At 70.9% G+C, this 54,685-nt stretch carries 55 protein-coding genes, 1 pseudogene and 1 riboswitch (1 of these 57 cut by a window edge); of the genes and pseudogenes, 31 read left to right on the top strand and 25 right to left on the bottom strand.

The annotated features are described in order from the left end of the window. On the bottom strand, nucleotides 1–577 hold the 5' portion of the coding sequence (locus ACFVXE_RS26510; RefSeq protein ID WP_389674739.1) for a copper homeostasis protein CutC. The gene continues 113 nt to the left of window position 1, outside the view; only the first 577 of its 690 coding nucleotides appear in the window; it begins with the start codon at nucleotides 575–577; its stop codon lies beyond the left edge, outside the window. 255 nt (nucleotides 578–832) lie between these two features. Between ACFVXE_RS26510 and ACFVXE_RS26505 the strand changes: the two genes are divergently transcribed. Beyond that, nucleotides 833–3,124 carry a heavy metal translocating P-type ATPase gene (locus ACFVXE_RS26505; protein ID WP_389674737.1) on the top strand — a complete coding sequence of 764 codons (2,292 nt, stop codon included), beginning with the start codon at nucleotides 833–835 and terminating at the stop codon, nucleotides 3,122–3,124. A 25-nt stretch (nucleotides 3,125–3,149) separates the two neighbouring features. Here ACFVXE_RS26505 and ACFVXE_RS26500 read toward each other — a convergent pair whose 3' ends face one another. Genes ACFVXE_RS26500 through ACFVXE_RS26490 form a run of 3 tightly spaced genes read right to left on the bottom strand, consistent with a single transcriptional unit; the run spans nucleotide 3,150 to nucleotide 5,427 of the window. Beyond that, nucleotides 3,150–4,010 (bottom strand): biotin-dependent carboxyltransferase family protein, encoded by an 861-nt coding sequence (locus ACFVXE_RS26500; protein ID WP_389674735.1) that lies wholly within the window; start codon nucleotides 4,008–4,010, stop codon nucleotides 3,150–3,152. An 8-nt stretch (nucleotides 4,011–4,018) separates the two neighbouring features. Then, the gene (locus tag ACFVXE_RS26495) at nucleotides 4,019–4,681 is read right to left on the bottom strand and encodes an allophanate hydrolase subunit 1 (RefSeq protein WP_389674733.1); all 663 of its coding nucleotides are present in this window, start codon (nucleotides 4,679–4,681) and stop codon (nucleotides 4,019–4,021) included. Next, a complete protein-coding gene (locus ACFVXE_RS26490; protein WP_389674755.1) occupies nucleotides 4,678–5,427 on the bottom strand; it encodes a LamB/YcsF family protein in 750 nt (249 codons plus the stop codon). Before ACFVXE_RS26490 ends, ACFVXE_RS26495 begins: the two co-directional genes overlap by 4 nt. Nucleotides 5,428–5,635: 208 nt before the next feature. Here ACFVXE_RS26490 and ACFVXE_RS26485 point away from each other — a divergent pair, with 208 nt between their 5' ends. From ACFVXE_RS26485 to ACFVXE_RS26460, 6 genes are all read left to right on the top strand, one after another. Next, on the top strand, nucleotides 5,636–6,349 hold the full coding sequence (locus tag ACFVXE_RS26485; protein WP_389674731.1) for a GntR family transcriptional regulator: 714 nt from the start codon (nucleotides 5,636–5,638) through the stop codon (nucleotides 6,347–6,349). Between the two features lie 148 nt (nucleotides 6,350–6,497). After that, nucleotides 6,498–7,229 carry a DUF969 domain-containing protein gene (locus ACFVXE_RS26480; RefSeq protein ID WP_389674730.1) on the top strand — a complete coding sequence of 244 codons (732 nt, stop codon included), beginning with the start codon at nucleotides 6,498–6,500 and terminating at the stop codon, nucleotides 7,227–7,229. Then, entirely contained in the window at nucleotides 7,226–8,194 is a 969-nt protein-coding gene (locus ACFVXE_RS26475) for a DUF979 domain-containing protein (RefSeq protein ID WP_389674728.1), read from the top strand. The genes ACFVXE_RS26480 and ACFVXE_RS26475 overlap by 4 nt, the downstream gene beginning before the upstream one ends. Before the next feature lie 90 nt (nucleotides 8,195–8,284). Continuing rightward, nucleotides 8,285–9,328, top strand: coding sequence for a DUF2891 domain-containing protein (locus tag ACFVXE_RS26470; protein WP_389674726.1), 1,044 nt, complete (start codon nucleotides 8,285–8,287; stop codon nucleotides 9,326–9,328). A 149-nt stretch (nucleotides 9,329–9,477) separates the two neighbouring features. Further along, on the top strand, nucleotides 9,478–10,143 hold the full coding sequence (locus ACFVXE_RS26465; RefSeq protein ID WP_389674724.1) for a hypothetical protein: 666 nt from the start codon (nucleotides 9,478–9,480) through the stop codon (nucleotides 10,141–10,143). 94 nt (nucleotides 10,144–10,237) lie between these two features. After that, nucleotides 10,238–11,464: a Cmx/CmrA family chloramphenicol efflux MFS transporter gene (locus tag ACFVXE_RS26460; RefSeq protein WP_389674723.1), complete on the top strand. Its 1,227-nt coding sequence runs from the start codon at nucleotides 10,238–10,240 to the stop codon at nucleotides 11,462–11,464. A gap of 40 nt (nucleotides 11,465–11,504) precedes the next feature. Here the strand turns inward: ACFVXE_RS26460 and ACFVXE_RS26455 are convergent, their stop codons facing one another. Further along, complete coding sequence (locus tag ACFVXE_RS26455; protein ID WP_389674721.1) at nucleotides 11,505–11,804, bottom strand: DUF4031 domain-containing protein; 300 nt, start codon at nucleotides 11,802–11,804, stop codon at nucleotides 11,505–11,507. After that, nucleotides 11,801–12,169, bottom strand: a complete 369-nt coding sequence (locus ACFVXE_RS26450) for a hypothetical protein (protein ID WP_389674720.1) — start codon at nucleotides 12,167–12,169, stop codon at nucleotides 11,801–11,803. Before ACFVXE_RS26450 ends, ACFVXE_RS26455 begins: the two co-directional genes overlap by 4 nt. Before the next feature lie 156 nt (nucleotides 12,170–12,325). Here ACFVXE_RS26450 and ACFVXE_RS26445 point away from each other — a divergent pair, with 156 nt between their 5' ends. From ACFVXE_RS26445 to ACFVXE_RS26435, 3 genes are all read left to right on the top strand, one after another. Next, complete coding sequence (locus tag ACFVXE_RS26445; protein WP_389674719.1) at nucleotides 12,326–13,243, top strand: MurR/RpiR family transcriptional regulator; 918 nt, start codon at nucleotides 12,326–12,328, stop codon at nucleotides 13,241–13,243. Nucleotides 13,244–13,313: 70 nt separating this feature from the next. Beyond that, entirely contained in the window at nucleotides 13,314–14,288 is a 975-nt protein-coding gene (gene murQ / locus ACFVXE_RS26440; protein ID WP_389674718.1) for an N-acetylmuramic acid 6-phosphate etherase, read from the top strand. A 48-nt stretch (nucleotides 14,289–14,336) separates the two neighbouring features. Further along, complete coding sequence (locus ACFVXE_RS26435) at nucleotides 14,337–15,878, top strand: PTS transporter subunit EIIC (RefSeq protein ID WP_389674717.1); 1,542 nt, start codon at nucleotides 14,337–14,339, stop codon at nucleotides 15,876–15,878. A gap of 89 nt (nucleotides 15,879–15,967) precedes the next feature. On the opposite strand, the gene ACFVXE_RS26430 is transcribed toward ACFVXE_RS26435, so the two are convergent. The 4 genes from ACFVXE_RS26430 to ACFVXE_RS26415 form a co-directional block, all read right to left on the bottom strand. Continuing rightward, on the bottom strand, nucleotides 15,968–16,762 hold the full coding sequence (locus ACFVXE_RS26430; protein WP_389674715.1) for an ABC transporter permease: 795 nt from the start codon (nucleotides 16,760–16,762) through the stop codon (nucleotides 15,968–15,970). Further along, on the bottom strand, nucleotides 16,759–17,757 hold the full coding sequence (locus ACFVXE_RS26425; RefSeq protein ID WP_389674713.1) for an ATP-binding cassette domain-containing protein: 999 nt from the start codon (nucleotides 17,755–17,757) through the stop codon (nucleotides 16,759–16,761). Before ACFVXE_RS26425 ends, ACFVXE_RS26430 begins: the two co-directional genes overlap by 4 nt. Before the next feature lie 70 nt (nucleotides 17,758–17,827). Beyond that, nucleotides 17,828–18,673 (bottom strand): DUF4097 domain-containing protein, encoded by an 846-nt coding sequence (locus ACFVXE_RS26420; protein WP_389674712.1) that lies wholly within the window; start codon nucleotides 18,671–18,673, stop codon nucleotides 17,828–17,830. An 81-nt stretch (nucleotides 18,674–18,754) separates the two neighbouring features. Continuing rightward, nucleotides 18,755–19,279, bottom strand: coding sequence for a hypothetical protein (locus ACFVXE_RS26415; RefSeq protein ID WP_389674710.1), 525 nt, complete (start codon nucleotides 19,277–19,279; stop codon nucleotides 18,755–18,757). Between the two features lie 785 nt (nucleotides 19,280–20,064). On the opposite strand from ACFVXE_RS26415, the gene ACFVXE_RS26410 reads away from it, so the two are divergent. The 3 genes from ACFVXE_RS26410 (at nucleotide 20,065) to ACFVXE_RS26400 (ending at nucleotide 23,743) form a co-directional block, all read left to right on the top strand. Next, nucleotides 20,065–21,099: a glycoside hydrolase family 11 protein gene (locus ACFVXE_RS26410; RefSeq protein WP_389674708.1), complete on the top strand. Its 1,035-nt coding sequence runs from the start codon at nucleotides 20,065–20,067 to the stop codon at nucleotides 21,097–21,099. Nucleotides 21,100–21,238: 139 nt separating this feature from the next. Further along, the gene (locus tag ACFVXE_RS26405) at nucleotides 21,239–21,979 is read left to right on the top strand and encodes a class I SAM-dependent methyltransferase (RefSeq protein WP_389674706.1); all 741 of its coding nucleotides are present in this window, start codon (nucleotides 21,239–21,241) and stop codon (nucleotides 21,977–21,979) included. Between the two features lie 531 nt (nucleotides 21,980–22,510). Then, a complete protein-coding gene (locus ACFVXE_RS26400) occupies nucleotides 22,511–23,743 on the top strand; it encodes an esterase/lipase family protein (protein WP_389674704.1) in 1,233 nt (410 codons plus the stop codon). Between the two features lie 80 nt (nucleotides 23,744–23,823). On the opposite strand, the gene groL is transcribed toward ACFVXE_RS26400, so the two are convergent. The 4 genes from groL to thrC form a co-directional block, all read right to left on the bottom strand. Next, entirely contained in the window at nucleotides 23,824–25,446 is a 1,623-nt protein-coding gene (groL, locus tag ACFVXE_RS26395) for a chaperonin GroEL (protein WP_389674703.1), read from the bottom strand. Nucleotides 25,447–25,820: 374 nt separating this feature from the next. Further along, nucleotides 25,821–26,027: a cold-shock protein gene (locus tag ACFVXE_RS26390; protein WP_003967346.1), complete on the bottom strand. Its 207-nt coding sequence runs from the start codon at nucleotides 26,025–26,027 to the stop codon at nucleotides 25,821–25,823. A 433-nt stretch (nucleotides 26,028–26,460) separates the two neighbouring features. Continuing rightward, nucleotides 26,461–26,739, bottom strand: a complete 279-nt coding sequence (locus tag ACFVXE_RS26385; RefSeq protein ID WP_389674701.1) for a ubiquitin-like small modifier protein 1 — start codon at nucleotides 26,737–26,739, stop codon at nucleotides 26,461–26,463. A gap of 33 nt (nucleotides 26,740–26,772) precedes the next feature. Continuing rightward, nucleotides 26,773–28,074, bottom strand: coding sequence for a threonine synthase (thrC, locus tag ACFVXE_RS26380; RefSeq protein ID WP_389674699.1), 1,302 nt, complete (start codon nucleotides 28,072–28,074; stop codon nucleotides 26,773–26,775). Between the two features lie 17 nt (nucleotides 28,075–28,091). Further along, nucleotides 28,092–28,218: riboswitch (SAM riboswitch) on the bottom strand. Nucleotides 28,219–28,369: 151 nt separating this feature from the next. Between thrC and ACFVXE_RS26375 the strand changes: the two genes are divergently transcribed. Both ACFVXE_RS26375 and ACFVXE_RS26370 read left to right on the top strand, forming a co-directional pair. Continuing rightward, the gene (locus ACFVXE_RS26375) at nucleotides 28,370–29,320 is read left to right on the top strand and encodes a glucosyl-3-phosphoglycerate synthase (RefSeq protein WP_389674753.1); all 951 of its coding nucleotides are present in this window, start codon (nucleotides 28,370–28,372) and stop codon (nucleotides 29,318–29,320) included. 44 nt (nucleotides 29,321–29,364) lie between these two features. Then, entirely contained in the window at nucleotides 29,365–30,759 is a 1,395-nt protein-coding gene (locus ACFVXE_RS26370; protein ID WP_389674697.1) for a trehalose-6-phosphate synthase, read from the top strand. A gap of 1 nt (nucleotide 30,760) precedes the next feature. Here the strand turns inward: ACFVXE_RS26370 and otsB are convergent, their stop codons facing one another. From otsB to ACFVXE_RS26355, 3 genes are all read right to left on the bottom strand, one after another. Then, a complete protein-coding gene (gene otsB, locus ACFVXE_RS26365) occupies nucleotides 30,761–31,615 on the bottom strand; it encodes a trehalose-phosphatase (protein WP_389674695.1) in 855 nt (284 codons plus the stop codon). A 142-nt stretch (nucleotides 31,616–31,757) separates the two neighbouring features. After that, entirely contained in the window at nucleotides 31,758–32,039 is a 282-nt protein-coding gene (locus tag ACFVXE_RS26360) for a DUF3263 domain-containing protein (protein ID WP_389674693.1), read from the bottom strand. A gap of 50 nt (nucleotides 32,040–32,089) precedes the next feature. After that, nucleotides 32,090–33,334: an extracellular solute-binding protein gene (locus ACFVXE_RS26355; RefSeq protein WP_389674691.1), complete on the bottom strand. Its 1,245-nt coding sequence runs from the start codon at nucleotides 33,332–33,334 to the stop codon at nucleotides 32,090–32,092. 350 nt (nucleotides 33,335–33,684) lie between these two features. Here ACFVXE_RS26355 and ACFVXE_RS26350 point away from each other — a divergent pair, with 350 nt between their 5' ends. From ACFVXE_RS26350 to ACFVXE_RS26330, 5 genes are all read left to right on the top strand, one after another. Further along, nucleotides 33,685–34,593, top strand: a complete 909-nt coding sequence (locus ACFVXE_RS26350) for an SIS domain-containing protein (protein WP_389674689.1) — start codon at nucleotides 33,685–33,687, stop codon at nucleotides 34,591–34,593. Nucleotides 34,594–34,691: 98 nt separating this feature from the next. Beyond that, the gene (locus ACFVXE_RS26345; protein ID WP_389674687.1) at nucleotides 34,692–35,624 is read left to right on the top strand and encodes an ROK family protein; all 933 of its coding nucleotides are present in this window, start codon (nucleotides 34,692–34,694) and stop codon (nucleotides 35,622–35,624) included. Then, nucleotides 35,624–36,778 carry an N-acetylglucosamine-6-phosphate deacetylase gene (nagA, locus tag ACFVXE_RS26340; RefSeq protein ID WP_389674686.1) on the top strand — a complete coding sequence of 385 codons (1,155 nt, stop codon included), beginning with the start codon at nucleotides 35,624–35,626 and terminating at the stop codon, nucleotides 36,776–36,778. The genes ACFVXE_RS26345 and nagA overlap by 1 nt, the downstream gene beginning before the upstream one ends. A gap of 167 nt (nucleotides 36,779–36,945) precedes the next feature. Further along, entirely contained in the window at nucleotides 36,946–37,872 is a 927-nt protein-coding gene (locus tag ACFVXE_RS26335) for a 1-phosphofructokinase family hexose kinase (protein ID WP_389674684.1), read from the top strand. Nucleotides 37,873–37,933: 61 nt separating this feature from the next. Continuing rightward, nucleotides 37,934–38,782: a ketose-bisphosphate aldolase gene (locus ACFVXE_RS26330; protein ID WP_389674682.1), complete on the top strand. Its 849-nt coding sequence runs from the start codon at nucleotides 37,934–37,936 to the stop codon at nucleotides 38,780–38,782. Nucleotides 38,783–38,855: 73 nt separating this feature from the next. Here ACFVXE_RS26330 and ACFVXE_RS26325 read toward each other — a convergent pair whose 3' ends face one another. Both ACFVXE_RS26325 and cdgB read right to left on the bottom strand, forming a co-directional pair. Beyond that, nucleotides 38,856–39,911, bottom strand: a complete 1,056-nt coding sequence (locus tag ACFVXE_RS26325; protein ID WP_389674681.1) for a carbohydrate-binding protein — start codon at nucleotides 39,909–39,911, stop codon at nucleotides 38,856–38,858. A gap of 163 nt (nucleotides 39,912–40,074) precedes the next feature. After that, complete coding sequence (gene cdgB / locus ACFVXE_RS26320) at nucleotides 40,075–41,727, bottom strand: diguanylate cyclase CdgB (protein ID WP_389674680.1); 1,653 nt, start codon at nucleotides 41,725–41,727, stop codon at nucleotides 40,075–40,077. A 326-nt stretch (nucleotides 41,728–42,053) separates the two neighbouring features. On the opposite strand from cdgB, the gene ACFVXE_RS26315 reads away from it, so the two are divergent. Next, nucleotides 42,054–42,617 (top strand): flavin reductase family protein, encoded by a 564-nt coding sequence (locus tag ACFVXE_RS26315; RefSeq protein WP_389674678.1) that lies wholly within the window; start codon nucleotides 42,054–42,056, stop codon nucleotides 42,615–42,617. Nucleotides 42,618–42,660: 43 nt separating this feature from the next. Here ACFVXE_RS26315 and arfB read toward each other — a convergent pair whose 3' ends face one another. Then, nucleotides 42,661–43,086, bottom strand: a complete 426-nt coding sequence (gene arfB, locus ACFVXE_RS26310) for an alternative ribosome rescue aminoacyl-tRNA hydrolase ArfB (RefSeq protein WP_389674676.1) — start codon at nucleotides 43,084–43,086, stop codon at nucleotides 42,661–42,663. 193 nt (nucleotides 43,087–43,279) lie between these two features. Between arfB and ACFVXE_RS26305 the strand changes: the two genes are divergently transcribed. The 3 genes from ACFVXE_RS26305 to ACFVXE_RS26295 all read left to right on the top strand — a co-directional run bounded on the left by ACFVXE_RS26305 (nucleotide 43,280) and on the right by ACFVXE_RS26295 (nucleotide 46,319). Then, entirely contained in the window at nucleotides 43,280–43,855 is a 576-nt protein-coding gene (locus tag ACFVXE_RS26305) for a TerD family protein (protein ID WP_030933124.1), read from the top strand. Nucleotides 43,856–44,104: 249 nt separating this feature from the next. Then, on the top strand, nucleotides 44,105–44,626 hold the full coding sequence (locus ACFVXE_RS26300) for a GNAT family N-acetyltransferase (protein ID WP_389674674.1): 522 nt from the start codon (nucleotides 44,105–44,107) through the stop codon (nucleotides 44,624–44,626). 136 nt (nucleotides 44,627–44,762) lie between these two features. After that, the gene (locus tag ACFVXE_RS26295) at nucleotides 44,763–46,319 is read left to right on the top strand and encodes a M4 family metallopeptidase (protein WP_389674672.1); all 1,557 of its coding nucleotides are present in this window, start codon (nucleotides 44,763–44,765) and stop codon (nucleotides 46,317–46,319) included. A gap of 29 nt (nucleotides 46,320–46,348) precedes the next feature. Here ACFVXE_RS26295 and ACFVXE_RS26290 read toward each other — a convergent pair whose 3' ends face one another. Together ACFVXE_RS26290 and ACFVXE_RS26285 are read right to left on the bottom strand one after the other, a co-directional pair. Further along, nucleotides 46,349–47,734 carry a M1 family metallopeptidase gene (locus tag ACFVXE_RS26290; protein ID WP_389674751.1) on the bottom strand — a complete coding sequence of 462 codons (1,386 nt, stop codon included), beginning with the start codon at nucleotides 47,732–47,734 and terminating at the stop codon, nucleotides 46,349–46,351. A gap of 62 nt (nucleotides 47,735–47,796) precedes the next feature. Continuing rightward, nucleotides 47,797–48,024 (bottom strand): hypothetical protein, encoded by a 228-nt coding sequence (locus ACFVXE_RS26285; RefSeq protein WP_389674757.1) that lies wholly within the window; start codon nucleotides 48,022–48,024, stop codon nucleotides 47,797–47,799. A gap of 5 nt (nucleotides 48,025–48,029) precedes the next feature. On the opposite strand from ACFVXE_RS26285, the pseudogene ACFVXE_RS26280 reads away from it, so the two are divergent. Both ACFVXE_RS26280 and ACFVXE_RS26275 read left to right on the top strand, forming a co-directional pair. After that, nucleotides 48,030–48,314 (top strand): annotated as a pseudogene (locus ACFVXE_RS26280) (response regulator transcription factor); the annotation flags it as partial. Between the two features lie 97 nt (nucleotides 48,315–48,411). Then, the gene (locus ACFVXE_RS26275) at nucleotides 48,412–48,909 is read left to right on the top strand and encodes a hypothetical protein (RefSeq protein ID WP_389674670.1); all 498 of its coding nucleotides are present in this window, start codon (nucleotides 48,412–48,414) and stop codon (nucleotides 48,907–48,909) included. 15 nt (nucleotides 48,910–48,924) lie between these two features. Here the strand turns inward: ACFVXE_RS26275 and ACFVXE_RS26270 are convergent, their stop codons facing one another. Then, the gene (locus ACFVXE_RS26270; RefSeq protein ID WP_389674669.1) at nucleotides 48,925–49,617 is read right to left on the bottom strand and encodes a pentapeptide repeat-containing protein; all 693 of its coding nucleotides are present in this window, start codon (nucleotides 49,615–49,617) and stop codon (nucleotides 48,925–48,927) included. 109 nt (nucleotides 49,618–49,726) lie between these two features. Between ACFVXE_RS26270 and ACFVXE_RS26265 the strand changes: the two genes are divergently transcribed. Continuing rightward, nucleotides 49,727–50,938 carry an NAD(P)-binding protein gene (locus tag ACFVXE_RS26265; RefSeq protein ID WP_389674667.1) on the top strand — a complete coding sequence of 404 codons (1,212 nt, stop codon included), beginning with the start codon at nucleotides 49,727–49,729 and terminating at the stop codon, nucleotides 50,936–50,938. A 127-nt stretch (nucleotides 50,939–51,065) separates the two neighbouring features. On the opposite strand, the gene ACFVXE_RS26260 is transcribed toward ACFVXE_RS26265, so the two are convergent. Then, entirely contained in the window at nucleotides 51,066–51,539 is a 474-nt protein-coding gene (locus tag ACFVXE_RS26260; protein WP_389674666.1) for a GNAT family N-acetyltransferase, read from the bottom strand. Between the two features lie 63 nt (nucleotides 51,540–51,602). Further along, complete coding sequence (locus tag ACFVXE_RS26255) at nucleotides 51,603–52,544, bottom strand: aminoglycoside phosphotransferase family protein (protein WP_389674664.1); 942 nt, start codon at nucleotides 52,542–52,544, stop codon at nucleotides 51,603–51,605. A 9-nt stretch (nucleotides 52,545–52,553) separates the two neighbouring features. Here ACFVXE_RS26255 and ACFVXE_RS26250 point away from each other — a divergent pair, with 9 nt between their 5' ends. The 4 genes from ACFVXE_RS26250 (at nucleotide 52,554) to ACFVXE_RS26235 (ending at nucleotide 54,598) form a co-directional block, all read left to right on the top strand. Beyond that, nucleotides 52,554–53,207, top strand: coding sequence for a rhomboid-like protein (locus tag ACFVXE_RS26250; protein WP_389674663.1), 654 nt, complete (start codon nucleotides 52,554–52,556; stop codon nucleotides 53,205–53,207). A 267-nt stretch (nucleotides 53,208–53,474) separates the two neighbouring features. Further along, nucleotides 53,475–53,807, top strand: coding sequence for a hypothetical protein (locus ACFVXE_RS26245; protein WP_389674661.1), 333 nt, complete (start codon nucleotides 53,475–53,477; stop codon nucleotides 53,805–53,807). A gap of 24 nt (nucleotides 53,808–53,831) precedes the next feature. After that, complete coding sequence (locus ACFVXE_RS26240) at nucleotides 53,832–54,143, top strand: pore-forming ESAT-6 family protein (protein WP_389674659.1); 312 nt, start codon at nucleotides 53,832–53,834, stop codon at nucleotides 54,141–54,143. A gap of 47 nt (nucleotides 54,144–54,190) precedes the next feature. Then, complete coding sequence (locus tag ACFVXE_RS26235) at nucleotides 54,191–54,598, top strand: DUF6507 family protein (RefSeq protein WP_389674658.1); 408 nt, start codon at nucleotides 54,191–54,193, stop codon at nucleotides 54,596–54,598. Nucleotides 54,599–54,685: the final 87 nt, after the last annotated feature.

The raw sequence follows: 54,685 nt of genomic DNA, 5'->3' as shown, positions 1-54,685 counted from the left end.
GCAGCTCGGACAGGTGCTCCAGCCGGAGGCCGCCCCCGACCATGATCTGCGGCTCGTACCCGGGTTCACCGGTCCGTGCCGCCTCGACGACCAGCGTCGGGATGCCGTCGTCGACGCCGCGGGCCGATCCCGCCGTGAGGTACGTGTCGAGGCCGGGGAGGTCCGCCAGCTGCTTGCGCAGGCCGTCCCGGTCGGCGGCGCGGTCGATCGCGCGGTGGAACGTCCAGGGGCAGCCGTCCAGTTCGGCGACGAGCCGTTCGACGGCGACGAGGTCCGCGCGCCCGTCCGCGTCGAGGAAACCGAGGACGAACTGATCGGCGCCCTCGGCCCGCAGCTCGCGCGTCCTGCGTACCAGCGCGTCGATGTCGCCGACCGCGAAGCCGTCCGCGAGCCTGAGCATCACCCGCAGGGGGATGTCGACCGCCGCGCGGATCTCCGCGAAGGTCGCGCAGGACGGGGTCAGACCGTCCGCCGCCATGTCGGTGACCAGCTCCAGCCGGTCCGCACCACCTGCCTGGGCAGCGACCGCGTCCCCCGCATCGAGAGCGATCACCTCCAGGACTGCCCGGTTGCTCATGGGATCCCATTCCTCCGTACGCCGCTACAGGTCTAGTCCAATCCCAGCCTACGGGTCGGCGGGCCCGGGGTGCAGCTCCACACGATCGCGAACATACGCGGGGCACGAGAGGTGTCCGAAAACCGGCGGCACCCGGCCTGCGCCCCGCCCGTCTCTCCACCCCTTGCCTTTCATAGGGGCGGGGGGTATACATGAATCAGCGCTGCATACCCCCTAGGGGTATCATTTCCTACCGGACGAGCCAGGGAGGACACCGTGTCCGCGCACACCACCGACGCCGGCACCGGCGCCACCGCGGAGGTCGAGCTCGCCATCGGCGGCATGACCTGCGCATCGTGCGCCGCGCGTATCGAGAAGAAGCTCAACCGGATGGACGGCGTCACCGCCACCGTCAACTACGCCACGGAGAAGGCCAGAGTCGGCTACCGGGACGCGGACGTCTCCGTGCGGGATCTGATCGCCACGGTCGAGAGGACCGGCTACACCGCGCACGAGCCCGCTCCCCCGGTACGCACCGAGGACGCTCCCCCCGGCGTGCCGGGCCCCGACGAAGCGGACCCGCTGCGGCAGCGGCTGGTGACGGCCGTCGCACTGGCGGTGCCGGTGATCGCGATGGCGATGATCCCCGCGCTCCAGTTCGACAACTGGCAGTGGCTCTCCCTCACCCTCGCCGCCCCCGTCGTGACCTACGCCGGCTGGCCCTTCCACCGGGCCGCGTGGGCCAACGCGCGGCACGGCGCGGCGACGATGGACACCCTGATCTCGGTCGGCACCTCGGCGGCGTTCCTGTGGTCGGTGTGGGCGCTGTTCCTCGGCACGGCGGGGATGCCGGGCATGACGCATCCCTTCGAGCTGACCGTCGGCCGCAGCGACGGCGCCGGGAACATCTATCTGGAGGCGGCGGCCGGGGTCACCGCGTTCGTCCTGGCCGGGCGCTGGTTCGAGGCCCGCTCCAAGCGGAAGGCGGGCGCCGCGCTCGCGGCGCTCCTGGATCTGGGCGCCAAGGAGGTCGCCCTGGTGCGGGACGGCCGTGAGGTGACCGTACCGATCGCGGAACTGCGGGTCGGGGACCGGTTCGTGGTCCGTCCGGGCGAGAAGATCGCCACCGACGGCACCGTGGTCGAGGGCGCCTCCGCGATCGACGCGTCGATGCTCACCGGCGAGTCCGTACCCGTCGAGATCGGAATCGGCGACACCGTCACCGGCGCCACACTCAACGCGGGCGGCCGACTCGTCGTCGAAGCCACCCGCATCGGCACCGACACACACCTGTCCAAAATCGCCGCACTCGTCGAAAACGCCCAGAACGGCAAGGCCCAGGCCCAACGCCTCGCCGACCGCATCTCCGCCGTCTTCGTCCCCACCGTCCTGCTCATCGCCCTGACCACCCTCGTGACCTGGCTCCTGCTCACCGACGACACCACCGCCTCCTTCACCGCAGCCGTCGCCGTACTGATCATCGCCTGCCCCTGCGCCCTCGGACTCGCCACCCCCACCGCCCTCATGGTCGGCACCGGACGCGGCGCCCAACTCGGCATCCTCATCAAAGGCCCCGAAGTCCTCGAAACCACCCGCCGCATCGACACCGTCGTCCTCGACAAGACCGGCACCGTCACCACCGGCCGCATGACCCTCACCGCCATCCACCCCACACCCGGCACCGACCCCACCCAACTCCTCCGACTCACCGGCGCCCTCGAACACCCATCCGAACACCCCATCGCCCGAGCCATCACCACCGCCGCCACCGAACGCACCCCCACCCCACTCCCCACCGCCCACGACTTCACCAACCTCCCCGGCACCGGAGTCCACGCCACCATCGACGGACACACCGTCCTCGCCGGACGCGAACAACTCCTCACCGAACGGGGGATCCGCCTGCCGGCGGAACTCGCCCGGCGGAAGGCGGCGGCGGAGGCGGCGGGCCGGACGGCCGTCGTGGTCGCCTGGGACGACGAGGCACGGGGCGTCCTGGAGGTCGCCGACGCGGTGAAGGACACCAGCGCGGAGGCGATCACGCGACTGCGGGCGCTGGGTCTGACACCGGTCCTCCTCACCGGGGACAACCGGGCGGTGGCGGAGACGGTCGCGGCCGAGGTGGGCATCGACGCCGACGCGGTGTACGCCGAGGTCTTGCCGGAGGACAAGGTCGCCGTCGTCAAGCGTCTTCAGGCGCAGGGCCGTTCGGTCGCGATGGTCGGCGACGGCGTCAACGACGCGGCCGCCCTCGCCACGGCCGACCTCGGCCTGGCGATGGGGACCGGCACCGACGCCGCGATCGAGGCGAGCGATCTGACCCTGGTACGCGGGGACCTGCGGGCGGCGGCGGACGCGATCCGGCTGTCGCGCAGGACCCTGGGCACGATCCGCACGAATCTCTTCTGGGCCTTCGCCTACAACGTGGCGGCGCTGCCGCTCGCCGCGGCGGGCCTGCTGAACCCGATGATCGCGGGCGCCGCGATGGCGTTCTCGTCGGTGTTCGTGGTCGGCAACTCCCTGCGCCTGCGGGGCTTCCGGGCCGGATCACAGGACACCCGGGCCTGATCCGGGCCGACCCGGAGGAGAGGCCCTAGCCCACCGCCACGAACCGCACCGCCACCCCCGGCACCGCCTGCGCCGCCGCCGACAGCGCGGCCTCCCGCACCACTCCGACCACCGGGTACCCCCCGGTGGTCGGGTGGTCGTTCAGAAACACCACCGGCCAGCCGTCCGGCGGCACCTGGATCGCCCCCAGCACCATTCCCTCGCTGGGCAGTTCACCGTCCCGGGCCCGCTCCAGCGCGGGCCCCTCCGTGCGCAGACCGATGCGGTTGCTCTGCGGCGAGACCCGGTACACCGCGGTGGTCAGCGTGCGCAGCGCCCGCTCCGTGAACCAGGTGTGGCGCGGGCCCAGGTCCACCGGCAGCACCAGCTCGGCCGGGGCCCCCGGCCACGGCACGGCGTCCGGCACCGGGACGGCGGTCCCCGGGGCGACACCCAGCGGCACCTCGTCCCCGTCCCGCAACGGCGCGGGACCCAGTCCCGACAGCAGGTCGGCCGAGCGGCTGCCGAGCACCGGTTCGGGCACCAGGCCGCCCCCGAACGCCAGGTAGCTGCGCAGCCCTTCGGCCGCCGGCCCGGCGTCGAGCACCGCACCGGCCGGTACGTGGACGGGCATCCCCCAGGCGACGGGCCGCCCGTCCACCGTGACCCGGCACGCCGCGCCGCCCACCACCGCGACCACGGACCGTCGGGGCCGCACCGCGCACCCGGTGACCGTCGTCTCCAGCACCGCCGCGTCGGCGTCGTTGCCGGCCAGCCGGTTGGCGAGACGGCGGGCGGGGGCGTCGAGTGCGCCGGCCCGCCCGACACCGAGGTGGGCCCAGCCGGCCCGCCCCGCGTCCTGCACGGTCGTCAGCGCACCTGCGCGGACCACTTCGAGTACATCCATGACACCGTTCACCCCGCCACCACGAACCGCACCCGCGCCCCCGGCCCCAGCAGCGCCGCGGGCTCCCGCGCCGGATCCCACAGCTCCTGCGGGCGCGGCATCCTTCCGATGATCTGCCACCCGCCGGGCGAAGGCCGCGGATAGACCCCGGTGTACGGCCCGGCGAGGGCCACCGCGCCTGCCGGGACCCTGGTGCGCGGGGTCGCCCGCCGCGGCACCTGAAGGTGTCCGGGCAGGCCCGTCAGATAGCCGAAGCCGGGCGCGAATCCGCAGAACGCCACCCGGAACTCCGTACCGGCGTGGATGCCGGGCACCTCATCGGCCCCGACACCCCAGACCGCCGCGACGTCGGCGAGGTCCGGCCCGTCGTAGACGACCGGGATCTCGACCGCTTCGCCGGTGCCGTGCCGCAGCGGCGGTATCCGCCAGGACGCGAGCTCCCGGGCGAACCGGTCCCTGCCCTGCGGGGAACGGTCCGGGAGCCCTTCGAGCAGCACGGTGCGCGCACCGGGGACGATCTCCCGCACGGCGGGCAGCTCACCGTCGGCGCGGCGGCGCAGCAGTTCGGCGTGGAAGGCCTCGGCGTGCTCGCCGGTGGCCAGTTCGACGAGGAGCGCGTCCTGTCCGGCGGGCAGGACCAGCACCTCGCCGCCGGTGCCGTCCCCGCTCACGTGAACGCCCGCACGCCGACGCCCGCTTCCTCCAGCGCGTCGCGGACCCTGCGGGCCAGAGCCGCGGCCCCGGGGGTGTCGCCGTGGACGCACAGGGAGCGCGCGCCGACCGCTATCCGGCTGCCGTCGGCGGCCGTGACGCTGCGGTCGACGGCCATGCCGACGCTGCGGCGCACGACTTCGTCCCCGTCGTGCACGACGGCGCCCGGCTCGGTCCGCGGGACGAGCGTGCCCTGCGGTGTGTACGCGCGGTCGGCGAAGGCCTCCTCGACCGCGTCCAGTCCCGCGGCCCGCGCGTGCGCGAGCAGCCGGGAGCCGGGCAGTCCGAGTACGGCGAGCGATCCGCCGGCCAGCCGGACACCCTCGACGACGGCTGCCGCCTGGTCGTCGTCCCGGACGGTCCGGTTGTAGAGGGCGCCGTGCGGTTTGACGTACGAGACGGTGGATCCGGCCGCTTCGGCGAACACCCGCAGGGCGCCGATCTGGTAGGCGATCTCCGCGGTCAGTTCGGCGGCCGGTACGTCCATGGAGCGGCGCCCGAAGCCGGCCAGGTCCCGGTACGAGACCTGTGCCCCGATCCGCACACCCCGGGCCGCCGCGGTGTCGCAGACGCGCCGCATCACGGAGGCGTCGCCCGCGTGGAAGCCACAGGCGACATTGGCGCTGGTCACACAGTCGAGCAACGCGTCGTCGTCGGTCAGGGTCCAGTGTCCGAACCCTTCTCCGAGATCCGCGTTGAGATCCATCAGACCGGTCAGACTCGTCAGATCCATCACGAGCGCACGCTAGCGATTGTTCAACAATCTGACAAGACCTCGCCCGAGGAGCGGGACGCCCGGGTGGTTCACTGTGATCACCGGGATCCTGTCCGGTGGATCCTCGCGGACCGGTCCGCGCCGGCCCACCGGACAGGATCCCGGTGACGACGGCACAGCGACAGGCAGGGGACCGGGCATGGCGGGGACAGCGGGCGGGACTTCTCCGGACCTCTCGGAACTGGCGGCGGACAGCGCCTCCCTGGCGCGGTCCGGAACGGCGGAGCGGGTCGCCGCCGTCCTGCGGGACCGGATCACCGAGGGCTACTTCCCACCGGGCAGCCGGCTCTCCGAGGAGTCGATCAGCGGCGCCCTCGCCGTGTCCCGGAACACGCTGCGCGAGGCGTTCCGCCTGCTGTCGCACGAGCGCCTGGTGGAGCACCGGCTCAACAAGGGCGTCTTCGTCCGCATCCTGGCCGTCGACGACCTCGTCGACATCTACCGCGTGCGGCTCCTGGTGGAGTGCGCCGCCCTGCGGGTGCTGGGCGAGCCGCCCTACGACCTGACGGCCGTCGAAGCGGCGGTGGCGACCGGCGAGCGGGCCGCCGAGGACGGCGACTGGGCCGCCTGCTCGACCGCGAACATCCGCTTCCACCAGGCCCTGGCCGGTCTCGCGAAGAGCCCCAGGACGGACGAGCTGATGCGCAACGTACTGGCCGAACTGCGACTGGCCTTCCACGTGATGGCCGATCCGCGCCGCTTCCACGAGCCATATCTCACCCGTAACCGGGAGATCACGGACAGACTGACCCAGGGCGACGCGGCGGGCGCCGAGCGGCTTCTGGGCTTCTACCTGCAGGACTCCCGCCGCCAGCTCGCGGAGGCGTACGCGGAACGGCTCACCGCGCGGTAGCGCTGCGGAAGACCACGTGATGAACACCTCTTGTGGGCTTGTTGAACAATCGCCTAGTGTCTCGCGCATCAACCCCGTCTGATCTGGACCGTACGGGCACGCCACCGTGCCCCCGTACGCATGTCCGTGCGCAGAGTTAGGCCCACGCGTGATCGTTCTCATCGGCGTGCTCGTGGTGATCCTCGGATTCGCCACCCGCCGCAATCCCCTCCTGGTGGTGGGTGTCGCCGGCATCGTCACCGGCCTGCTCGGCAAGCTCTCGCCGCAGGAGGTGCTGGCCGCCTTCGGCAACAGCTTCGCCTCCGCGCGCTCGGTGACGGTCTTCGTCATCACCCTCCCGGTCATCGGGCTGCTGGAGCGCTACGGACTCCAGGAGCAGGCCCGTGCCCTCATCGGCAGGCTGGGCAAGCTCACCACCGGTCGCTTCCTCGCCCTCTACCTGCTGATACGCCAGCTCACCGCCTCGGTCGGCCTCACCAGCATCGGCGGCCCCGCACAGAGCGTGCGCCCGCTGATCGCCCCCATGGCCGAGGCCGCCGCCGAGGCGAAGGCGGGCGGCCCGCTGCCGGAACGGCTGCGGGAGAAGGTCCGCTCGCACGCGTCCGGTGCCGACACCATCGGGGTGTTCTTCGGCGAGGACTGCTTCATCGCCATCGGCTCGATCCTGCTGATCACCGGGTTCGTCAACTCGACCTACGACCAGCACCTCGAACCCCTGAACCTCGCCCTGTGGGCCATTCCCTCCGCGATCTGCGCGTTCCTCATCCACGGCAGCCGTCTGCTGCACCTGGACCGCCAGCTGGAGCGGGAACTGGCCGTCGTGGCAGCCGAGAACGACCGATCGGCGCATGCCGCACGTCAGACGGAGGACTCCAAGTGATCAAGTCCGAACACTTCTTCTGGCTGGTCGGCGCGGTGTTCCTGGTCATGGCCACCCAGATGGTCATGGACCGCACCAACCCCAAGCGCTTCGGCTCGGCCGGCTTCTGGGGCCTGCTGGGCGCCTCGTTCTTCTACTCCACCGGAGTCGTCGACAAGTCCCTGCCCGCCGAACCCCTCGGCGTCGCGGTCCTGATCCTGATCGTGCTCGGCGGCTTCGGCCTCACCGGCAAGGGCGAACCGCACACCCCTTCGCGTGAGAAGCGCGCCGCGTCCGCCGCCCGCTTCGGCAACAAGCTGTTCCTCCCGGCACTCACCATCCCCGTCGTCGCGATGGTGTGCGCGACGCTCGTGAAGAACTGGAAGATCGGCGGCGAACCGGTCCTGGAGCCGGGGTACGAGACCATCCTCGGTCTCGGCATCGGCGCCGTCGTGGCGCTGGCCGTGGGCATGTTCGTCCTGCGCGAGCGGAAGCTCTCCGTACCGCTGCACTCGGGCCGCGGCATGCTCGAATCGATGGGCTGGGCGCTGATCCTGCCGCAGTTGCTCGCCGTCCTCGGCTCGATCTTCCAGCTCGCCGGTGTCGGCGAGCAGGTCCGCCGGATCAGCGAGGCGGTGCTGCCCGACGGCCAGCAGTTCGTGGCCGTGGCCGTCTACTGCTGCGGCATGGCGCTGTTCACCATCGTCATGGGCAACGCCTTCGCGGCCTTCCCCGTGATGACCGCGGCGATCGGCTGGCCCGTCCTCATCGAGCAGATGCACGGCAACGTCCCCGCGATCCTCGCGCTCGGCATGCTCTGCGGCTTCTGCGGCACCCTCGTGACCCCCATGGCCGCCAACTTCAACCTGGTCCCGGCCGCCCTCCTCGAACTCAAGGACCAGTACGGACCCATCAAGGCCCAGCTCCCCACCGCGGCGGCGCTGCTCGTCTGCAACGTCGCGATCATGGCTCTCTTCGCGTTCTGAACGTTCTCAGCCCTTTGACCCGAGCTCGAACGACCCGAGCGAACGATCCGAGCCGCTCACCCCGCACACCCCGCACCCCTGGAGTGATCCTTGCCCACCGCGCTCCCCGCCCCCTACGCCGTCCCCTTCGCCGAGCTGGCCCTCGCCAACGTCGTACGCGAGTACCCCAACGCCCCGGCCCACCTGTACGCGGGCCCGGAGGAGCTGGTCGCCCCGCGAACGCTGCACCCCGCGTTCTACGGCGCGTACGACTGGCACTCCACGGTGCACATGCACTGGCTGCTCGTCCGTCTCGTGCGCCGCTTCGGCACCACCGGCGAGCTCCCGGCCACCCTCACCACTCGTGTCCACGAGGTCCTGAACACCCACCTCACCCCGCAGAACCTCGCCGTCGAGGCGGCCTACCTCCGCTCCCGGCCCTCCTTCGAGCGCCCCTACGGCTGGGCGTGGCTGGTCGCTCTGGCGGCCGAGTGCCGCGCCCTCGCCACCCCCGACGGCGACCGCTGGGCCGATGCCCTGGCACCCGCCGTCGACGCGGTCGGCGATCTGCTCACCGGCTGGCTCCCCAAGGCGACCTACCCGGTCCGGCACGGGGTCCACAACAACAGCGCGTTCGGCCTGGGGCTGATCCTGGACGCGGGCGAGCGCGCCGGGCTCGCGCGGCCGGTCCTCGACGCGGTCGCCGACCGGCTGAAGGGCTGGTTCGGTGCGGACCACGACGCCCCCGTGCACTGGGAGCCGTCCGGGCAGGACTTCCTCTCCCCCGCCCTGGCCGAGGCGGACGCGATGCGCCGGGTACTGCCCGCCGAGGAGTTCCGCACCTGGCTGTCCGCGTTCCTCCCCGCGTTCACCACCGACGGCACCCCCGACTCCTCGCTGCTCGTCCCCCCGGTGGTCTCCGACCACGGCGACCCGCAGATCTGTCATCTCCTGGGTCTCACCCTGAGCCGGGCGGCCGCGCTCCGCGCGATCGCCGAGGCGCTTCCCGAGGGGCCGGTCCGCACCGCGCTGGACCGGTCGGTGGAGGCCCACCTCGCGGTCGGGCTGCCCGCCGTCTCGTCCGGCGACTTCGTCTCGGACCACTGGCTGGCCACGTACGCCGCGCTGGCGCTGGACACCGCGCCCGGCCACTGACCTGGCCGCTCGCACGAGCACGGAACGGGCCGTTCGCCCGTCGGTACGCGGCACGAGCCGTATCGCGTACCGACGGGGGGACGGCCCGCCTGCCGTCCGGCCCCGGGCGGCGACCCGGCCGCCCCGCCCCCTGCCCTACTCTCGGGCGTATGGACGACAGCGCTCCCGGCCCCGCCGGCACCCTCCGCGGCCGCTGGCACGACTCCCTCGTCGCCGCCCGGGGCAGCGCCGACGGCCCCGATCCGCGGCCGTACGCCGACAATCTGCTGGCCCGCTGGGCCGAGCCGCAGCGGCGATATCACACCACCGCCCATCTGACGGCGGTGCTCGACCGCGTCGACACGCTCGCCGGCCACGCCGCCGACCCGGATGCCGTCCGCCTCGCCGCCTGGTTCCACGACGCGGTCTACCGCCCCGAGCGCTCCGAGAACGAGGAGCGCAGTGCGGTACTGGCCGAGCGGGCGCTGCCCGAGGCGGGTGTCCCGGACGACGTCACCACCGAGGTCGCACGGCTGGTCCGGCTCACCGTCACCCATGACCCGGTGGACGGCGACACCAACGGCGAAGTGCTGTGCGACGCGGATCTGGCGATCCTGGCAGCCGCCCCCAAGGAGTACGCGGCGTACGCGGCGCAGGTCCGGGACGAGTACGGCTTCGTACCCGACGACGCGTTCCGGGAGGGACGGGCGGCCGTGCTGCGGCAGCTGCTCGGGCTGCCGCGACTCTTCCGCACACCGCACGGAATCGCGCAGTGGGAGCCGCGGGCACGGCAGAACCTGCTGACGGAACTGGAACTGCTCACCCGGTCGGTCTGAGACGGCGGCGGAATCCGCCGGTACGGGAATGCGGCGGCGAAGAATCCCGTTGGCACGTGTCATGCCCGACTCTGCCCTTAGCCACCGCACTCGTATGCCTCTGGCCGTGTACATCCTGGGGGTGGCGGTCTTCTCCCTCGGCACGAGCGAGTTCATGCTCTCCGGGCTGCTGCCGCCCATCGCCGACGACATGAACGTGTCGATCCCCCGCGCCGGGCTCCTCATATCCGCCTTCGCGATCGGCATGGTGATCGGTGCTCCGCTGCTCGCCGTGGCCACGCTCCGGCTGCCGCGCCGCACCACGCTGATCGCCCTGATCTCCGTCTTCGGTCTCGGCCAGGTCGCCGGTGCGCTGGCTCCGACGTACGAGGTGCTCTTCGCCTCCCGTGTGGTGAGCGCCTTCGCCTGCGCCGGGTTCTGGGCGGTCGGTGCGGCGGTCGCCATCGCGATGGTGCCGGTGAACGCGCGGGCCAGGGCCATGGCCGTGATGATCGGCGGGCTGTCGATCGCCAACGTCCTCGGTGTACCGCTGGGGGCGTTCCTCGGTGAGAACCTCGGCTGGCGGTCGGCGTTCTGGGCGGTCGGTGCGGCGTCCGCCGTGGCGCTCGCCGGTGTCGCGACGTTCATCCCCCGGATCCCGCTCCCGGCCAGGAGGCCGCAGATCAAGCGGGAGATGTCCATCTACCGCGACCGGCAGGTGTGGCTGTCGATCGTGGTCACGGCACTCGCGGCCGGCGGGGTCTTCTGCGCGTTCAGCTATCTGGCACCGCTGCTCACGGATGTCGCCGGGCTGGACTCCGGCTGGGTGCCGACGGTGCTCGCGCTGTTCGGGATCGGCGCACTGGTCGGCACGACGATCGGCGGCCGGGTCGCGGACGCGCACCTCTTCGGGGTGCTGATGAGCGGTATCGCGGCGTCGACGGTCTTCCTGGCCGCGCTGGCGCTGTTCGCGTCGAACCAGATCGCCGTGATCGCGCTCGCGTTCCTGCTGGGCCTGTCGGCGTTCTACACGGCCCCGGCGCTGAACGCCCGGATGTTCAACATCGCGGGCGCGGCCCCGACGCTGGCCGGCGCGACGACGACCGCCGCGTTCAACCTGGGCAACACGGGCGGCCCCTGGCTGGGCGGCACGGTGATCGACGCGGACTTCGGCTTCGCGGCGACGGCCTGGGCGGGTGCGGCGATGACGGTGCTGGCGCTGGTGGGTGTGGTGTGCTCACTGCGGCTGCAGCGCGGCGGCAGGTCGCGCCGGGTGGCCGGGTCGCCCGCGGCGTCGTCGTCGTCGGAGGCGCCCGTGGAAGCAGGTGCGTGCGCCACCTGAGACGCACCGTTCACGGAGTGCGCGCACGCCGGCCGTCCGGTCAGCCGCCGGCCACCGGGCCGGCTGCCGGGCGGGGCGCCGGGCGTCCTTTGGGGCGCCGCAGTCCCGCGTCCGTGAGCCGGCGGACGAGCTCCTTCGAGCCGATCTCGCGGGCCCCGGCCCGCACCGCGTCCACGTACCGCGCCTCCGGTACGTCGTAGTGGTCCCGTTCGAACGCTTTCGGCGGGCAGCCGATGGCGGCGGCGAACGCGTGCAGTTCGTCGAACGACACATCGCTGACCAGGTGCGACCAGAGCCGCCCGTGACCCGGCCAGTCCGGCGGGTCGATATAGACGGTCACCGGCCCAGCACTCCGCCGAGCGCGCCCACCGGGGCCACCATCACGGTGGCCTTGGTGCAGACCCACCGCGGGTCAGGTCCCAGCTCCGGTTCGACGTCCAGGGCGTGCGGATCACCCGCGTCGCAGACCGGGCAGAGCGGCCAGCGCCCGTACCGTTCCAGCAGCGCGTCCTGCACGTCCTGGGCGACCAGGCCGACGACGAACTCCACACCGTCCGGCCACTGCTCGACCCACCACCGCCGGTGCGTCACCGCGTCCTCGACGAGCGAGACGATCTCGGCCTCGGCGACATCGCCCGCGGTGAGGTCGGCCATGACCAAGGCGCGGGCGGTGTGCAGCGCCTGCTCCAGACGGTTCAACTCCATGCAGTCATTCTCACCCCGTTCGGGACCGGCACTCGCCGCGGGACCGCCCTTGTCACCGGCAGATCCTCGGTCCGGCCGGCGGCCGGTACCGGTTCTGCCAGAGGTCGGGACCAAAGGGGGGTTGACGGACCCCAGGGTTGAAAATATCTTTCAAATGTGACCAATGACCTGAAGGAAAGTTTCAAGGGTGACGCGCCGCCCGCTCCGGCGGCACTGGCAGCCAAGGTGCGGACGCTCGCACCCTCGATGACCCGCTCCATGCAGCGGGTCGCCGAAGCCGTGGCCGGTGACCCCGCAGGCTGCGCCGCCCTGACGGTCACCGGTCTCGCCGAACTCACCGGCACCAGCGAGGCGACCGTGGTCCGCACGGCCCGCCTCCTCGGCTACCCCGGCTACCGCGACCTGCGCCTCGCACTGGCCGGGCTCGCCGCCCACCAGCAGTCCGGCCGCGCCCCCTCCGTCACCGCGGACATCGCGGTCGACGACCCGATCGCCGACGTGGTCGCCAAGCTGGCCTTCGACGAGCAGCAGACCCTCGCCGACACGGCGGCCGCGCTCGACACGGTGCAGCTCGGCGCGGCCGTCGCCGCCGCGGCGACCGCCCGCCGGATCGACATCTACGGCGTCGGCGCCTCCTCCCTCGTCGCACAGGACCTGGCGCAGAAGCTGCTCCGTATCGGTCTGATCGCGCACGCGCACGCCGACCCGCACCTGGCCGTCACCAACGCCGTGCAGCTCCGCTCCGGCGACGTGGCGATCGCGATCACCCACTCCGGCTCCACCGGCGATGTGATCGAGCCGCTCCGGGTGGCGTTCGACCGCGGCGCCACGACGATCGCGATCACCGGACGCCCCGACGGGCCGGTGTCGCAGTACGCGGACCAGGTACTGACCACGTCCACCGCCCGCGAGAGCGAGCTGCGACCCGCCGCCATGTCGAGCCGCACGAGCCAGCTCCTCGTCGTGGACTGCCTGTTCATAGGGGTGGCCCAGCGGACGTACGAAACCGCCGCCCCCGCACTGGCCGCCTCGTACGAGGCACTCGCCCACCGCCGCACCCCCCGCAGCGGCTGACCACGAGCACCGTGCCCCACGACCGCTGAACCGCATGAGTCACGCAATCGAGAAAGCAGAGCCGCTCCCCATGTCCTCCACCACCGAAGCCAACGCCGCGACGCCCGGCCAGCACTCCGAGTACGGGGAACTGCGCGCCGAGCTCGCCACCCTCACCACCGAGGCGTTCCGGCCCGAGCTCGCCGAGATCGACCGGCTGGGCACGCTGGAGATCGCCCGCATCATGAACGGCGAGGACCGGACCGTCCCCGACTCCGTCGCCGCCCGGCTGCCCGAGATCGCCGCCGCGATCGACGGCATCGCCCCGCGCATGGCCCGCGGCGGCCGGCTGATCTACGCCGGCGCGGGCACCGCGGGCCGGCTCGGCATCCTGGACGCCAGCGAGTGCCCGCCCACGTTCAACACCGACCCGTCCGAGGTCGTCGGCCTGATCGCGGGCGGCCCGTCCGCGATCATCACGGCCGTCGAAGGCGCCGAGGACAGCAAGGTGATGGCCGCCGCCGACCTCGACGCCCTGGAGCTCACCGCCGACGACACGGTGGTCGGTATCTCCGCCTCCGGCCGTACGCCGTACGCGGTCGGGGCCGTCGAGCACGCCCGCGCCAAGGGCGCGCTGACCATCGGTCTCTCCTGCAACGCCGACTCGGCGCTCGGTGCCGCTTCCGAGCACCCCGTCGAGATCGTCGTGGGCCCGGAGCTGCTCACCGGCTCGACCCGGTTGAAGTCCGGTACGGCCCAGAAGCTCGTCCTCAACATGCTCTCGACGATCACGATGATCCGGCTCGGCAAGACGTACGGGAATCTGATGGTCGACGTGCGCGCTTCCAATGAGAAGCTGCGCGCCCGCTCACGCCGGATCGTCTCCCTCGCCACCGGCGCCTCCGACGAGGAGATCGAGGCCGCGCTCGCCGCCACCGGCGGCGAGGTGAAGAACGCGATTCTGACCATCCTCGGTCAGGTCGACGGCCCCGCCGCGGCCACGCTCCTGGCCGCGTCCGACGGCCACCTCCGGGCAGCGCTCGCCGCCGCCCCCCGCACCACCTGACCCATCCGCTCCACTCCCCACCCCCCGCACAGCAAGGCACCACGCACCATGGCACCAGAAGACAAGAACCGCGCCACTGCCGCCGCGATCCTTCCACTCGTCGGTGGCGCCGCGAACGTCAGCTCCGTCGTCCACTGCATGACCCGGCTCCGGCTGGGTCTGCACGACCGCTCGCTCGTCGACGACGAGGCTCTGAAGGCGCTCCCCGCCGTCATGGGCGTGGTCGAGGACGACACGTACCAGATCGTCCTCGGCCCGGGCACCGTCGCCCGGGTCACCCCCGAGTTCGAGAAGCTGGTGGAGGAGGGCCGGGCCACCGCACCGGAACCCGCCGCCCCCGCTCCCGCCTCGGACACCACCGCCGCGACCACCGCGGACGAACTCGCCGCCCAGGGCGCCGCCATCAGGGCGGCGCGGAAGGCGAAGAACGCCACTCCGTTCAAGCTCTTCCTCCGGAAGATCGCGAACATCTTCGTCCCGCTGATCCCGGCCCTCATCGGCTGCGGCATCATCGCCGGTCTCAACGGCCTGCTGGTGAACCTCGGCTGGCTGACCTCGGTGACACCCGCACTCGCCGCCATGGCGTCCGGGTTCATGGCGCTGATCGCCGTCTTCGTCGGCTACAACACGGCGAAGGAGTTCGGCGGCACGCCGATCCTCGGCGGTGCGGTCGCCGCGATCATCGTCTTCCCCGGCGTCGCGAACATCGAGGCCTTCGGCCAGAAGCTCTCCCCCGGCCAGGGCGGTGTCCTGGGCGCACTCGGCGCTGCGGTCCTTGCGGTGTACGTGGAGAAGTGGTGCCGCCGCTGGGTGCCGGAGGCGCTGGACGTCCTGGTCACCCCGACGCTGACGGTACTGATCTCCGGCCTGGTGACGATCTTCGGCCTGATGTACGTGGCCGGTGAGGTCTCCACCGCGATCGGTGACTTCGCCAACTGGCTGCTCTCCAACGGCGGTGCGGGCGCGGGTCTGGTCCTCGGCGGGTTCTTCCTTCCGCTCGTGATGCTGGGCCTGCACCAGGCCCTGATCCCGATCCACACCACCCTCATCGAGCAGCAGGGCTACACGGTCCTGCTCCCGATCCTCGCCATGGCGGGCGCCGGCCAGGTCGGCGCGTCCATCGCGGTCTACCTCCGCCTCCCCCGCAACGAGTCGATCCGCAGGACGATCAGGTCCGCACTGCCGGCAGGCCTGCTGGGCGTCGGTGAGCCGCTGATCTACGGCGTCAGCCTCCCGCTCGGCCGCCCGTTCATCACGGCGTGCGTGGGCGGTGCGTTCGGCGGCGCGTTCGTCGGCTTCTTCAACCAGCTCGGCAGCGCGGTCGGCTCCACGGCGATCGGCCCGTCCGGCTGGGCCCTGTTCCCGCTCCTCGACGGCAACCACGGCCTGGGCACGACGATCGCGATCTACGCGGGCGGTCTGCTGGTCGGCTACCTGGCGGGCTTCGTCGCCACGTACTTCTTCGGATTCAGCAAGGACCTGCTGGCGGAGTTCAACGTGTCGCAGGAACCGGCGGCTTCGACCGTGGCGGCCACCGGCACCCCGGCCGCCCCGGCCACGGACCCGGCACGGGACCCCGTCCGCGCCTGATCCCGGTAACACTCTGAGGGCGGTACCCGCACCGGGTGCCGCCCTCGGCCGTGTCGGGAGTGAGCCCCGCCGCCCTCGTCTGCCGAGGATCAGCGAGCGGTGCCCCGGTCGAACACCGACTTGGACCAGACGTAGCCGAGCACGGCCAGCGCCAGGCACCAGACCACGGCCAGCCACCCGTTGTTACCGATCTCGGTGCCGAGCAACAGCCCGCGCAGGGTCTCGATGGCCGGGGTGAACGGCTGGTACTCGGCGATCGGCTGGAACCAGCCCGGCATCGCGTCGACCGGGACGAAGGTGCTGGAGATGAGCGGCAGGAAGATCAGCGGCAGGGCGTTGTTGCTGGCCGCCTCGGCGTTCGGGCTGATCAGGCCCATACCGACCGCGATCCAGGTGAGCGCCGTGGCGAACAGGACGAGCAGCCCGAACGCCGCGAGCCACTCCAGGACGGTGGCATCGGTGGAGCGGAAGCCGATGGCCACGCCGACGGCGCCGACGACGACCACGCTGATGACCGACTGCAGGACGCTGCCGACGACATGCCCGATGAGCACGGAACCGCGGTGGATCGCCATGGTGCGGAAGCGGGCGATGATGCCCTCGGTCATGTCGTTGGAGACGGAGACCGCGGTGCCGACCGTGGTGCTGCCGATGGTCATCAGCATGAGGCCCGGGACGAGATACGCGATGTACTCGGAGCGGTCGGCGCCGCCGCCGCCCATGCCCGCGCTCATGGTGTCGCCGAAGATGTAGACGAAGAGCAGCAGCAGCATGACCGGCGTGAGCAGCAGGTTCAGCGTCAGGGACGGGTAGCGGCGCGCGTGCAGCAGATTCCGCCGCAGCATCGTGTTCGAGTCGCGCATGGCGAGGGAGAGGGAGCTCATCGGACATCCTCCTTGATCTGGCTGGGCGTGCTGGTGCCGGTCAGGGCGAAGAACACGTCGTCGAGGTCGGGGGTGTGCACGGTCAGTTCGTCCGCCTCGATGCCGGCCGTGTCCAGCCGGTCGAGGATCGAGCGCAGTTCGCGCTGGCTGCCGTCGCTGGGGATCTGCAGCGACAGTGCCTCGTCGTCCCGCGCGGCCTCGCGCAGTGCGGAGGCGGCCGACCGGTACGCGGACGGGTCGGTGAAGCGGAGCCGGACGTGTCCGCCGGGGATGAGGCGCTTCAACTCCTCGGCGCTCCCCTCGGCGACGATCTTGCCCTCGTTCAACACGGCGATGCGGTCGGCGAGTTCGTCGGCTTCGTCGAGGTACTGGGTGGTGAGGAAGACGGTGACGCCGTCGGAGACCAGTTCGCGGATGATCTGCCACATGTTGTGGCGGGCACGGGGGTCGAGGCCGGTGGTGGGTTCGTCGAGGAAGATGATCCGGGGGGCGCCGACCAGGGTCATCGCGATGTCCAGGCGGCGTTTCATACCGCCGGAGTAGGTGGAGGCGGGCTTCTTCGCCGCTTCGGTGAGGTCGAAGCGTTCCAGCAACTCGGCGGCCGTGCGGCGCCCCTCGGCCTTGGAGAGGTGGTGCAGGTCGGCCATGAGGAGCATGTTCTCCTCGCCGGTGATCAGGCCGTCGACGGCGGAGAACTGTCCGGTGACGCCGATCGCGGCCCGTACGCCGTCCGGGGATGCGGCGACGTCGTGGCCCGCGACCTGGGCCTGGCCGCCGTCGGCGGAGACGAGTGTGGACAGGATCTGCACGGTGGTGGTCTTGCCGGCGCCGTTCGGGCCGAGGAGCGCGAAGACGGTGCCGGCCGGGATGCGCAGGTCGATGCCGTCGAGGACGGTCCTGTCGCCGTACGACTTGCGGAGTCCGACGGTGGAGACGGCGGCGGGCGGCTGCTGACCTCCACCCCGCCTGGGCGTGGGCATGACAGATGAACTCATGGGGTCCTCCCCTTCGATGACGTGGTGCGCGGTGAAGTGCCTTGGCTGCGGCGGGATCAGGCGGGCGGGATCAGCCGCGGGCGCGGCGGATGTCGATGTTGCCGTAGCGGGTGCGAGCCTTGACCTCGATGGTGTCCTCGGACTTGTCCGGGCTTTCGGACGCGGTGAGCGCGTTGCGGACCTGCCCGTTGCCCGAGCTGACGTCGAGCCAGGCTGCCGTGCCCTCGCGGACACCGACATCGATGGCACCGTAGGAGGTCTCCAGCTGGACGGTGCCACGGGCCACGTCGCCCACGCGCAGGGCGCCGTGGGCGGTGGTCGCGGTGACCGAGCTCTCGGCGCACCGGATGTCGATGTCGCCGTTGGCTCCGCTCACCCGCAGCTCGCCGAGCGCGGCGCCGACGGTCGTGGAGCCGTGCGAGTTCTTCAGGACGGCCGGGCCGTTCACGACACCGACGCGCAGGCTGCCGGAACTGGTGGTGATCTCGGCCAGGCCCTCGACCCGGTCCACGGTGATCGAGCCGTGCGAGGCGGTCAGCTGCAGCGGGCCCGTCGCGTCCAGGCGGACGTCACCCGACGACGTCTTCACCCGGACCTCGCCGAGCCGGCCCTCGCCGATCACCTGGGTCCAGGAGCCGGTCGTGTCGACGCGCGAACCGGTGGGCAGCTCGACCGTCACGTCGACGCTGCCGGTGGGCCCGACGAGGTAGCGCCCCTTGGGTGTCCTGATGGTCAGCACGCCGCTCGCGTACGTGGCCTCGGTCTGCTCGGCGACCCGCACGTCCTTGTCCTTCTTCGGGTCGCGGGGCCGCACCTCGACGACCGTGTCGAGGCGGTCGCTCGCGGAGAACTGGATGGAGCCGGCGGCCACGTTGGCGGTGACCGAGATCGGCTGGGGAGTGTCGAAAGAAGGCATGGCTGTCCCGTCCTCTTGGGTCTTCGTGGCGTCCCCGCTGGTGGGACGTGGTGCAGGTGAAGCGAGGCGGGCGGGGCGCGGCTAGCGCACCCAGCCCGTGAAGCTCTGTCCGACGGTGCGGGTGGTGCGGGTCTTCTCCGCCGTACGTGACGGGGCACCGCCGTCGACCGCGGCCGACACGGCCCGTACCAGCCATGCGTTGACCGACAGGCCCTCGCGGCCCGCGGCCTCCTCGGCGCGCGCCTTGAGGTGGGCGGGCAGGCGCAGATTGACGCGGGCGGTGCCACCGTCGTCGCCGTCGGCGGGCGCCGGGGCCCTGGGCGGCTCGGCGGGCCCGCTCCTGTCCTCGTACGCCTCGTCGCCCGCCGGCCGCGTCACCACGAAGTCGGGGTCGAGCCCGCGCAGCCGTACGTCGACCGAGCCCGGGGCGAGTTCACGGGTGATCTCGTCCATCGCGGCGGAGAGCACATTGAGCATGGTCAGGCGGGTCGCCGACTCCAGAGGAGCGGTGAGCCGCTCGGCCAGCTCGCGGGCTTCTTCGCCGCCGGCTTCGGCGGCCACCGCGAGTTCGCGGCGGAGGTTGTCGACATACGGCGTGAGGTCCATGACGTCATAATGGCACCACGATGGCACCACGCGCAAGCCCATAAGGGGAAGCAGGGCGATCCGGGGCCCTCCTGACCGTCCTGACCTGCGGAAATACTACGACAGCGAGGTGCGTCAAAGTGTCACCACGTGGCATCTCACCCTCCCTGGCGCATCAGATGGCGCCACATGGCGCCACCGTGGCACGTCCGGCGGATCACGAAGGGGCGGGAGTCCGGCCACCGCGACGGCGACGGCGCCACGGCCGAGCCCCTCGACGCGCCGTTCGGCGAGGGCACCCGCTCCGCGCTCGCGCGCCGCCGGAGCCCCCGGACTCCGCGCGAGCGCGACGGACCGACGACAGCCACCCCCTCCTCACACCTCGCGCAACATAATTCGGAATTCCCGAAACTTTCGATGCCGTGGACTTCAAATCCAGCCCCGCGCATCCAGCTTCTCGCGATCGATAAACATCCGACCAGCCAGAGATAGTTACTGATCAGGCAATACGCCGACCCAGAGAATTCCATGGCCAGCGAATATTTCGCAGTTCCTGCCGAAACTGTTGACAGTTGACGGGGTCAGATCAACACTGTTCGCCGTTGACAGACCTCAACCACTGTTGAACCGGGTCGCCACCGTGACCGGGTTCTCCGGTCGCCGAGCGCGTGACGACCGGGCCATGCCCTGCCGCGTTGCGCGTCGCCGGCGCGCGGTCGACGTCACCTCCTGGCCGTACGACAACCCCACCAGGTCGTGTCGAGCCCGCCCGCCCCTCACCAGCTTTCACGAGGAGGAACCCGCACATGAACACGCTCATTCACCAGAAGAGACGCAGGCCCCGTCACATCACGCTGCTGATCAGGAGCGCCTGGGCCATCGCGTTGGCCGCCGTGGCGGCGATGATCCTGCCTGCCGCCGCAAACGCCGACACGACCATCACGTCGAACCAGACCGGCACCAACAACGGCTACTACTACTCGTACTGGTCCGACGGTGGCGGTTCGGTCTCCATGAACCTGGGCGCCGGGGGCAACTACAGCACCTCCTGGAGCAACGTCGGGAACTTCGTCGCCGGCAAGGGCTGGAGTACCGGTGGGCGCCGGAGCGTGAACTACTCGGGCAGTTTCAACCCGTCCGGCAACGCCTACCTGGCTCTCTACGGGTGGACCACCAACCCGCTCGTGGAGTACTACGTCGTCGACAACTGGGGCACCTACCGGCCGACGGGAACGTTCAAGGGGACGGTCACCAGCGACGGCGGCACCTACGACATCTACGAGACGACGCGCACCAACGCGCCCTCCATCGAAGGCACCAAGACCTTCAATCAGTACTGGAGCGTCCGGCAGTCGAAGCGCACCGGCGGAACCATCACGACCGGTAACCACTTCGACGCCTGGGCCGGCAAGGGCATGAACCTCGGCAGCTTCAACTACATGATGCTCGCGACCGAGGGATACCAGAGCAGCGGCAACTCCAACATCACGGTCGGCGACACCGGCTCCGGCGGCTCGACCGGCGGCGGCTCCACCGGCGGCTCGACCGGCGGCTCGACCGGCGGCGGTGGCTCCGGCGGCTGCACCGCGACCTTGTCCGCGGGCGACAAGTGGAGCGATCGCTACAACCTCAACGTCTCGGTCAGCGGATCCAGCAACTGGACCGTGACCATGAACGTCCCGTCCCCGGAGAAGGTCCTCTCGACCTGGAACATCAGCGCCAGTTACCCCAGCGCCCAAGTGCTGACCGCCAAATCCAACGGCAGCGGCAACAACTGGGGTGCCACCATCCAGACCAACGGCACCTGGACCTGGCCGACGGTCACCTGCAGCGCGAGCTGACGCCCGAGCCCACCGCACCCGAGACCACCGCACCCGTGACGCGGCCCTCCGTCGCCGCCGCGTCACGGGTGCGGTTCGGCCGCCGGGAGCCCCGGAAAAGGACGAGCGGCCCCGAGCCGGCACCCCTACCTTCGGTTGCATGACTGACGCATGCTTCGGACATCCACGACTTGCCGCGATCTACGACCCGCTGGATCCCGATCGCAGCGATCTCGACGCGTACGTCCGCATGGCGGAGGAGTTCGGCGCCCGCCGGGTGCTGGACATCGGCTGCGGGACGGGAGTGTTCGCCCTCCTCCTGGCCGATCGCGGGTTGGAGGTGGTCGGACTCGACCCCGCGAAGGCCTCCGTCGATGTGGCCCGGGGAAAACCGGGCGGCGACCGGGTGCGCTGGATCCACGGTGACGCGACAGCGCTGCCGCCGCTGCGGGTCGACCTCGCGACCATGACGGCCAACGTCGCCCAGGCCATCGCCGCGCCGAAGGACTGGCAGGAGACCCTGCGGGGGGCCTACCGGGCACTGCGGCCGGGCGGGCGGCTGGTCTTCGAGACCCGGGATCCGGCCGTGCGCGCCTGGGAGAAGTGGAACCGGAAGGATTCGTACCACGTGACGGAGATCCCTGGCGTCGGCGCGGTCGAGAGCTGGTTCCAGGTGACCGAGGTGGACGGGCCGCTGGTCACCTTCCGGGGAACCTACGTCTTCGCCGCCGACGGACAGGTACTCACCTCTGATTCGACGTTGCGTTTCCGCGAGCTGCGGGAGATCGAGGCGGAACTGACCGCACAGGGATATGTGGTCGACGAGGTCCGTGACGCCCCTGACCGGCCGGGCCGGGAATTCGTCCTTCTCGCACGGCGTCCGGAGGCCGACCGGGCGTGAGCCGGGCGTGAGCCGGGCGTGAGCCGGGCGTGGCCCCGACGGTGAATCCGCGACAGAGCGCGGGCGGGCAGGCGGTCGGGCACTGAACTCCGCCCCGGCGGAGGAGCGGGCGCTGCGGTCACCCGTCCACTCCTCCACACGCGTGGCGGACCGGTCCGTCCCATGGCGATCATCGGCCAGAAAATGCTCGCCCGGACCCCGCAGAAGCCGAACGGGACGGCTTGAACACGCGCACGGCAACCGCGCCCCCGCCGGTCCGGGTCGGCTACACGCCACCCGCTCCATGCGGAACAAGTCCCTCCGGATGGGCGGTCGGTCGCTCGCAGCAGCAGCAGCAGCAGCAGACGGCACCCCGACGACCAGGACCAGCCATGACGTGTGGAACCCGGCCATCCGACCGCTGTCCGAAAGCAGCTCGCGCACATGGGTGATCTCCTCGGATCCACTTCCGGAAGGTGATCTTCCACATCCATCATGGCGCTCGCCGCGGTGGCTCTCGCCGCGGCGATCCATCACCGGAAGGAACGCTCAGTGTCCGAACCGACCCCTGCCCAGATCGCCGACGAACTCAAGTCCAAGCGACCGATCGTCCTGTCCGCCCGTCCAGCACTCGCCGAGCCCGCCGCCGCGCCGGATGCCGACGAGGAGTGGCCGCTGCCGGGCGGCACCGCCTGGGTGTACTACGGCAAGGGACACAAGCAGCTGGTGAAGCCCTTCATCACGGCCGACGGGTTCAACTCCGGGCCGAGCAAGCTGGGTGAGCTCTGGGAGTACCTGGAAGGCGGCGCCTACCGGTTCATCAGCCGGCTGCGCGAGCGCGGCTACGACGTGATCATCGTCGGCTTCGACGAGCGCAGCGCGTCGATCCTGGACAACTCCCGGGTCGCCCGGGAGGCGATCATGCGCGCCATCGCCCAACGCACCGGTGACGCACCGCTGAAGGTCGGCGGCTTCAGCATGGGCGGGCTCGTCACCCGCCATGCGCTGGCCAAGATGGAGAGCGAGCACATCGACCACCAGACCGACCTGTACTTCTCGTACGACAGCCCGCACCGCGGCGCCTGGATCCCGATCGCGCTCCAGGCGTTCGCGCACTACATCCGGGATCTCGACAGCCGGTTCTCCGATCAGATCAACAGTCCCGCCGCTCAGCAGCTGCTCTGGCGGCACATCCCGGAATGGGACAGCACGCCCGAGCAGAGCCAGCAGCGGACCGCCTTCCTCCAGGAGATGGAGCGCATCGGCGAATGGCCGATGCGTCCCCGGAAGATCGCCGTCGCCAACGGCGTCGGCACCGGAGCGGGCAACGGGATCAACCCGAGCGACCTCGCCGTGGAGGGCAAGGGACTCTCCGTCTCCGGCACGAAGCTCTACACCCAGGCATCGGGGAGCAAGGAACTGGTCGCGAAGCTGCGGGTGGTGACGCTGAAGACGAACGAGGTACGGACCTCGGGGCTGCCCGCCATCGACGGGGCGCCCGGCGGAACCCTGGAAGGGTTCGGCATCCTGGCCGACGGGCTGAACGAACTCAACCCGTGGCTCGGCTTCAAGACCGACGTCCCGATCCGCTCGCACTGCTTCGTCCCGGCGGTCAGCGCGGTCGACATCCGTGACGTGGCGACGGACCAGGACCTCTACGCCCCGATCGACGACATGTCGCCGGGCGACAGCCGGCTCGACGACTTCAAGCTCGCCTCGCAGAACGAGGGCCACACCCTCGTGACCGAGGAACTCTGTTCCTGGATCATCGAGCGGCTGGGCTAGCACGATCGCGGAACGCCGTCGGCCCCCGGGACCAGAAGGTCCCGGGGGCCGACGAGCGTGCACTTACCGATCCATCAGGATCAGAAGTCCATGTCACCGCCCGGCATGCCGCCCGGAGCGGCCGCAGAGGCCTTCTCCGGCTTGTCGGCGATGACGGCCTCGGTGGTCAGGAACAGTGCGGCGATCGACGCGGCGTTCTGCAGCGCGGAGCGCGTGACCTTCGCCGGGTCGAGAATGCCCTCGGCGATCATGTCGACGTACTCGCCGGTCGCGGCGTTCAGACCGTGACCGATCGGCAGGTTGCGCACCTTCTCGACGACGACGCCACCCTCGAGACCACCGTTGACGGCGATCTGCTTGAGCGGGGCCTCCAGCGCCAGCTTGACGGCGTTGGCGCCGGTCGCCTCGTCACCCGAGAGCTCCAGCTTCTCGAAGACGGCGGAAGCCTGCAGCAGCGCCACGCCACCACCGGCGACGATGCCCTCCTCGACGGCCGCCTTCGCGTTGCGAACGGCGTCCTCGATGCGGTGCTTGCGCTCCTTGAGCTCGACCTCGGTCGCGGCACCGGCCTTGATGACGGCCACGCCGCCGGCCAGCTTCGCCAGGCGCTCCTGGAGCTTCTCGCGGTCGTAGTCCGAGTCGGAGTTCTCGATCTCGGCACGGATCTGGTTGACGCGACCCTGAACCTGGTCGGTGTCACCGGAGCCGTCGACGATCGTCGTCTCGTCCTTGGTGATGACGACCTTGCGGGCACGGCCCAGCAGGTCCAGGCCGGCGTTCTCCAGCTTGAGACCGACCTCCTCGGAGATGACGGTGCCACCGGTGAGGATGGCGATGTCGCCGAGCATGGCCTTGCGGCGGTCACCGAAGCCCGGGGCCTTGACGGCAACGGACTTGAAGGTGCCACGGATCTTGTTGACGACCAGGGTCGACAGAGCCTCGCCCTCGACGTCCTCCGCGATGATCAGCAGCGGCTTGCCCGACTGCATGACCTTCTCCAGCAGCGGAAGGAGGTCCTTCACGTTGCTGATCTTGGAGTTGGCGATCAGGATGTACGGGTCGTCCAGGGACGACTCCATGCGCTCCATGTCGGTGGCGAAGTACGCCGAGATGTAGCCCTTGTCGAAGCGCATACCCTCGGTGAGCTCCAGCTCCAGACCGAAGGTCTGGGACTCCTCGACGGTGATGACGCCTTCCTTGCCGACCTTGTCCATCGCCTCGGCGATGAGCTCGCCGATCTGGGTGTCGGCGGCGGAGATGGAGGCCGTCGAAGCGATCTGCTCCTTGGTCTCCACGTCCTTGGCCTGCTCCAGCAGAGCGGCGGAGACGGCCTCGACGGCCTTCTCGATGCCCCGCTTGAGCGCCATCGGGTTCGCACCCGCGGCGACGTTGCGAAGGCCCTCACGGACGAGAGCCTGGGCGAGAACGGTGGCGGTGGTCGTACCGTCGCCGGCGACGTCGTCCGTCTTCTTGGCGACTTCCTTGACCAGCTCTGCGCCGATCTTCTCGTACGGGTCCTCGAGCTCGATCTCCTTGGCGATGGAAACACCATCGTTGGTGATCGTGGGCGCGCCCCACTTCTTCTCGAGGACGACGTTGCGGCCCTTGGGGCCGAGGGTGACCTTGACGGCGTCGGCGAGCTGGTTCATCCCGCGCTCGAGACCGCGCCGTGCCTCCTCGTCGAACGCGATGATCTTGGCCATGTGAAGTGGTCCTCCCGGACAGGGGTGGATTTCTCCGGACCGAGTGGCGCCCGCGACGGACGGCCTGCCTGCCCGGCGGTTCCTTGCTCCACCGAGCCTGCGGGCCTCACCGGCCCGGTCCAAGTTCTGTCACTCTCACCTGGAGAGTGCTAACGCAATGATTAGCACTCGACCCCCACGAGTGCAAGCGCCCCCGGCGGTCGTGGACGACCGAGGACCGAGAAGGGCACGCGGGGCGGAGCGCGGGACGGGGGCACGGGCGGCGCACGGGACGGGGTGCGGGGCGACGCGGCGGACGACGCGTGAAGGGCCCGTCCCCCTGGGGGTACGGGCCCTTCATGCGTGAGTAGTGTCGTTGGCCGACCGCGCCGAGCTCAGCCGACGGCGAGCTTGACCATGTCCGCCTGCGGCCCCTTCTGGCCCTGCGAGATTTCGAATTCAACTCGCTGACCCTCTTCGAGGGTGCGGTACCCGTCCATCTGGATCGCGCTGTAGTGGACGAAAACATCCGCACCACCGTCGACCGCGATGAAGCCGTACCCCTTCTCCGCGTTGAACCACTTGACGGTGCCCTGAGCCATGCCTAACTCCCCTATTACTGGCCCTTGCACAGGACCGCACTTCGCGGACCCGGGTCAGAACTCACCCTCCGACAGGAGAGGGTGCGTGCGCCGGAACGCGTCGACCGCGGCTGAATGTATCTGCCCAACTGCCCTCTGCAACAGGTCAATCGGACGAGAATTCTGGGCAGCACCGAACACCCGAATATGCGGAATTTATGCGATTCCAGGGCAACTCGGGCCGGACAAAGGCCACTTACGGCGCAAGGAGATCGAGCACTTTGGCTGCATCTTGTCGCGGGCGGGCGCATTTTCATATGCGGTCGGCACGGGCAGCGGAGGGGGCTTCCCCACTGTACCGCGCTCAACCATGCAGAATTGCCCCCTCCGCTTACCTCGCAGAGGGGGCAATTCCGGTACTGCTGTGAAGTCGGACGTGAGACCCGATACCGGGTCAGCAGCCGCCCGCGACCGCCGGGATGATGGAGATGCCCGCACCGTCCGGGGTGGCCGTCTCCAGGCCGCCCTCGAAGCGCACGTCGTCGTCGTTGACGTACACGTTCACGAAGCGGCGGAGCTTGCCCTGGTCGTCCAGGACGCGCGCCGCGATACCCGGGTGGCTCTGCTCCAGGGAGTCGATGACCTGCGACAGCGTCGCACCCTCGGCCGGGACCTCGGCCTGGCCGCCCGTGTAGGTGCGCAGGATGGTGGGGATACGGACCTTGACGCTCATGTGGGTGCCTTCCTTACGTCTCGGGTGGTCGGGTCAGCTGCCGGCGAGGCCGGCGTCGCGGAACGCGTCCAGGCTCGGCCGGATGGTCGCGGTCGGACCGGTGGTCGGGGCGACCGCGTCCAGCGTCTTGAGACCGTCTCCGGTGTTCAGGACGACGGTGGTGAGCGTCGGGTCCAGCAGGCCCGCCTCGATCAGCTTCTTCGTCACGCCGACCGTCACCCCGCCCGCCGTCTCGGCGAAGATGCCCTCGGTGCGGGCCAGCAGCTTGATCGCGTCGACGACCTGGTCGTCGTTGACGTCCTCGACGGCTCCACCGGTGCGGCGGGCGATGTCCAGGACGTACGGGCCGTCGGCCGGGTTGCCGATCGCCAGGGACTTGGCGATCGTGTTCGGCTTCTGGGGACGCACGACGTCATGACCGGCCTTGAAGGCCGTGGAGACCGGGGAGCAGCCCTCGGCCTGGGCGCCGAAGATCCGGTACGGCTTGTCCTCGACGAGACCGAGCTTGATCAGCTCCTGCAGCCCCTTGTCGATCTTCGTGAGCTGGGAGCCGGACGCGATCGGGATGACGAGCTGGTCGGGCAGCTGCCAGCCGAGCTGCTCGCAGATCTCGTACGCGAGCGTCTTGGAGCCCTCGCCGTAGTACGGGCGCAGGTTGACGTTGACGAAGCCCCAGCCCTCGCCGAGCGGGTCGCCGATGAGCTCCGAGCAGAAGCGGTTGACGTCGTCGTAGTTGCCCTCGATGCCGACCAGCTGGCCGCCGTACACCGCGGCCATGACGACCTTGCCCTGCTCCAGGTCGTGCGGGATGAACACGCAGGACCGGAAGCCGGCCCGGGCCGCGGCCGCGCCCACCGCACCGGCGAGGTTGCCGGTGGAGGAGCAGGAGAGGGTGGTGAACCCGAAGGCGCGCGCGGCCTCGACGGCGATCGCGACGACGCGGTCCTTGAAGGAGTGCGTCGGGTTGCCGGAGTCGTCCTTGACGTACAGGCCGCCGGTGACGCCCAGTTCGCGGGCGAGGTTGTCGGCCTTGACCAGCTTGGTGAAGCCGGGGTTGATGTTGGGCTTGTCGGCGACATCGGCGGGGACCGGCAGCAGCGGCGCGTAACGCCAGATGTTGTTCGGTCCGGCCTCGATGCGCTTCTTCAGCTCGTCCGGGGAGCCGCTCGGCAGGTCGTACGCCACTTCGAGCGGCCCGAAACAGGACGCACAGGCGAAAATGGGACCGAGCGCGAAACGCTCTCCGCATTCGCGGCAGGAGAGTGCCGCTGCGGGGCCGAGATCGACGGCGTCGGTGGAGGAATCGGTGCTTACTGCAACAGTCTGCGCAGCCATGATGGCGAGGCCCTTTCTCCTCATCTTCCTCGCGACGCATTTCGCCACGAGACGGAATTGGCACCTTCCCCACCTGACCTCGCGGTCGGCGGGAGGGTTGCCGGGACTTCAACGGGCCGTTCCCTCAGTCCCTCTGGATGAGCGCTGTGGCACTGGATCATTGATCCAGGCATTTATTCGCGGACACCCCGACATGCGAGGGTCATCCGCGTTGTTCAAGACTGTAACCGAAGCAACGGACGGTTGAGATAGTCGTCCGAACCGCGAGATGGATCACATACAGGGAGTATCGACCGTGCTGGAAGAGGTCGAACGCTGGCTGGCCGGGCGTTCCTGGTCGGCCGCCGACCGCCCGCTGGACCGGCTCCTCGCCGCCAAGGCCAGGGATCCGCGGCGTGGCAGCGTGAGCGTCGTCCTGCCCGCCCTGAACGAGGAGGCGACGGTCGGCGCGATCGTCGGCACGATCCGGGCCGAGCTGATGGAGAAGGTCCAGCTGGTCGACGAGCTGCTGGTGATCGATTCCGGATCGACGGACGCCACCGCGGAAGTCGCCCGGAAGGCGGGCGCCCGGGTGGTCCACCGCGACGCGATACTCCCCCGCATACCCGCCCTCCCCGGCAAGGGCGAGGTGCTGTGGCGCTCGCTGCTGGTCACCAGCGGTGACATCGTCTGCTTCATAGACGCCGACCTCAAGGACTTCTCGGCGGACTTCGTCTCGGGCATCGTCGGCCCGCTGCTCACCGACCCCGAGGTGCAGTTCGTGAAGGCGATGTACGACCGCCCGCTCGGCGACACCGCAGGTCAAGGCGGCCGGGTCACCGAACTGGTGGCTCGCCCGCTGCTCAATCTGCACTGGCCGCAGCTGGCCGGCCTGGTACAGCCGCTGGGCGGCGAGTACGCGGTGCGGCGCTCGCTGCTGGAACGGCTGCCGTTCCCGGTCGGTTACGGAGTGGAGCTGGGCCTGCTGGTGGACGCGCTGCACACGGTGGGGCTGGACGCGCTGGCACAGGTGGATGTGGGGGTGCGCAAACACCGCCACCAGGACGGGCAGGCACTGGGCCGGATGGCGGCCGCGATCTACCGCACCGCACAACTGCGGCTCTCCCGAGGCCATCTGGTACGGCCGGCCCTGACCCAGTTCGAGCGCGGCGAGGAGGGCTTCGTACCGCGCACGCACCCGGTGGACACGGAGGAACGGCCGCCGATGTGCGAGATCGACGAGTATGTTTCGCGCCGCGCGGCCTGACTTCGCACGTTTGGGCGGTTCGCGATCGGGCTAGATTCCGCAACATGGTCTCCGAGCACGCGATCACCTCTGCCGCCCAGGTACTCGTGGCGTCCAACCGCGGCCCCGTCTCGTACACGCTGCGGGAGGACGGTTCGATCGACGCCAGGCGCGGCGGCGGCGGACTCGTCTCCGGTCTGAGCGCCGTCGACGACAAGCTGTGGGTCTGCGCCGCGCTCGGCGACGGGGACCGGGAAGCGATCAGGCGCGGGATCGCCGAGCCGGGCGTGCGCATGCTCGACATCGACGCCGACGTGCACGCCGACGCGTACAACGGCATCGCGAACTCGGTGCTCTGGTTCGTCCACCACATGCTGTACCAGACGCCGCTGGAGCCGGTCTTCGACGCGGAGTTCCGGCGCCTGTGGGCGTCGTTCGAGACGTACAACCGGGCTTTCGCCGAAGCCCTCGCCGAGGAGGCGGGCGAGGGCGCCGCCGTCCTGGTGCAGGACTACCACCTGGCGCTGGTCCCCGGCATGCTCCGCGAACTCCGCCCCGACCTGCGCATCGGCCACTTCTCGCACACCCCGTGGGCGCCGGTCGACTATTTCCGCCTGCTGCCGGACGACATCGCCGGACAGCTGCTCCGCGGCATCCTCGGCGCGGACCGGGCGGCGTTCCTGACCCGGCGCTGGGCGGACGCCTTCATCGGCTGCTGCACGGAGATCCTGGGCGGCACCGGCCGGACACGCGTCGGCGTGCACGGACTGGGCGCGGACGCGGACTTCCTGCGCCGCCGGGCGCACGAGAGCGACGTGGACGAGCGGATGGAGATCCTGCGGGAGCAGGTGGGCGGCACCGGCCGGAGGACGATCGTGCGGGTGGACCGTACGGAACTGTCCAAGAACATCGTGCGCGGGCTGCTGGCGTACCGGGAACTGCTGGACACGCACCCCGAGTGGCGCGAACGGGTGGTGCACGTGGCGTTCGCGTACCCGTCGCGGCAGGACCTCGCGGTGTACCGGGAGTACACGGCGGAGGTGCAGCGACTGGCGGAGGAGATCAACTCCGGCTACGGGACACCTGGTTGGACCCCCGTCCTGCTCCATGTGGACGACGACTTCGCGCGCTCGCTGGGGGCGTACCGGCTGGCGGACGTGGCGCTCGTCAATCCGATCCGCGACGGCATGAACCTGGTCGCGAAGGAGGTCCCGGTGGTCTCCGACGCCGGCTGCGCGCTGGTGCTGTCACGGGAGGCGGGGGCGTACGAGGAGCTGGGCGCCGACGCCATCGTGGTCAACCCGTACGACGTGTCGGCGACGGCGGCCGCACTGCACGAGGCGCTGACGCTGCCGGACGGGGAACGGGCGGAACGCTCGAAGCGGCTGGCCGCTGCGGCTACGGCGCTGCCGCCGCAGCAGTGGTTCCTCGACCAGTTGCAGGCGCTGCTGCGGGAGTGAGTCAGAGGCGCTCGGCCAGCGCCGCGAGGAAGCCGACGACGGCTTCCGGGCCGGCCAGCAACAGGTCGGCGCGCTCGGCGAGTTCGCGGACCTCCGTGCTGCCGCTGCAGACCAGCAGCCCGGGGATGCCGTCCGGGCCGTCGGCGCGGAGCTTCTCCACGGCGCTGTAGGCGGCCAGGTCGCCCAGGTCGTCGCCGGCGAACAGGACGGACTCGGCACCCACCTCCCGTACGTACTCCGCGAGCGCCACGCCCTTGTCCATGCCGGGCGGGCGCAGCTCCAGCACGAGGCGGCCCGGTTCGACGATCAGACCGTGCCGGGCGGCGAGCTCGCCGAGCGGGCCCCGCAGCGCGTCGAACGCGGCCTGCGGGTCGGCGGCGCGGCGGGTGTGGACGGCGAGCGCCTGCCCCTTCTCCTCGATCCAGGTGCCGTGCCAGGAGTCGAACCGGTCGAGCACACCGGGAAGTTCGGCGCGGGTGGCGGCCACGCCCGGATGCGCCGCGGGGGCGCGGACGGTACCGGAGGCGGCGTCCCAGCGCTCGGCGCCGTAGTGACCGAGGACGACGAGGTGGTCCAGGCCGGGGACCGCGGCGAAACCGCCCTGCCGGACCGCGACGACGGCCGGGCGGCCGGTGATCACGGCGACGGAGGCGACCTTCGGGGCGAGCGCGGCGAGGGCCGGGACGGCGCCGGGGTGGGCGCGGGCCTGCTCCGGGTCAGGGACGATGTCGGCGAGGGTGCCGTCGAAATCGAGGGCGATGACCGCGCGGTCGGGGCGGGCGAGGAGAGCGGCGAGGCCCTCACGGCCGGCCGGCGTGGTCGGAGCGGGGAGGGAGTGTGCCGGGTTGCTTCCCATGGGGCGAGCCTATCGGGGGTGCGGGGGTCCGGCTACGGGTGCGCCCCGGAGCGGGGTCGTTCCCCGCCGCCCGCCCCCTGTGCCGTGACCGGCTCTCCGCCGGGAGCCGCTCAGCGGCTGAGGGCCGTCCGGGCCGGATCCGTCACCGCCGCCCCCGACGGGCCTCCCGCACCCGTCTCAGACGGTTCACCGTCACCGGGTCCTCCTCCAGCGCCCGCCGGTCGTCCAGCAGCGCGTTCAGCAGCTGGTAGTAGCGCGTCGGCGAGATCCCCAGGCCTTCCCGGATCGCCCGCTCCTTCGCTCCCGGACCGGCCCACGAGCGCCGTTCCACGGCCAGCACGGCGCGCTCCCGCTCGGAGAGTCCGGTGCCGGGGCGGTCGGCACGGCTCTCCGGTTCGTCGGGGCCATCGGTGGGGGCGGTCATATCAGCCAACATATCGCCCGCCCCCGAACCCGCCTCCCCGCTGCCGGCTGCTACTCGGCGTCCTCCGCCGCCGCCGCGCCGCGCGAGATCTCGCCGAGCACGTCGGCCGGGCTGCTGCCCGGCTCGACGGCCTTGCCGATCTTCTCCTTGATCAGCTCGCTCGTCCGGGCCCAGGACGTCTTGCCGAACGGATAGAGCTCCGAGTTCGGCAGCGCCTTCAGGAACTTCCGCAGCGGCTTGTGCTTGGAGTCCGTCTCCATCTTCACGGACGCGCTGTCGGTGACCGGCAGCAGGTCGTACTCGTCGGCGAAGGCCATCACGTTCTTGTCCTCGAACACGAAGTCGAAGAACTTGCCGATCTCCACGCGGTGGTTGTTCTGCTTGAAGCCCATGGCCCAGTCCGCGACCCCCATCGACCCCTGGGTCGGGCCGCCGATGCCGGGCAGCGGCACCATCCCGACCTTCACACCGTTCTTCTCGGCCTCCTGCATCAGCGTCGGATGGCCGTTGAGCATGCCCACCTGGCCGTGCGTGAACGCTTCGAACGCCTTCGCCCGGTCGAGCTTCCCCGGCGCGACCGGACCGACCAGCCCCTTGTCGACCAGGTTCGTCTTCAGCCAGTTGAACGTCGCGATGTTCTCGGGCGAGTCGATGTCGTACGAGTCGACGTCGTCGGTGTAGCCGCCGCCCCCACTGAGCAGCCACATCATGGTCTCGGCCTGGGACTCCTCCTGGCCGAGCGGCAGGGCGAAGGGGTAGGTGACGCCGCGCTGCTTGAGCACCGCCGCGTCGTCACGGATGTCCGACCAGGTCTGCGGGGCGTCCAGGCCCGCCCGGCCGAAGAACTTCTTGTTGTAGAAGAGCAGCCGGGTGCTGGCGACGAACGGCAGTCCGTACTGGGTGCGGTCGACCTTGCCCGCGTCGGCCATCGCGGGCAGGAAGTTCGCCTCGACGGGTATGGAGAGCAACTGCTCGGCGGAGTAGAGCTTTCCGGCCTTGGCGTAGTCGGCATAGGCACCGATCTGCGCGATATCCGGGGCCTGCCCCTTCTTCACCATCTCGGCGACCTTGCGGTCGACGTCCTTCCACGAATAGACGTTGACGTCGATCTTGATTCCGGGATGGGACTTCTCGAAGTCCGCGGCGAGTGCGTCCCAGTACTTCTCGGAGCTGTTCGCGGCACTGTTTCCGTAGTCGGCCGCGACCAGCTTCAGGGTGACGTCTCCCGAGCCGCTGCCGGTGCCGCACCCCGACAGCGTCACCGTCAGGCCCAGTGCGGCTGCTGCCGCGGTCATTCCCAAGTAGCGCCGCTGCACAGCCAGTCCGTCCTCAGTGATTAGGCGAACACCCGGCCGTCCGGATGAGCTGCGATCTTCGCCCATGGTGTGAGTGGAGGTCTACACCAGAGAAGTATCGCTTCTGCAACGTAGCCGTACCCGTGTCCGGTTAACCGCTTACGCCATTGCCCGGAGGAGACTGCGGCTGCTAAGTACATCTCGGCGCAGGGCATTTCATGGTCCGTACCTTTCCACCGCCGTCCAGGCACCGCCGCCCCGCCGTCACCGATTCCCGTCTTCACCGTGTTTCCCGTCGCACCGTTTCCTGCCGCACCGTTTCCCGTCCCCGCACCGAGGAGCCGTTGAGCATGTCCCGTACCGCATCAGAGATCGCCACCCAGCCCGGCTGCTGGCGGCGTGCCGCGGAAGCGGGGGCCGCGTTCGACGGACTGCCGCGGCCGGGCGAGCGGGTGGCCGTCACCGGATGCGGCACCTCCTGGTTCATGGCGATCGCCTACGCGGCGCTCCGCGAGGCGGCCGGGCAGGGCGAGACGGACGCTTTCGCCTCCTCGGAGTTCCCCGCGGGACGTCGTTACGACCGGGTCGTCGCCATCACCCGCTCCGGTACGACGACCGAGGTCCTCGGCCTCCTCGGCGAGCTGCGCGGCAAGGTCGCCACCCTCGCGCTGACCGCCGACCCGAAGACGCCCGTCATGGACGCCGCCGACACCGTCGCCGTGCTGGACTGGGCGGACGAGGAGTCGGTCGTCCAGACCCGGTTCGCCACCACCGCGCTGGCCTTCCTGCGGGCCGGGCTGGAGGCCGCGGGTCCGCTCCCGGCCGGGGTGAAGACGGTCGCCGAGGCGGCCGTCGACGCGGAGCTCGCGGTCACCGAGCCGCTGGCGGAGGCGGTCGTCACGGCCGAGCAGTGGACGTTCCTGGGGCGGGGCTGGACGTACGGGCTGGCCCAGGAGGCCGGGCTCAAGATGCGCGAGGCGGCGGGCGCCTGGACCGAGTCGTACCCGGCGATGGAGTACCGCCACGGGCCGGTCGCGATCACCGGACCGCATCGCGTCGCCTGGGTCTTCGGCGCGCTGCCCGACGGCCTCGCGGGTGAGGTCACCGCGACCGGCGGCACCCTCGTCGCCCGTCCCACGGCGGACCCGATGGCCGACCTGATCCGGGTGCAGCGACTGGCGGTCGTGCTCGCCGAGTCGAAGGGGTACGACCCGGACCACCCGCGCAATCTGTCGCGCAGCGTGATCCTGGCGCCCTGAGCACGACCGAAGGATTTGCCCACCCTTTTGTATGGATGCGCAACAAACGGCGCTAGTGGACTAGACCTATTGGGGTTCCTCGGGCGAAACTGTCTCCCGTGAAACACGTCATCGCCCTCGATGTGGGCGGCACCGGAATGAAGGCCGCACTGGTCGGGGCCGACGGCACCCTCCTGCACGAGGCCCGCCGCCCGACCGGCCGGGAGCGCGGGGCCGACGCGGTCGTGGAATCGATCCTCGCCTTCGCCGCGGACCTGCGCGCCCACGGCGAGGAGCACTTCGGCGAGAGTGCCGTCGCGGCCGGTGTCGCCGTGCCCGGCATCGTCGACGCGGAGAACGGGGTCGCGGTCTACGCCGCGAACCTGGGCTGGCGTGACGTACCGATGCGGGAACTGCTCGGCAAGCGGCTCGGCGGCGTACCCGTCGCGCTCGGCCACGACGTCAGGACCGGCGGCCTCGCCGAGGGCCGGATCGGCGCGGGCAAGGGCGCCGACCGGTTCCTCTTCATCCCGCTGGGCACCGGAATCGCCGGAGCCATCGGCATCACCGGCTCCATCGAGGCCGGCGCACACGGTTACGCGGGCGAGATCGGGCACATCGTGATCCGCCCGGACGGGCCCGACTGCGGCTGCGGTCAGCGCGGCTGCCTGGAGACCCTGGCGTCCGCCTCCGCGGTCAGCCGGGCCTGGGCCGCCGCCTCCGGCGACCCGCAGGCCGACGCCGCGGACTGCGCGAAGGCCGTCGAATCGGGCGACCCCGCGGCCGTACGGGTCTGGCAGGACGCGGTCGAGGCGCTCGCCGCCGGACTGGTCACCGCACTCACCCTGCTGGACCCCCGCACGCTCATCATCGGTGGCGGGCTCGCCGAGGCCGGGGAAACGTTGTTCGCACCACTCCGTGCGGCCGTCGAGGAACGCGTCACGTTCCAGAAGCTGCCCCACATCGTCCCGGCGGCCCTCGGGGACACCGCCGGATGCCTGGGCGCAGGGCTGCTCGCCTGGGATCTTCTCTCCACGGAGGTATCCGCCTGATGGCCGGACCCGCAGACAGCACGGTTCTCGCAGGGGCCCGGGTGGTTCTCCCCACCGGCACCGTCGAGAACGGCCGGGTGATCGTCGAGGGTGCCCGGATCGCCGGCAGTGCGGGGGCGAACGCCCGGACCGTCGACCTGAGCGGCCACTGGGTCGTCCCCGGCTTCGTCGACCTGCACAACCACGGCGGCGGCGGCGCGTCCTTCACCTCCGGCACCGTGGACGAGGTCCTCAAGGGCGTCCGCACGCACCGCGAGCACGGCACCACCACCGTGGTCGCCTCCACCGTCACCGGCGAGATGGACTTCCTCACCCACCGGGCCGGCGTCCTGTCCGAACTGGTCGAGCAGGGCGACCTGGCCGGCATCCACTTCGAGGGGCCGTTCATCTCGCCGTGCCGCAAGGGGGCGCACAGCGAGGCGCTGCTGCGTCACCCGGACCCGGCCGAGGTCCGCAAGCTGATGGACGCGGCGCGCGGCACCGCGAAGATGGTCACGCTCGCCACCGAACTGCCGGGCGGCATCGACTCGGTCCGGCTGCTCGCCGAGCACGGGGTGATCGCCGCGATCGGGCACACCGACGCGACGTACGAGCAGACCGTCGAGGCCATCGACGCGGGCGCCACCGTCGCCACCCACCTGTTCAACGCGATGCCGCCGCTCGCCCACCGCGAGCCCGGCCCGATCGCCGCCCTCCTGGAGGACGAGCGGATCACCGTCGAGCTGATCGACGACGGCACGCACCTGCATCCGGCGGCCCTGCAGCTGGCGTACCACCACGCGGGCGCCGGCCGCGTCGCGCTGATCACGGACGCGATGGACGCGGCCGGGTTCGGTGACGGCCGCTACCAGCTGGGCCCGCTCGCCGTCGAGGTCCTGGACGGCGTCGCCCGGCTGGTCGAGGGCGGCTCGATCGCCGGGTCCACACTCACCCTGGACACCGCGTTCCGCCGGGCCGTGACCGTCGACCGGATCCCGGTCGCCGACGTCGTGCAGTCCATCTCCGCCAACCCGGCGCGACTGCTCGGCATGTACGACAAGGTCGGCTCGCTGGACCCGGGCAAGGACGCGGACCTGGTCGTCCTGGACGCGGACTTCGTACTCAAGGGCGTCATGCGCAAGGGTGAATGGGTAATTGAGCCCGAACTCGGGTGATTTTGTCCATTCTTGACAGCGGGTCGAATACGTAACGAAGAGACAGCGGTTGGCCCCGAGGTCTGGGCCGACCGCCCGCTCTTTGGCATGATCCCTTCGTAAACAGCAGGGAAAGCGCGTTCTGGCAAGGGATCCGCGCTCCGGCACGGATCGAAGGAGTGGCCGAGGTGATCCTCACGGTCACGCTGAACACGGCGCTCGACCTGACCTACGGTGTACCGGCGTTGGTCCCGCACACCAGCCACCGCGTCGGCGACGTCTCCGAACGCCCGGGCGGCAAGGGGCTCAACGTGGCCAGGGTGCTCTCCGCACTCGGTCACGAGGCGGTGGTCACCGGCTTCGCCGGAGGTTCCACCGGTGCCGTCCTCCGCGAGCTCCTGGCGGACCTCCCGCCGCACGACGCGCTCGTCGCCGTCTCCGGAAACACCCGGCGCACCATCGCGGTCGTCGATGCGTCCACCGGCGACACCACCCAGCTCAACGAACCCGGCCCACTCGTCAGCGCCGACGAGTGGGCCGCCTTCCTCACCGCGTACGGAAAGCTCCTCGCCGAAGCGGACGCGGTCGCCCTCTGCGGCAGCCTGCCGCCCGGGATCCACGTCGGCGCCTACGCCGAGCTGGTCCGGCTGGCCCGCGCGGCAGAGGTACCCGTGCTCCTCGACACCAGCGGCGAACCACTGCGCCGGGGCATAGCCGCCCGCCCCGACCTGATCAAGCCGAACGCCGACGAGCTCGCCCAGCTCACCGGCGGCCGCGAGCCGCTGCGTGCCACCCGCGACGCCCGCCGCCGCGGTGCGGCCGGCGTCATCGCCTCGCTGGGCGCCGACGGCATGCTCGCCGTCACGCCGGAGGGTGTCTGGCGGGCGGCACCGCCCGACCGGGTCGCGGGCAACCCGACCGGGGCGGGCGACTCCGCGGTGGCCGGGCTGCTCTCCGGGCTCGTCGAGGGGCTCGGCTGGCCGGACCGGCTGCGCAGGGCGGTGGCACTGTCGACGGCGACCGTGCTGGCCCCGGCCGCCGGGGAGTTCGACCGCGCCGCATACGAGGAACTGCTGCCGCGTGTCGGCATCGAGGATCTGGCCCCGGCGGTCTGAACACCGCAGGGCCTTCCGCACCAACGCACCATCCGCACCGTCAGAAGTCTCAGGGGTCAGCATGCCGCTCGTCAGCACCGGTGAACTCGTCTCGGCCGCCCAGGCCGACGGCCGCTCAGTCGCCGCCTTCAACGTCATCACGCTGGAGCACGCGGAGGCCATCGCCACGGGTGCGGAGCGCGCCGGAGCGCCCGCCATCCTGCAAATCTCCGAGAACGCGGTGAAGTTCCACGGCGGGCGGCTCTCCGCCGTCGCCGCCGCGGCCGCCGCCGTCGCCCGCGCCTCCGGCGCGCCGCTCGCTCTCCACCTCGACCACGTCGAGTCCGTGGAGCTGCTGCACCAGGCGGAGGCGGAAGGCTTCGGCTCGGTGATGTTCGACGCCTCGAAGCTGAGCTACGAGGAGAACGTGCGGGCCACGGCCGACGCGGTCGCCTGGGGGCACGAGCGCGGCATCTGGATCGAGGCGGAGCTCGGCAAGGTCGGCGGCAAGGAGGGCGAGGCGCCGCTCGACGCGCACGCCCCGGGCGTCCGGACGGACCCGGCGGAGGCCGCCGCCTATGTGGCGGCGACGGGTGTGGACGCGCTGGCCGTCGCGGTCGGCTCCTCGCACGCGATGACGGAACGCACCGCCGCCCTGGACCACGCCCTCATCGGCCGGCTGCGCGACGCGGTCCCGGTCCCGCTGGTGCTGCACGGTTCCAGCGGCGTGCCGGACGAGGAGATCCGTCAGGCGGTCGCCTCCGGCATGCGCAAGATCAACGTGGGTACGGCGCTGAACACGGCGTTCACCGGTGCGGTGCGGGCGTACCTGGCCGAGGACCCGACGGGCGTCGACCCGCGCAAGTACCTCGTCCCGGGCCGCGAGGCGATGGCCGCCACGGTGGCCGGGTTCCTGGCACTGATGGGCTGAGGCGCCCCCTACGGAACGGCCCCACCGCCCGCTTCGGGTGGTGGGGCCGGACTGCGTCTGCGTCGGGGAGAGCTCAGCCCGTGCCCGTGTAATGGCCGGCCTTCAGCGACAGCTGGTCCAGGTTGGCGTCGCACTGGTCGCCCTCGCGGCAGGAGATCATGAGTGTGTTCGATCCCTTGTTGAGGTTGACGTAGGCGTACGTCGTCGTCCAGCCCTTCTCCAGGTCGCCGTCCGGGGCGTGCGCGAAGTTCTTCATGTTGATCGAGCGGGGGGCCTCGGCGTTCACCGTGAGCGACGTCTTGGCGTCCTTGCCGGGCACGCCGTACGTCACGAACAGCGTGTACTCGCCGGTCGACGGCACCTCGACCGACCAGGTCGCGGACCTGCCGACCTCGTTCAGGTTGATGTACTGGCCATTGGCGCTCCTCGCACCCTTGACCGAGTTGTCGAGCGTGGCCGTGCCGCCCAGCTTCAGCGTCGCCGCGTCCTGCTTCGGCAGCTCCGCCGGGGCCTGGGAGCTCTTCTCGGACTGCCCCGGCTTCGGGGACTGGTCGACCTGACCGGCTGCGCCCGCCGACGAGGCGGTCTCGTCCTTCTTGCCGTCCTTGCCGTCGTTCGTGATCATCGCGACCCCGATGCCGATCAGCACCACCGCGACCACGGCGATCGCGCCGATCAGCAGACCCTTGGTGTTCGGGCCGCCGCTGCCGGGGCCGCCGGAACGGCCGCGACCGCCCTGCGCCGGGACATGGGCGGTGGGCGCACCACCGGGGTAGGTCTCGGGGGCGGCGTACTGCGCGTTCGGGCGGCCGTACTGCTGCTGGGCCTGCTGCCCGTAACCCTGCTGCTGGCCGTACCCCTGCTGCTGACCGTAGGGCTGCTGCTGACCGTAAGGCTGCTGCTGGCCGTAGGGCTGCTGCGGCGGCACCTGCTGGCCGTACTGGCGCTCGCCGACGGTCCGCACCTGGTTGTACGAGGTTCTGGGCACGCCGGGCTGCGAGCCTGGACCCGGGTAGCCGTAACCGCCCTGCCTCGGCGGCTGGGCGCCGGACGCCTGTCCGTCCTCGTACAGGTAGCCGAACGGATCGTCGTCCTCGGGTGTGCTTGCGCCGTTGTTCCCGGCCGTCATCCCTGGGTCACTCCTCACCATGTCGCCAGCCGTCGCCGAATATCGCCAGCCGTCGCCGACCGGCCGAGCCTACCTCGTACGGAGCACACCAAGAATTGCCGTCGGCCGTCGGGGGGCCGTTCCGGAACCGGGGTGGGGTACGGGAGAGGACCTGCCGTGAACGTCAGCCGGCCCTGCGGTGAACCTTCGAACGGGACCGCTTCTCCACGTACATCCGCTGGTCGGCGGAGCGCAGCACCTCTTCCGCGGTCATGCCGCAGCCGGCCCAGCCGATCCCGAAGCTCGCCCCGACCCGCACCGCGCGGCCGTCCACCCGAATGGGCGGAATGATGGCGTTTCGCAGCCGTACGGCCAGGTCCGCGGCGTCCGCGGCGCCGAGTCCGTCCGCGAGCACGACGAATTCGTCACCCCCGAGCCGGGCGACGGTGTCGCCGTCGCGCACACAGGTGGTGAGCCGCCGGGCCACCTCGATCAGCACGGCGTCGCCGGTGTGGTGCCCGAAGCGGTCATTGATGGACTTGAAGCCGTCGAGGTCGCAGAAGAGGACGGCGAGCCCCTTGCTGCCGTCGTCGTGCTCGCTGTCGGGCGCCACGGCGTGGACGTGGTGGTCGTACGGGCCACCGCCCATCGCGGCGTCCGCCTCGAAGCCGTCGGCACGGAAGGCGTGCGTCCTGTCCTCGACATCGCCGTAGGCCGCGTCGAGCGCCTCCACGGCGGTGGTCGCGGTCGCGTGCGGGCGCTCACAGAGCCGGGCGCCGAGCCGGGCGCGCAGCTCGGCGCTGTTGGGCAGGCCGGTCAGCGCGTCGTGCGAGGCACGGTGGGCGAGGTGCAGCTCGTGCCGCTTGCGCTCCTCTATGTCCTCGACATGGGTGAGGAGGAAACGCGGCCCGTCGGCGGTGTCCGCCACGACGGAGTTGCGCAGCGATACCCAGAGGTAGGTGCCGTCGCGGCGGCTGAGCCGCAGCTCGGCGCGGCCGCCCTCGGCGGAGGTCCGCAGCAGGGTGCCGATGTCCTCGGGGTGTACGAGGTCGGCGAAGGAGTGGCGGCGCAGGACGGAGGCGGGGCGGCCCAGGAGCCGGCACAGGGCGTCGTTGGTGCGCAGCAGCCGGCCGTGCTGGTCGCCGCCCATCTCGGCTATCGCCATGCCGCTGGGGGCGTACTCGAAGGCCTGCCGGAAGGATTCCTCACTGGCCCGCAGCGCCTGCTGTTCACGTTCCAGCCGCACCAGGGCGCGCTGCATGTTGGCCCGGAGCCTGGCGTTGCTGATCGCGATGGCTGCCTGCGACGCGTACATCTGGAGCGCCTCGCGCCCCCAGGCGCCGGGCCGGCGGCCGTTGCGCGGACGGTCGACGGATATGACGCCGAGCAGGTCGAGCCCACCGCCCGACGCGTACATGGGGGCGTAGAGCCGGTCCTGCGGATGCCACTCGTCGTCGAAGCGGGGTTCGGGGCCCTCGGTGTGCCACTGCGGTACGTCGTCGTCGAGCAGGACCCAGCCGTCGGTGTGCGATATGAAGCAGAGCCCGTCCCAGGCCTCACCCATGGCGAGCCTGCGCTCCCAGGAGGCACGGGAGCCGACGCGGCCGGTGATCAGGGACTCGGCGGCGGAATTGCCGGCGAACGCGGCGACGACGAGATCGCCGTCGGGGCGGACGAGATTGACGCAGGCAAGCTCGTAGCCGAGACCGGCGACGATTCCGTCGGCCACGGTCTGCAGCGTGTCGGCCAGGCTCCGCGCCGTATTGAGATCGGCGACGGCCTGGTGCAGCTGCCGCATCGTCGCAAGACGGACGTACGGCTCCGACTCGGCCTCCATTGCTCGCACTCCCCGAGACCTCGACAGCACTCCAGGTTTCATATCGACGTACTTGTTCGCAGTGTCACGGCCACTGAATCACAGTGAGCTGTGCACCCGGTACACAGGGTCAACAAATATTGCTCTCTGTGACTCAAGTCACAACAGATGGTGAAGGCTTCGACTGCCCCCGGAAGCAGATCCGTCCTTTTTCCTGAACGCAGTCCTACGCTGCGCCGCACCGCGCGGCGCCGTCTCCGTCCGGGCCCATGGGGCCGGAGTCCTAGGACCCGACTGGTCCCCTGGCCCGATGCGGCAACGTACGGACCGCCACTAGCGTGCCCGGTGTGTTGCAGACGAAGCCCCCCACCCCCCGGTCCGAGCCCATCCCCCATGCTGAGGGGGTGAGCAACGAGGAGTTCCGCGCCGCCCTCTCCCGGCTGGCCGCAGGCGTGGTGCTGATCACCGCGGAGGAACCGCCGCTCGACGAGCACGGGCGGGGCGAGGACGTCGGCATGACGGCGACCGCCTTCATGTCCGTGTCGCTGGACCCGCCACTGGTCCTGGTGAGCCTGCGCAACGGCTCCCGGATGGACGATCTGCTGGACGAACAGCCGCTGTGGGCGGTGTCGGTGCTCGGCGAGAGCCAGCGGCACATCGCGGGGCGGTTCGCGATGAAGGGCCGGATCAGCGACCGGCTGCTCTTCGAGGACATCCCTTGCGCACGGGGAGAGGTGTCGGGCGCGCCGCTGGTCGGCGGGGCCCTCGCCACCCTGGAGTGCCGGACCGAGCAGCGGGTGCCCGCGGGCGACCACACTCTGGTGATCGGGCGGGTGGTGAGCGCGTCGCTGCCGAGTGCCGACGGCGGACCGCTGACGTACTTCCAGGGGCGCTACCGGCAGCTGGGCTGACCGGTGATCACCCGCGGCCGGAGCGGCCCGGCGTCACGCGCGGCTACCAGTCACGGCCGGAGCGACCGCGTTTCGTGTCGCCGCGCTGCTTCTTCTCGCGCAGCCTCCGCTCGTTGATCCCGCGCGGGATCCTGGTCTTACGGCGCGGCTTGGGGGGCGGCGCTGTGGCCTCGGCCAGCAGCGAGGCGAGGCGGACCAGGGCGGTCTCGCGGTTGCGCCACTGGGACCGGTGCTCCGACGCCCGTACGGTGACCACGCCGCTCACCAGCCTGCTCTCCAGCCGCTGGAGCGCCCGTTCCTTCCACACCTCGGGGAGCGACTCGGTCGCCGCGAGGTCGAAACGGAGCTCCACCTGGGAGTCGCTGGTGTTGACGTGCTGACCGCCGGGCCCGGAGGACCGCGAGAAACGCCACATGAGCTCGGCCTCCGGCAGGGAGACCGAACCGCGGATGACATAGGGCCCGGACATGACACCCATGTTCCCTGCCCGGCAGCCCGTTCGTCACCTCCTTTTGCCACGCCCGGCGGCCGGTCCGGTGAAGAAAGCCCGGTAAAGAAAGTAAAGAGAGCAGGAACCTCCCGGTCCTCCGCCTGCGTTATGACGGGTGACGGTAGCTTCGTGAGCGCACGAAGCCCGCACACGACGATGAAAGGGACTTCCCATGGCAGTAAGCCTGTCCAAGGGCGGCAACGTCTCGCTCACCAAGGAGGCCCCGGGCCTGACCGCCGTCACGGTCGGCCTCGGCTGGGACGTCCGCACCACCACCGGTACCGACTTCGACCTCGACGCCTCGGCGATCGCGGTGAACCCGGGAGGGAAGGTCGTCTCCGACGGCCACTTCGTCTTCTTCAACAACAAGTCGACGCCGGACCAGACCATCGTCCACACCGGTGACAACGTCACGGGCGCGGGCGAGGGTGACGACGAGCAGATCAACGTCAACCTCGCGGGCCTGCCGGCCGACGTCGACAAGATCGTCTTCCCGGTCTCCATCTACGACGCCGAGACCCGCAGCCAGAACTTCGGCCAGGTGCGCAACGCGTTCATCCGCATCATCAACCAGGCCGGCGGCACCGAGATCGCCCGCTACGACCTGAGCGAGGACGCCGCCACCGAGACCGCGATGGTCTTCGGCGAGCTGTACCGCAACGGCGCGGAGTGGAAGTTCCGTGCCGTGGGCCAGGGCTACGCCTCGGGCCTGCGCGGCATCGCCCAGGACTTCGGCGTCAACCTCTGACGCAGCGCCCCGGGGCCTGAAGGCCGGACCACCGGAGAGCCCCCGGCCGAATGCACCACCGGCCGGGGGCTCCCGCGTGTCCCGTGACGGCGGGGACGGGCCCGGTCTCCGCGCCTCCCGGCATCGGCGGCCCGATCCCCGCGACCCCGCGCCCGCGGAACAGCCTTCGCAGCGCCGTGTGTCCGCGCCCCGGTGTCCGCGACGCAGCCCTCTCGCCACGGCGTACGGAGCGCGCATAGGGTGCGCGGCGTGATCATCGAACCGCTGCGGCCTGCGGCCGACGCCCTCACCGGGCCACTGCTCCACGAAATCACCGCGCTCCACTCGTCCAACCTGACGTACCAACGGCTCAGCGGCGACTTCCCGGACCCCGGCGCCATCCGGCCCGAGCAGGTGGCCGCCTCACTCGCCGGTGAACTGGCCGACCCGGACACCGAGGTGCTGCTCGCCCGCGCGCGGGGGCAGCTGGTCGGCATGGCCATCACCCTCGCGCACCATCCGGATCCGGCCGACCCCGATCCGTGGATCGGGCTGCTCATGGTCGACGCGGGGCAGCACCGCTCCGGATACGGGAGGCGGCTGGCCCGAACCGTCGAGGAGCGGTTCCGGGCGGCGGGGCGCGACGGGATCCGGCTGGCCGTCCTGGAGAACAACCCCGAGGCGCTCGCCTTCTGGACCGCGCTCGGCTACGAGGTCATCGACCACCGGCGCGATCTCCAACAGGGCCGCCCCTGCGCGGTGTTGCGCAAGCCGCTGGAGTCCGCCGAATAACGGACACCGACGCATCCCAGTCGGACAAGAAGTGGTCAAAAGAATGTGAGGCAATTGTCGGCACGCCGTCAAAATCGTTCATCCGGTGGCACGCTCTCCGCTCGTAACCCCCCACGGAACGAGCAACGGAGAACGCATGACCCCCCACATGAACACCCGTCGCGCCGCAGCCCTGGCCGCCGTGGCCGCGATGGTCGTCGTCTCCCTGCAGACCGGTGCGGCCGACGCCGCCCAGAGCACCGCCGCGAAGAACCCGATCGGCGCGAACAGCGCGACCGGGCGCGCCGCCGCCATCAAGTCCGCCCAGACGGACAGCGCTTCGACGGCCGACGCGCTCGGTCTCGGCAGCCGGGAGAAGCTGATCGCCCGCGACGTCATCAAGGATGCCGACGGGACCGTCCACACCCGCTACGAGCGCACCTACGCCGGGCTTCCGGTCCTCGGCGGCGACCTCGTCACCCACACCACCGGAAGCGGGAAGCTCAGGAGCGTCACCCGGGCGACCGGGGCCCGGATATCGGTGCCCTCGACCCAGGCCACGGCGAAGACGGTCGCGGGCGCCCGCAAGGTGATCTGGGCGGGCGGCGGCAAGCCCGTCCTCGCCTTCGAAGCCGTCCGGACCGGTGTGCAGAAGGACGGCACGCCCAGCAGGCGCCACATCATCACGGACGCCGCCACCGGCAGGACCCTGCACAGCTACGAGGCGATCGAGACCGGCGTCGGCAACAGCCAGTACAGCGGCAAGGTCGACCTCTCGACCACGGCGAGCGGTTCCGGCTTCGAGCTGACCGACGGCGACCGCGGCGGCCACAGGACGTACGACCTGAACCAGGGCGAGAGCGGCACCGGCGCCCTGGTCACCGACGCCGACGACACCTGGGGCGACGGCACCGGCAACGACCGGCAGACCGCCGCGGTCGACGCCCACTACGGCGCCGCCAAGACCTGGGACTTCTACAAGTCCGTGCTGGGCCGCGACGGTATCGCCGGCGACGGCAAGGCCGCGTACTCCCGCGTCCACTACGGCAACGCGTACGTCAACGCGTTCTGGGACGACAGCTGCTTCTGCATGACGTACGGCGACGGCGCCGACAACAAGAGCGCCCTCACCGGCCTCGATGTCGCGGGCCACGAGATGAGCCACGGCCTGACCGCGTCGACCGCCAACCTCGACTACGCCGGCGAGTCGGGCGGACTCAACGAGGCGACCAGCGACATCCTCGGCACCTCGGTCGAGTTCTTCGCCGACAACAGCAGCGACGTCGGCGACTACCTGATCGGCGAGAAGATCGACATCAACGGCGACGGCACGCCGCTGCGCTACATGGACAAGCCGAGCAAGGACGGCGGTTCGGCGGACTACTGGAGCGCCGGTGTCGGCGATCTCGACGTGCACTACTCCTCCGGCGTCGCCAACCACTTCTTCTACCTGCTGGCCGAGGGCAGCGGTGCGAAGACCATCAACGGGGTCGCCTACGACTCCCCGACCGCCGACGGCTCGACCGTCACCGGCATCGGCCGGGACAAGGCCGTCCTGATCTGGTACAAGGCGCTCTCCGAGTACATGACCTCGTCCACCGACTACGCGGCCGCACGCACGGCCACCGAGAAGGCGGCGACCGACCTGTACGGCGCGGGCAGCGCGGAGCTCACGGCCGTGGACGCCGCCTGGTCGGGCGTCAACGTGAAGTAGCCGCCGCCCCTGCGGTGTGCCGGAGCCGGTCAGTCATCCGTGGCGGGCCGGCTCCTGCCGTACAGCCAGGTGTCCCACAGATCCGTCAGGTCCAGGCCCGTCGCCTTCTCCGTGTAGGCGGTGAAGTCCGCCGTCGACGCGTTGCCGTGGCGATGCGCCTTCGTCCAGCCCGCGACGAGCGCGAAGAACCGCTTGTCGTCGCCCACGGCCTGCCGGATCTTGTGGACGACCATCGCCCCGTGCCCGTACACCGGAGCCTTCGAGATGTCCGCGGCCGTCGGCGGGTCGGCGGGCGGGAAGGCCCAGTTGGCGTCGTCGCCGAAGGCCCGGTCGAAGCTCTCCTGGACGGGGACACCCTCCTTGTCCGCCTCCCACAGCCACTCCGCGTACGTCGCGAAGCCCTCGTTGAGCCACATGTCCCGCCAGCTCCCGGGGGTGACGGAGTCCCCGAACCACTGGTGGGACATCTCGTGGACGAGGAGTCCGGCGTCCGGCGGTCCGGGGAAGAACGGCCGGTTCTGGGTCTCCAGCGCATATCCGGCGTCGTGGGTGCGGTCGACGATCGCTCCGGTGGAGGAGAACGGGTACGGGCCGAAGCGCGCGGCCTCCCACTTCACGATCTCGGGAATCCGGGCGAGGGTCCGGGCGCTCGCCACCGCCGACTTCGGGTCCACGGCCGTGAACACCTTGATGCCGTCGGGGGTGGTCGACGTCTTCGTGTCGAAGCGCCCGACGGCGAGCGTCGCGAGATAGGTCGCCATGGGCGCGGCGGTGTGCCAGTGGTACGTGGTGGTGGCGCCCGCGGTGCTGCGGGCGGTCAGCTCACCGTTGGACACGGCGGTCAGGCCCTTGGGGACGGTGACCGTGAGGTCGTACGACGCCTTGTCGCTGGGGTGGTTGTTCCCGGGGAACCAGGCCATCGCGCCGACCGGCTCGCCGAGGGCGACCGAACCGTCCGCGGTCCGCAGCCAGCCCTCCTTCGACCCGTCCGGGTCGGTGAGGGTCAGCGGGCGGCCCGAGTAGTGGACGACCGTACGGAACGTCCGGCCCCGGTGGAGACGGCTCTCGACCTCGGCGTCGGGGCGCAGGGTCAGCTCATGGGCCGCCCGGTTGACGGCCGCCGGATGCCCCTCGACCTCTGCGGACCGCACGGTCATCCCGGCCAGATCGAGATTGAACGCGCTGAGGTCCTGGGTGGCGCGCGCGGTGATCACGGCGGTGCCGCGCAGCTGCCGGCCGGCCGGGTCGACGTCGAGGGTGAGGCCGTAGTGCGTGACGTCGTACCCGCCGTTGCCGGCCTTCGGGAAGTACGGGTCACGCAGCCCGGCGGCGCCGGGGGTGCCCTCCACGCCACCGGTCCCGCCGGCGCACGCGGTGGTGAGGGCGGCGACGGTGGCGGTGAAGGCCAGGAACAGGGCGGTGGGGCGCACACGGTGATCCTATGTGCCGAATGTCCGTTTGGTGGATCGGTGGATCCTCATCTCGGGTCCCGGTTCCGCAGCAGCGCCGCGATCTCCTCGAACCCGCGCCGCTCCGCATGTTCCAGCGCCGTCACCCCGTCGCCGTCCGGCAGACCCGGGGTCGCGCCCGCAGCCAGCAGCAGTTCGACGATCTCCTGATGCGCGAGATGGGTGGTCTGCTGGAGGTTGCGGTCCGCCGTGTCGGCCGTGACGGCGGCGGCCGGGGCGGAAGCGCTCGCCGACATGGCACTTCGCCGCGATCCGCTCGGCGGCCCAGGGCCGCACCACGCTCTCCGCACCGGTCGCCGGCCGGGTCATGGCCCGCATGCGCAGCCCGCTGCCGACGCTCACGGACCGCGAACGCGACATCCTGGGCCAGTTGTCCCGGGGCCTGGGCAACCGGGACATCGCCCGCGCCCTGTTCATCAGCGAGGCCACGGTCAAGACGCACCTGGGCCGCATCTACGACAAACTCGGCGTCGACACCCGCGCGGGCGCCGTGTCCGTGGCGAAGGAGCAGCGGCTGCTGCCGTGAGCCGGGCCGCCCGCGGTCCCGGCGGGGCGCAGCGGGGTGACGGGGGCGACCGGCCGCTGCGGCGTTGACGCAGCCCCGGGCATGACACCATCGAAGTGTGCTCGACATCGGCTACTCCCTCTCCCGACGCTTCCCCGATCCTCCGCAGACCGACTACCGCCGCGCGGACGTCCACGCCCTGCGGCACGATCTGTTCTCCGGGGACGTCTATCTCGCGGACACCAAGGCGGACCGCGAAGTATCCACAGCCTGGGGATGGGTTCCCGTACTCGACTTCGCCTGGGCGCTGTGCGACATCGTCGAGCAGATCGACCAGGACCCCCGCGGCAACCGCTCGCACCGGCGGCAGTTCGCCGAGCTGGACTTCACCGAGTCGTCCGACCGGATGCTCTTCGAGCGCCGCTTCGGTTGGGTCGATGTCGAAGCCGACTGGATGCCCGGCGACGAGCCCCCGTTGACCTTCGGCCACTCCCTCCTGCGCCGCGAGGCCCGCGACTTCCTGCACGACCTGATCGCGGACCTCGCCGACATGCACGAGGGCCTCGCCGACAACCCCGTCGTCTGGGACCTCCAGGCCCGCTTCCCCCGGGTCTGACGCGGGCCCGCGGGTCTACGCCTCCACCCGCACCCCGATCTGTGCCGCGAACGCCGGGGCCAGCTCCATCAGCTGCGCCGGACTGATCACCGCCCCCGCCAGCCGCTCCACCCCGCGCGCGATGTCGAGCTCGGCGACCGTCCGCAGGTCCACCGACTCCATCCGCACGGCACTGAAGTCGGCCCGCTTCAGCACACAGTCACGGAACTCCACCCGCACCAGCTGCGCGTCCCCGAAGTCCGGTTCGGAGAGCACGCAGCCCTCGAAGACCACGTCCTTCAGCCGCGCCTTGCGCAGGTTCAGATAGTCGATCTTCCCGCCGCGCACATGGACCCGCTCCAGCACCGCGCCGTGCAACTGCACCCCGCCGAGCCGCGCGTCCACCACCTCCACATCGCGCAGCGACGCCCCCGCCAGGTCGGTGCCGACCCCCCGTACCCCCGTCAGCACCGAGTCGATGAAGCGGGCCCTGATCAGCTCCGTACGGTCGAGGGCGCATCCCTCCAACGCACAGTCCATGAACCGGGCTCCCGGACCCGACTCGTCCGCGAGATCGGTCCCCTCGAACCGCACACCGTCGTAGTCCCCGTCCGGCTCCAGCCCCTCACCGCCGTACGGAACGAGCGGCGGCAACCGCACCTCCGGCCGCCGCGCCGCCGCGACGCCGCCCTTTCCGCCCGCGCCCTCACTCCTGCTGTTACGTGCCATGCCCCCATCGTGACCCACGCCACTGACAGCGCCCCGCGCCGATGTCACACATCGGCGCTTGCATACGTCCACTCTGTGACGCCTTCTTCGACCGAGGGGACCGATACGCATGCAGCGCATCCACATCATCGGCGGCGGCCTGGCAGGGTTCACCGCAGCGATCACGGCCGCGGAGTCGGGCGCCCTGGTGACCGTCCACGAGGCCCACCACACCCTCGGCGGCCGTGCCAGGACCGCCGAAGGCCCGTACCGCACCAACGACGGACCCCACGCCCTCTACCGCCACGGACCGCACTGGGCCTGGCTCGCGCAGCGCGACCTCCTCGGCCCGGCCGTCACCGTGCCGCTCCTTCAGGCCGGCAGGTTCCACTTCCGGCTGGGCGGCACCCTGCGCAGGACCCCGCCTCTCGCCCTCCTCCGGCTGGCCCGCCGCCGGGCCGAACACGCCCCAGTCGAAGCCGACTTCCACTCCTGGGCCGCCGCCCAGGTGGGCGAGGAGGGTGCCCGCGCGGCCGCCCGTTACGCCGCTGTCGCGCTGTACCACCACGACCCCGGTTCGCTCTCCGCCGCGTTCGTCCAGGAGCGGCTGCGCCGGGCCGCCGCGCTGCCGCCCGAGGCCCGCTACCCGGTCGGCGGCTGGGCTCAGATCATCGACCGGATGGCCGCGCGCGCCTGGAACCTGAGCGTCCGGATCGAGACGGCGACCCGGATCGACCCGGGCACCCTCGACCGCCTGGCCCGCAGCGGCCCGGTCGTCGTCGCCACCTCCCTCGACGCCGCCCGCATCCTGCTCCGCGACCCCACGCTGACCTGGGAGAGCGGCAGGACCGCCCTGATCGACCTGGCCCTGCGCACCCGGCGCGGCGACGCGTTCGTCGTCTCCGACCTCGACGCCCCTGGCTGGACGGAACGCTTCAGCGCTCAGGACCGCACCCTCGCCCCGGCGGGCCGGCAGCTCGTCCAGGGCCAGATTCCCGTCGCCCCCGGCGAATCGAAGGCGGCCGGCATCGCCCGGGCCGAAGACCTCCTCGACCTCGGCTTCCCGGGCTGGCGCGACCGCGTCGAGTGGCGCCGCGAGGCCCTCGCCACCGGCCGTACGGGCGCGGTCGACCGCCCCGGCACCACCTGGCGGGACCGCCCGGCCATCGACCGCGGCAACGGCATCTACCTCGCGGGCGACCAGGTCGCGGCGCCCGGACTGCTCAGCGAGGTGTCGTTCAACAGTGGAATGGAGGCCGCCGTGCTCGCGCTCGGAGCGGGCGGACGACCGCGACCGGCCCGTCAGACGCTCGACGTGAACGGGGCCGAGGCCGGAGGGTGAACCCCGGCGACCGGTCACCCCGAGGAACCCTGCCGCGCACCGGAGCGGCCGCCGCCCACCGCGCCCTGCACACGCACGGCGCGGTGGGCGAGGCCGCCCTCGTGCCGTAGGGACTGTCCGGCAGAGGTCAGCCGCCGAGCTCCACCAGCGCCCCGTCCGTCAGCCGGTACACCGTCCACTCGCCCTGCGGCCGCGCGCCCACCGACTCGTAGAAGGCGATGGACGGGGCGTTCCAGTTCAGCACCGACCACTCCAGGCGCTCGTACCCGCGCTCCACACAGATCCGCGCCAGCTCCGTCAGCAGCGCCTTGCCGTGTCCGCCGCCGCGCCGCTCGGGGCGTACGTACAGGTCCTCCAGGTATATGCCGTGCACCCCGCGCCACGTCGAGAAGTTCAGGAACCAGAGCGCGAAGCCGACGATCTCGCCGTCCTCGTCCGACTCGGCGATGTGCGCGTACGCGGCGGGCCGCTCGCCGAACAGCGCCTCGCGCAACTGCTCCTCGGTGGCGTTCGCCTCGTGAAGCGCCTTCTCGTACTCGGCGAGCTCACGGACCATGGAGTGGATGGCAGGGACATCGGCAGGGACAGCGGTACGAATCATGGGGGCAGCCTAAGACCGGTCGGTCCGAGCAGCCGCCCACGCTCCCCCGCTCCGCCCTCCCCCTCAGCTCTCGCCCCGGCCCAGCAGCCGACGGGCGATCTCCGACTGCTCCGGCAGCAGGCGGCACCCCCCGTCCGCCACCGCCCAGATGCCGTTCTGCAACGCCCGCCCCAACGTCCAGGCGCGCGCCCGCTGACGGTCGAGTCCCAACGCCTCCGTCATCAGATCGAACCGCCACCGCACCGCCGACGCGTCGAACCGGTTGAACAGGGCGGGCATCAGATCGAACCCCGGGTCCCCGGCGAGCGGCTTCGGGTCGAGCGCGATCCACTCGTGCGCCCGGCCCTCCTCCGCCCGCCCGGCCAGGATGTTGTCGAAGTGCAGATCCCAGTGGAGCAGCCGGTCCCCCGGCTCGGCCGCCACCTCCCGTACCGCCGCCGCGCAGTCCGCCAGCAGCCGCCGCTCCTCCGCGTCCGCCAGCCCCGCCACCGTCTGCTCCACCCCGCCCAGCATCAGCTCCGTCAGGTCCCCGAGCCGTCGCAGACCATCCGGTGCCGGTACGGACGTCAGCCGGGCCAGCAGTCCGGCGAGCACCTCCACCGCGGCCCGCTCGTCCGTCACCTGCGACAGCGGCCGCCGCTCGTCCAGCCGCTCCAGCAGCATCGTGCCGGTCCCCGGGTCGTGGCCGAGCAGCTCCACCGCTCCCGCTCCCGCCGCGCCCCACGCGCGCAGTGCGACCGGCTCCCCCGCGGTCTCCTCGTCCTGCGCCTGGAGCTTCAGCGCCGCCCGCCGGCCGTCCGGTACCCGCACCACGGGCAGCACCAGCGCGCACACCCCGTACATCGCCTCCCCATCGCGCCGCAGCTGCCACTCGTCGAGGAAGCGGTCCGCGAGCCCCGGCAACGCGGCCAGGAACGCGCGCCCGGCCTCGCCGTTGTACTTGGACTGGGTGGCGATCAGCGCGTCCGGAATGTCAATCACGCACCCGATCGTAGGACCGTGCATCAATCGGTTATGCCCCCCAGCAGCCCGGCCCCGCCGACGTTCCCGCACCCTCTCCCCGAGCGGACCCTGCACACGGTCCGCTCCTGGATCCGCAGCGCCCCCGGCACCTACCTCTGGCTGGCGATCCTCTTCGTCACCACCGTCCTCGTGCACCAGATGTCCCCGGCTTTCGAGGAAGCCTTCCTGCGCCGGAGCTCGACCAACGTCCACGAACTCTCGCGCGACCCGGTACGGGTCCTGATCTCCAGCGCGTTCTGGATCGAGGGCGGCCACTGGCTCCCTTACGCGTTCCTCTACACCGTCTTCCAGGCCCCCGTCGAACGCTGGCTCGGCACACTGCGCTGGTTCGGCGTCGCGGCGCTCTCGCACGTCCTGGCCACGCTCGTCAGCGAAGGCGTCCTGGCCTGGGCCGTCCAGCGGGGGCACGCACCGCAGTCATCGTTCAACGCCCTCGACATCGGGGTCAGTTACGCGCTCGCAGGTGTCGTGGCCGTCCTCACGTACCGCGTCCCCAGCCCCTGGCGGTACGTGTACCTGCTCGCCGTCCTCGCGCTGTACGGCACCCCCCTGGTCACCGGCCGCACCTTCACCGACCTCGGCCATCTGACCGCCGCGCTCATCGGTCTCGCCTGCTACCCGCTGACCCGAAGGAGGGCGGAATGAGCCGGCCCTCGGAGCGGAGAAGCCCCACGGATGCGGCGTGCGCGGACGCGACGTCGACCGCCTCTACGGCGGCGCGGCGGGGCACGGCCCAACGGCCGGCGTGACGACCCTGAAGAGATCGTTCAAGGATGTCCGAGTTCGATCGCATTCGATCCCCGGCAGTTCTGTCATGCCTTGGTCACGAGGGCGCCTCTCGGTTGCACCGGCGGCCCACGGTTCGCAAGGATGGCGGCCTATGGGATCACTTGGTTCGGCAGGGGGAAGCATATGAAGTTCGACATGGGGGCGCAGGTTCTGTCGAATCTGGCGTCGAAGTCGCGTGGTTCGAGTACGGACTTGGGCACGTTGATCCGTCAGCTGGTGGACGCCGCAGCGCCGTTGGAGGGCAAGTTCAACGGTGCGGGGCGGGTGGCGTTCGACTCGTTCAAGGGTCGTTCGCACGAGATCACGGCGGCGCTGAACGGTTCGCTGTCGTCGCTGCTGGGTGGTCAGACGGGCATGGAGAAGGCGTTCGGCACCGGTGACCAGGAGCAGGGTGACAACGCGCGGCAGCAGATGGGCGCCGCCAACTTCGACGCGGCCCGCTTCGGCGGACGCTGACCTTTCGACGGGCAGGGGTTTGTGATGGCTGGTGACAGTGACCGCCGTGCGTACGACACGAGTGCGTCGGCGGATGCGCAGGGCAATCTCCAGATCGTGATCGCGCAGCTGGAGGAAGTGATCGCGGCACGCGACGGGCAGGTCAAGGCCGCGATGGCGGACTTCACCGCGGACGGTGTCGCGGACGAGTACCACGGTAAGGAAATGCGGTGGAACCGGGCCTCGCACGAGGTCAAGAGCATCATCCACCTGCTGAAGACGACGCTGGAGAAGAACGACGGCACCGCGCAGCACACGATCACGCGCGCGAAGGCAGCAGTCGACAACATCGGCTGACCTGGGCGGGCGGGCACCAGGTGGCAACGGGGAACACGAGGTAACGCATGACCGGCTGGGATCTGAAGCCGCAGGGCATTCAGGGCGTGCTGAAGACGACGGGTGAGACGGCGGGCAAGATCGAGACGCACGCGAAGGCGTTCGGCGAGCATCTGACGTCGGCGGCGACGAGTGCGGGCACGGTCTCCGCCGACGGCGGGGACGGTGGCGGTGGCGGCAAGGGCGGTGAGAAGGCGACGGGCGGTCTCGTCGCGCTGGCACTGTCGCAGTACGCCGAACACGCCACGTCCGACCTGAAGTTCATCGCGGCGCGGGCCGGGAAGTCGCTCACCGGTGCGGTGGACGCGACGACCGCGTACCTGAACGGTGATCTGGAGATGGCCGCCGAGTCGCAGCGCAAGGCACTGGGTGTGCCCGACCTCGACCTCACCAAGCCCGGGGTGCAGACCAAGTGATCAAGCCTGAGGCGATACCCCAGTTCACCGGTGATCTGGAGCAGTTGGAGAAGGACTACGCGGGTCTGAAGGCGGACGCGGGTCACA

The organism is Streptomyces sp. NPDC058231, assembly GCF_042882275.1.
GTDB lineage: Bacteria > Actinomycetota > Actinomycetes > Streptomycetales > Streptomycetaceae > Streptomyces.
Note: the sequence above shows the minus strand (reverse complement) of the source record. Positions and strands in the feature narration are given on the sequence as shown.

What these genes read in the sequence shown, in the direction of transcription:
- ACFVXE_RS26500 (WP_389674735.1), bottom strand. Translation starts at nt 4,010, where the DNA reads ATGGATGTACTCGAAGTGGTCCGCGCAGGTGCGCTGACGACCGTGCAG.
- ACFVXE_RS26490 (WP_389674755.1), bottom strand. Translation starts at nt 5,427, where the DNA reads ATGGATCTCAACGCGGATCTCGGAGAAGGGTTCGGACACTGGACCCTG.
- ACFVXE_RS26485 (WP_389674731.1), top strand. Translation starts at nt 5,636, where the DNA reads ATGGCGGGGACAGCGGGCGGGACTTCTCCGGACCTCTCGGAACTGGCG.
- ACFVXE_RS26465 (WP_389674724.1), top strand. Translation starts at nt 9,478, where the DNA reads ATGGACGACAGCGCTCCCGGCCCCGCCGGCACCCTCCGCGGCCGCTGG.
- ACFVXE_RS26460 (WP_389674723.1), top strand. Translation starts at nt 10,238, where the DNA reads ATGCCTCTGGCCGTGTACATCCTGGGGGTGGCGGTCTTCTCCCTCGGC.
- ACFVXE_RS26450 (WP_389674720.1), bottom strand. Translation starts at nt 12,169, where the DNA reads ATGGAGTTGAACCGTCTGGAGCAGGCGCTGCACACCGCCCGCGCCTTG.
- murQ (WP_389674718.1), top strand. Translation starts at nt 13,314, where the DNA reads ATGTCCTCCACCACCGAAGCCAACGCCGCGACGCCCGGCCAGCACTCC.
- ACFVXE_RS26435 (WP_389674717.1), top strand. Translation starts at nt 14,337, where the DNA reads ATGGCACCAGAAGACAAGAACCGCGCCACTGCCGCCGCGATCCTTCCA.
- ACFVXE_RS26430 (WP_389674715.1), bottom strand. Translation starts at nt 16,762, where the DNA reads ATGAGCTCCCTCTCCCTCGCCATGCGCGACTCGAACACGATGCTGCGG.
- ACFVXE_RS26425 (WP_389674713.1), bottom strand. Translation starts at nt 17,757, where the DNA reads ATGAGTTCATCTGTCATGCCCACGCCCAGGCGGGGTGGAGGTCAGCAG.
- ACFVXE_RS26420 (WP_389674712.1), bottom strand. Translation starts at nt 18,673, where the DNA reads ATGCCTTCTTTCGACACTCCCCAGCCGATCTCGGTCACCGCCAACGTG.
- ACFVXE_RS26415 (WP_389674710.1), bottom strand. Translation starts at nt 19,279, where the DNA reads ATGGACCTCACGCCGTATGTCGACAACCTCCGCCGCGAACTCGCGGTG.
- ACFVXE_RS26410 (WP_389674708.1), top strand. Translation starts at nt 20,065, where the DNA reads ATGAACACGCTCATTCACCAGAAGAGACGCAGGCCCCGTCACATCACG.
- ACFVXE_RS26405 (WP_389674706.1), top strand. Translation starts at nt 21,239, where the DNA reads ATGACTGACGCATGCTTCGGACATCCACGACTTGCCGCGATCTACGAC.
- groL (WP_389674703.1), bottom strand. Translation starts at nt 25,446, where the DNA reads ATGGCCAAGATCATCGCGTTCGACGAGGAGGCACGGCGCGGTCTCGAG.
- ACFVXE_RS26390 (WP_003967346.1), bottom strand. Translation starts at nt 26,027, where the DNA reads ATGGCTCAGGGCACCGTCAAGTGGTTCAACGCGGAGAAGGGGTACGGC.
- ACFVXE_RS26385 (WP_389674701.1), bottom strand. Translation starts at nt 26,739, where the DNA reads ATGAGCGTCAAGGTCCGTATCCCCACCATCCTGCGCACCTACACGGGC.
- thrC (WP_389674699.1), bottom strand. Translation starts at nt 28,074, where the DNA reads ATGGCTGCGCAGACTGTTGCAGTAAGCACCGATTCCTCCACCGACGCC.
- ACFVXE_RS26370 (WP_389674697.1), top strand. Translation starts at nt 29,365, where the DNA reads ATGGTCTCCGAGCACGCGATCACCTCTGCCGCCCAGGTACTCGTGGCG.
- otsB (WP_389674695.1), bottom strand. Translation starts at nt 31,615, where the DNA reads ATGGGAAGCAACCCGGCACACTCCCTCCCCGCTCCGACCACGCCGGCC.
- ACFVXE_RS26360 (WP_389674693.1), bottom strand. Translation starts at nt 32,039, where the DNA reads ATGACCGCCCCCACCGATGGCCCCGACGAACCGGAGAGCCGTGCCGAC.
- ACFVXE_RS26355 (WP_389674691.1), bottom strand. Translation starts at nt 33,334, where the DNA reads ATGACCGCGGCAGCAGCCGCACTGGGCCTGACGGTGACGCTGTCGGGG.
- ACFVXE_RS26350 (WP_389674689.1), top strand. Translation starts at nt 33,685, where the DNA reads ATGTCCCGTACCGCATCAGAGATCGCCACCCAGCCCGGCTGCTGGCGG.
- nagA (WP_389674686.1), top strand. Translation starts at nt 35,624, where the DNA reads ATGGCCGGACCCGCAGACAGCACGGTTCTCGCAGGGGCCCGGGTGGTT.
- ACFVXE_RS26330 (WP_389674682.1), top strand. Translation starts at nt 37,934, where the DNA reads ATGCCGCTCGTCAGCACCGGTGAACTCGTCTCGGCCGCCCAGGCCGAC.
- ACFVXE_RS26325 (WP_389674681.1), bottom strand. Translation starts at nt 39,911, where the DNA reads ATGACGGCCGGGAACAACGGCGCAAGCACACCCGAGGACGACGATCCG.
- cdgB (WP_389674680.1), bottom strand. Translation starts at nt 41,727, where the DNA reads ATGGAGGCCGAGTCGGAGCCGTACGTCCGTCTTGCGACGATGCGGCAG.
- arfB (WP_389674676.1), bottom strand. Translation starts at nt 43,086, where the DNA reads ATGTCCGGGCCCTATGTCATCCGCGGTTCGGTCTCCCTGCCGGAGGCC.
- ACFVXE_RS26305 (WP_030933124.1), top strand. Translation starts at nt 43,280, where the DNA reads ATGGCAGTAAGCCTGTCCAAGGGCGGCAACGTCTCGCTCACCAAGGAG.
- ACFVXE_RS26295 (WP_389674672.1), top strand. Translation starts at nt 44,763, where the DNA reads ATGACCCCCCACATGAACACCCGTCGCGCCGCAGCCCTGGCCGCCGTG.
- ACFVXE_RS26285 (WP_389674757.1), bottom strand. Translation starts at nt 48,024, where the DNA reads ATGTCGGCGAGCGCTTCCGCCCCGGCCGCCGCCGTCACGGCCGACACG.
- ACFVXE_RS26270 (WP_389674669.1), bottom strand. Translation starts at nt 49,617, where the DNA reads ATGGCACGTAACAGCAGGAGTGAGGGCGCGGGCGGAAAGGGCGGCGTC.
- ACFVXE_RS26265 (WP_389674667.1), top strand. Translation starts at nt 49,727, where the DNA reads ATGCAGCGCATCCACATCATCGGCGGCGGCCTGGCAGGGTTCACCGCA.
- ACFVXE_RS26260 (WP_389674666.1), bottom strand. Translation starts at nt 51,539, where the DNA reads ATGATTCGTACCGCTGTCCCTGCCGATGTCCCTGCCATCCACTCCATG.
- ACFVXE_RS26255 (WP_389674664.1), bottom strand. Translation starts at nt 52,544, where the DNA reads ATGCACGGTCCTACGATCGGGTGCGTGATTGACATTCCGGACGCGCTG.
- ACFVXE_RS26250 (WP_389674663.1), top strand. Translation starts at nt 52,554, where the DNA reads ATGCCCCCCAGCAGCCCGGCCCCGCCGACGTTCCCGCACCCTCTCCCC.
- ACFVXE_RS26245 (WP_389674661.1), top strand. Translation starts at nt 53,475, where the DNA reads ATGAAGTTCGACATGGGGGCGCAGGTTCTGTCGAATCTGGCGTCGAAG.
- ACFVXE_RS26240 (WP_389674659.1), top strand. Translation starts at nt 53,832, where the DNA reads ATGGCTGGTGACAGTGACCGCCGTGCGTACGACACGAGTGCGTCGGCG.
- ACFVXE_RS26235 (WP_389674658.1), top strand. Translation starts at nt 54,191, where the DNA reads ATGACCGGCTGGGATCTGAAGCCGCAGGGCATTCAGGGCGTGCTGAAG.